54 protein-coding genes and 1 tRNA gene (2 of these 55 cut by a window edge) are annotated in these 57,671 nt (G+C 50.8%); 31 read left to right on the top strand and 24 right to left on the bottom strand.

Annotation, left to right across the window (positions count from 1 at the left end; genetic code table 11):
* The 10 genes in view from napB to ccmH are tightly spaced (at most 41 nt apart) and all read left to right on the top strand, a layout consistent with a single transcriptional unit that may run on beyond the window.
* On the top strand, positions 1–47 hold the 3' end of the coding sequence (gene napB / locus H9644_RS10140; RefSeq protein ID WP_000835177.1) for a nitrate reductase cytochrome c-type subunit. The gene continues 403 nt to the left of window position 1, outside the view; the window shows 47 of its 450 coding nt (coding positions 404–450); the start codon falls outside the window, past its left edge; the stop codon is at positions 45–47.
* Between the two features lie 9 nt (positions 48–56).
* Positions 57–659, top strand: a complete 603-nt coding sequence (napC, locus tag H9644_RS10135) for a cytochrome c-type protein NapC (RefSeq protein WP_064526764.1) — start codon at positions 57–59, stop codon at positions 657–659.
* A gap of 14 nt (positions 660–673) precedes the next feature.
* On the top strand, positions 674–1,297 hold the full coding sequence (gene ccmA / locus H9644_RS10130) for a cytochrome c biogenesis heme-transporting ATPase CcmA (protein WP_077883490.1): 624 nt from the start codon (positions 674–676) through the stop codon (positions 1,295–1,297).
* The gene (ccmB, locus tag H9644_RS10125) at positions 1,294–1,956 is read left to right on the top strand and encodes a heme exporter protein CcmB (protein ID WP_000971724.1); all 663 of its coding nucleotides are present in this window, start codon (positions 1,294–1,296) and stop codon (positions 1,954–1,956) included. The genes ccmA and ccmB overlap by 4 nt, the downstream gene beginning before the upstream one ends.
* A gap of 41 nt (positions 1,957–1,997) precedes the next feature.
* Complete coding sequence (gene ccmC / locus H9644_RS10120; protein WP_001295447.1) at positions 1,998–2,735, top strand: heme exporter protein CcmC; 738 nt, start codon at positions 1,998–2,000, stop codon at positions 2,733–2,735.
* On the top strand, positions 2,732–2,941 hold the full coding sequence (gene ccmD / locus H9644_RS10115; protein WP_000186540.1) for a heme exporter protein CcmD: 210 nt from the start codon (positions 2,732–2,734) through the stop codon (positions 2,939–2,941). Before ccmC ends, ccmD begins: the two co-directional genes overlap by 4 nt.
* Positions 2,938–3,417, top strand: a complete 480-nt coding sequence (gene ccmE, locus H9644_RS10110; RefSeq protein WP_001026411.1) for a cytochrome c maturation protein CcmE — start codon at positions 2,938–2,940, stop codon at positions 3,415–3,417. The genes ccmD and ccmE overlap by 4 nt, the downstream gene beginning before the upstream one ends.
* Positions 3,414–5,357, top strand: coding sequence for a cytochrome c-type biogenesis heme lyase CcmF (ccmF, locus tag H9644_RS10105; RefSeq protein ID WP_191774426.1), 1,944 nt, complete (start codon positions 3,414–3,416; stop codon positions 5,355–5,357). The genes ccmE and ccmF overlap by 4 nt, the downstream gene beginning before the upstream one ends.
* Entirely contained in the window at positions 5,354–5,911 is a 558-nt protein-coding gene (dsbE, locus tag H9644_RS10100; RefSeq protein ID WP_064526770.1) for a thiol:disulfide interchange protein DsbE, read from the top strand. The genes ccmF and dsbE overlap by 4 nt, the downstream gene beginning before the upstream one ends.
* Positions 5,908–6,960, top strand: a complete 1,053-nt coding sequence (gene ccmH / locus H9644_RS10095) for a cytochrome c-type biogenesis thiol:disulfide oxidoreductase CcmH (protein WP_064526772.1) — start codon at positions 5,908–5,910, stop codon at positions 6,958–6,960. The genes dsbE and ccmH overlap by 4 nt, the downstream gene beginning before the upstream one ends.
* A gap of 36 nt (positions 6,961–6,996) precedes the next feature.
* On the opposite strand, the gene narP is transcribed toward ccmH, so the two are convergent.
* From narP to H9644_RS10075, 4 genes are all read right to left on the bottom strand, one after another.
* Positions 6,997–7,644 (bottom strand): nitrate/nitrite response regulator protein NarP, encoded by a 648-nt coding sequence (gene narP, locus H9644_RS10090; protein WP_064526779.1) that lies wholly within the window; start codon positions 7,642–7,644, stop codon positions 6,997–6,999.
* Between the two features lie 182 nt (positions 7,645–7,826).
* Positions 7,827–7,903 (bottom strand) — tRNA-Pro (locus H9644_RS10085).
* 74 nt (positions 7,904–7,977) lie between these two features.
* Entirely contained in the window at positions 7,978–9,738 is a 1,761-nt protein-coding gene (yejM, locus tag H9644_RS10080; protein WP_064526781.1) for an LPS biosynthesis-modulating metalloenzyme YejM, read from the bottom strand.
* Positions 9,739–9,757: 19 nt separating this feature from the next.
* Positions 9,758–9,985, bottom strand: a complete 228-nt coding sequence (locus H9644_RS10075) for a YejL family protein (protein WP_001135667.1) — start codon at positions 9,983–9,985, stop codon at positions 9,758–9,760.
* 181 nt (positions 9,986–10,166) lie between these two features.
* Here H9644_RS10075 and yejK point away from each other — a divergent pair, with 181 nt between their 5' ends.
* The gene (yejK, locus tag H9644_RS10070; RefSeq protein ID WP_000050789.1) at positions 10,167–11,174 is read left to right on the top strand and encodes a nucleoid-associated protein YejK; all 1,008 of its coding nucleotides are present in this window, start codon (positions 10,167–10,169) and stop codon (positions 11,172–11,174) included.
* A gap of 128 nt (positions 11,175–11,302) precedes the next feature.
* Here yejK and rplY read toward each other — a convergent pair whose 3' ends face one another.
* Complete coding sequence (gene rplY, locus H9644_RS10065) at positions 11,303–11,587, bottom strand: 50S ribosomal protein L25 (RefSeq protein WP_000494183.1); 285 nt, start codon at positions 11,585–11,587, stop codon at positions 11,303–11,305.
* Positions 11,588–11,711: 124 nt separating this feature from the next.
* Positions 11,712–13,472, bottom strand: a complete 1,761-nt coding sequence (locus H9644_RS10060; RefSeq protein WP_191774424.1) for a DEAD/DEAH box helicase — start codon at positions 13,470–13,472, stop codon at positions 11,712–11,714.
* A 149-nt stretch (positions 13,473–13,621) separates the two neighbouring features.
* Here H9644_RS10060 and rsuA point away from each other — a divergent pair, with 149 nt between their 5' ends.
* The 3 genes from rsuA (at position 13,622) to H9644_RS10045 (ending at position 16,212) form a co-directional block, all read left to right on the top strand.
* Complete coding sequence (rsuA, locus tag H9644_RS10055; RefSeq protein ID WP_064526785.1) at positions 13,622–14,317, top strand: 16S rRNA pseudouridine(516) synthase RsuA; 696 nt, start codon at positions 13,622–13,624, stop codon at positions 14,315–14,317.
* A 27-nt stretch (positions 14,318–14,344) separates the two neighbouring features.
* Positions 14,345–15,535: a multidrug efflux MFS transporter Bcr gene (bcr, locus tag H9644_RS10050; protein WP_191774422.1), complete on the top strand. Its 1,191-nt coding sequence runs from the start codon at positions 14,345–14,347 to the stop codon at positions 15,533–15,535.
* Between the two features lie 332 nt (positions 15,536–15,867).
* Positions 15,868–16,212 (top strand): YejG family protein, encoded by a 345-nt coding sequence (locus H9644_RS10045; RefSeq protein WP_064526789.1) that lies wholly within the window; start codon positions 15,868–15,870, stop codon positions 16,210–16,212.
* A 3-nt stretch (positions 16,213–16,215) separates the two neighbouring features.
* On the opposite strand, the gene yejF is transcribed toward H9644_RS10045, so the two are convergent.
* From yejF to yeiP, 10 genes are all read right to left on the bottom strand, one after another.
* The gene (gene yejF / locus H9644_RS10040; protein ID WP_191774420.1) at positions 16,216–17,805 is read right to left on the bottom strand and encodes a microcin C ABC transporter ATP-binding protein YejF; all 1,590 of its coding nucleotides are present in this window, start codon (positions 17,803–17,805) and stop codon (positions 16,216–16,218) included.
* 1 nt (position 17,806) lies between these two features.
* Positions 17,807–18,832, bottom strand: coding sequence for an ABC transporter permease (locus tag H9644_RS10035; RefSeq protein WP_191774418.1), 1,026 nt, complete (start codon positions 18,830–18,832; stop codon positions 17,807–17,809).
* Positions 18,832–19,926: a microcin C ABC transporter permease YejB gene (locus H9644_RS10030; RefSeq protein WP_000501604.1), complete on the bottom strand. Its 1,095-nt coding sequence runs from the start codon at positions 19,924–19,926 to the stop codon at positions 18,832–18,834. Before H9644_RS10030 ends, H9644_RS10035 begins: the two co-directional genes overlap by 1 nt.
* Complete coding sequence (locus H9644_RS10025; RefSeq protein WP_191774416.1) at positions 19,927–21,741, bottom strand: extracellular solute-binding protein; 1,815 nt, start codon at positions 21,739–21,741, stop codon at positions 19,927–19,929.
* Positions 21,742–21,822: 81 nt separating this feature from the next.
* Positions 21,823–23,379, bottom strand: coding sequence for a cyclic di-GMP phosphodiesterase (locus H9644_RS10020; protein ID WP_191774414.1), 1,557 nt, complete (start codon positions 23,377–23,379; stop codon positions 21,823–21,825).
* 181 nt (positions 23,380–23,560) lie between these two features.
* Positions 23,561–24,127: a bifunctional murein DD-endopeptidase/murein LD-carboxypeptidase gene (gene mepS / locus H9644_RS10015; protein WP_000241011.1), complete on the bottom strand. Its 567-nt coding sequence runs from the start codon at positions 24,125–24,127 to the stop codon at positions 23,561–23,563.
* A gap of 421 nt (positions 24,128–24,548) precedes the next feature.
* The gene (lpxT, locus tag H9644_RS10010) at positions 24,549–25,253 is read right to left on the bottom strand and encodes a Kdo(2)-lipid A phosphotransferase (protein ID WP_191774412.1); all 705 of its coding nucleotides are present in this window, start codon (positions 25,251–25,253) and stop codon (positions 24,549–24,551) included.
* A gap of 38 nt (positions 25,254–25,291) precedes the next feature.
* The gene (yeiR, locus tag H9644_RS10005) at positions 25,292–26,278 is read right to left on the bottom strand and encodes a zinc-binding GTPase YeiR (protein WP_191774410.1); all 987 of its coding nucleotides are present in this window, start codon (positions 26,276–26,278) and stop codon (positions 25,292–25,294) included.
* Positions 26,279–26,396: 118 nt separating this feature from the next.
* Entirely contained in the window at positions 26,397–27,863 is a 1,467-nt protein-coding gene (locus tag H9644_RS10000) for a mannitol dehydrogenase family protein (RefSeq protein ID WP_191774408.1), read from the bottom strand.
* 222 nt (positions 27,864–28,085) lie between these two features.
* A complete protein-coding gene (yeiP, locus tag H9644_RS09995; protein ID WP_001136827.1) occupies positions 28,086–28,658 on the bottom strand; it encodes an elongation factor P-like protein YeiP in 573 nt (190 codons plus the stop codon).
* Between the two features lie 154 nt (positions 28,659–28,812).
* Between yeiP and H9644_RS09990 the strand changes: the two genes are divergently transcribed.
* Entirely contained in the window at positions 28,813–29,067 is a 255-nt protein-coding gene (locus H9644_RS09990; protein WP_064526801.1) for a YkgJ family cysteine cluster protein, read from the top strand.
* Here H9644_RS09990 and setB read toward each other — a convergent pair.
* Complete coding sequence (gene setB / locus H9644_RS09985; RefSeq protein ID WP_064526803.1) at positions 29,064–30,245, bottom strand: sugar efflux transporter SetB; 1,182 nt, start codon at positions 30,243–30,245, stop codon at positions 29,064–29,066. The two genes, H9644_RS09990 and setB, sit on opposite strands and share 4 nt — an antisense overlap.
* Before the next feature lie 367 nt (positions 30,246–30,612).
* Here setB and fruB point away from each other — a divergent pair, with 367 nt between their 5' ends.
* The 6 genes from fruB (at position 30,613) to H9644_RS09955 (ending at position 38,023) form a co-directional block, all read left to right on the top strand.
* Positions 30,613–31,743 (top strand): fused PTS fructose transporter subunit IIA/HPr protein, encoded by a 1,131-nt coding sequence (gene fruB / locus H9644_RS09980; protein WP_064526805.1) that lies wholly within the window; start codon positions 30,613–30,615, stop codon positions 31,741–31,743.
* Positions 31,743–32,681: a 1-phosphofructokinase gene (gene fruK, locus H9644_RS09975; protein WP_000091263.1), complete on the top strand. Its 939-nt coding sequence runs from the start codon at positions 31,743–31,745 to the stop codon at positions 32,679–32,681. The genes fruB and fruK overlap by 1 nt, the downstream gene beginning before the upstream one ends.
* 16 nt (positions 32,682–32,697) lie before the next feature.
* Positions 32,698–34,389, top strand: coding sequence for a PTS fructose transporter subunit IIBC (fruA, locus tag H9644_RS09970; RefSeq protein WP_191774405.1), 1,692 nt, complete (start codon positions 32,698–32,700; stop codon positions 34,387–34,389).
* 422 nt (positions 34,390–34,811) lie between these two features.
* Complete coding sequence (locus tag H9644_RS09965) at positions 34,812–35,753, top strand: pseudouridine kinase (protein ID WP_064526809.1); 942 nt, start codon at positions 34,812–34,814, stop codon at positions 35,751–35,753.
* Positions 35,741–36,679, top strand: a complete 939-nt coding sequence (gene psuG / locus H9644_RS09960) for a pseudouridine-5'-phosphate glycosidase (protein WP_135521887.1) — start codon at positions 35,741–35,743, stop codon at positions 36,677–36,679. Before H9644_RS09965 ends, psuG begins: the two co-directional genes overlap by 13 nt.
* A 93-nt stretch (positions 36,680–36,772) precedes the next feature.
* Complete coding sequence (locus H9644_RS09955) at positions 36,773–38,023, top strand: NupC/NupG family nucleoside CNT transporter (protein ID WP_191774404.1); 1,251 nt, start codon at positions 36,773–36,775, stop codon at positions 38,021–38,023.
* 70 nt (positions 38,024–38,093) lie between these two features.
* Here the strand turns inward: H9644_RS09955 and H9644_RS09950 are convergent, their stop codons facing one another.
* Positions 38,094–38,792, bottom strand: a complete 699-nt coding sequence (locus H9644_RS09950) for a transcriptional regulator YeiL (RefSeq protein ID WP_064526815.1) — start codon at positions 38,790–38,792, stop codon at positions 38,094–38,096.
* 129 nt (positions 38,793–38,921) lie between these two features.
* Between H9644_RS09950 and rihB the strand changes: the two genes are divergently transcribed.
* Together rihB and H9644_RS09940 are read left to right on the top strand one after the other, a co-directional pair.
* Positions 38,922–39,863: a ribosylpyrimidine nucleosidase gene (gene rihB, locus H9644_RS09945; protein WP_064526817.1), complete on the top strand. Its 942-nt coding sequence runs from the start codon at positions 38,922–38,924 to the stop codon at positions 39,861–39,863.
* 99 nt (positions 39,864–39,962) lie between these two features.
* Positions 39,963–41,213: a NupC/NupG family nucleoside CNT transporter gene (locus tag H9644_RS09940; RefSeq protein WP_064526820.1), complete on the top strand. Its 1,251-nt coding sequence runs from the start codon at positions 39,963–39,965 to the stop codon at positions 41,211–41,213.
* Positions 41,214–41,318: 105 nt separating this feature from the next.
* Here H9644_RS09940 and H9644_RS09935 read toward each other — a convergent pair whose 3' ends face one another.
* From H9644_RS09935 to H9644_RS09925, 3 genes are all read right to left on the bottom strand, one after another.
* Positions 41,319–42,407, bottom strand: a complete 1,089-nt coding sequence (locus H9644_RS09935) for a sugar kinase (protein ID WP_191774402.1) — start codon at positions 42,405–42,407, stop codon at positions 41,319–41,321.
* A 2-nt stretch (positions 42,408–42,409) separates the two neighbouring features.
* On the bottom strand, positions 42,410–43,267 hold the full coding sequence (gene nfo, locus H9644_RS09930) for a deoxyribonuclease IV (protein WP_000873880.1): 858 nt from the start codon (positions 43,265–43,267) through the stop codon (positions 42,410–42,412).
* Positions 43,268–43,340: 73 nt separating this feature from the next.
* Positions 43,341–44,390: a YeiH family protein gene (locus H9644_RS09925; protein WP_191774400.1), complete on the bottom strand. Its 1,050-nt coding sequence runs from the start codon at positions 44,388–44,390 to the stop codon at positions 43,341–43,343.
* Between the two features lie 98 nt (positions 44,391–44,488).
* Here H9644_RS09925 and yieE point away from each other — a divergent pair, with 98 nt between their 5' ends.
* The 3 genes from yieE (at position 44,489) to cirA (ending at position 49,320) form a co-directional block, all read left to right on the top strand.
* Complete coding sequence (yieE, locus tag H9644_RS09920; RefSeq protein WP_000548294.1) at positions 44,489–45,370, top strand: DNA-binding transcriptional regulator YeiE; 882 nt, start codon at positions 44,489–44,491, stop codon at positions 45,368–45,370.
* 204 nt (positions 45,371–45,574) lie between these two features.
* Positions 45,575–47,044: a lysine-specific permease gene (gene lysP, locus H9644_RS09915; protein ID WP_191774398.1), complete on the top strand. Its 1,470-nt coding sequence runs from the start codon at positions 45,575–45,577 to the stop codon at positions 47,042–47,044.
* A 284-nt stretch (positions 47,045–47,328) separates the two neighbouring features.
* Positions 47,329–49,320, top strand: a complete 1,992-nt coding sequence (gene cirA, locus H9644_RS09910) for a catecholate siderophore receptor CirA (RefSeq protein WP_191774396.1) — start codon at positions 47,329–47,331, stop codon at positions 49,318–49,320.
* A 60-nt stretch (positions 49,321–49,380) separates the two neighbouring features.
* On the opposite strand, the gene H9644_RS09905 is transcribed toward cirA, so the two are convergent.
* Both H9644_RS09905 and serB read right to left on the bottom strand, forming a co-directional pair.
* A complete protein-coding gene (locus tag H9644_RS09905; protein ID WP_191774385.1) occupies positions 49,381–50,703 on the bottom strand; it encodes an MFS transporter in 1,323 nt (440 codons plus the stop codon).
* A gap of 32 nt (positions 50,704–50,735) precedes the next feature.
* Positions 50,736–51,623, bottom strand: a complete 888-nt coding sequence (serB, locus tag H9644_RS09900; RefSeq protein ID WP_191774383.1) for a phosphoserine phosphatase SerB — start codon at positions 51,621–51,623, stop codon at positions 50,736–50,738.
* A 210-nt stretch (positions 51,624–51,833) separates the two neighbouring features.
* Between serB and H9644_RS09895 the strand changes: the two genes are divergently transcribed.
* Together H9644_RS09895 and H9644_RS09890 are read left to right on the top strand one after the other, a co-directional pair.
* The gene (locus H9644_RS09895; protein WP_191774381.1) at positions 51,834–53,186 is read left to right on the top strand and encodes an L-serine ammonia-lyase; all 1,353 of its coding nucleotides are present in this window, start codon (positions 51,834–51,836) and stop codon (positions 53,184–53,186) included.
* Between the two features lies 1 nt (position 53,187).
* Entirely contained in the window at positions 53,188–53,577 is a 390-nt protein-coding gene (locus H9644_RS09890) for a helix-turn-helix domain-containing protein (RefSeq protein ID WP_191774558.1), read from the top strand.
* On the opposite strand, the gene yeiG is transcribed toward H9644_RS09890, so the two are convergent.
* Positions 53,578–54,414, bottom strand: coding sequence for an S-formylglutathione hydrolase (gene yeiG, locus H9644_RS09885; RefSeq protein WP_191774379.1), 837 nt, complete (start codon positions 54,412–54,414; stop codon positions 53,578–53,580). It lies immediately after the preceding gene.
* 257 nt (positions 54,415–54,671) lie between these two features.
* Here yeiG and folE point away from each other — a divergent pair, with 257 nt between their 5' ends.
* The 3 genes from folE to galS all read left to right on the top strand — a co-directional run.
* Positions 54,672–55,340, top strand: coding sequence for a GTP cyclohydrolase I FolE (gene folE, locus H9644_RS09880; protein WP_001139613.1), 669 nt, complete (start codon positions 54,672–54,674; stop codon positions 55,338–55,340).
* A 16-nt stretch (positions 55,341–55,356) separates the two neighbouring features.
* Complete coding sequence (gene yeiB / locus H9644_RS09875) at positions 55,357–56,514, top strand: DUF418 domain-containing protein YeiB (protein ID WP_191774377.1); 1,158 nt, start codon at positions 55,357–55,359, stop codon at positions 56,512–56,514.
* 141 nt (positions 56,515–56,655) lie between these two features.
* Positions 56,656–57,671 carry the 5' portion of an HTH-type transcriptional regulator GalS gene (gene galS / locus H9644_RS09870; protein ID WP_064526837.1) on the top strand. Its footprint extends 7 nt past the window's final position, so the window shows 1,016 of its 1,023 coding nt (coding positions 1–1,016); the start codon lies at positions 56,656–56,658; the stop codon falls past the right edge of the window.

Below are 57,671 nucleotides of genomic sequence, written 5' to 3'. Positions count from 1 at the left end.
CAATCGTGGGGAATACCTTTACCCCGTCAAAAGGTTACGGGAAATAAGAGGTTATTATGGGAAATTCTGACCGTAAGCCTGGTCTGATTAAGCGCCTGTGGAAATGGTGGCGTACCCCCAGCCGTCTGGCGCTGGGTACGCTGCTGTTGATCGGTTTTGTCGGCGGCATTGTCTTCTGGGGCGGCTTTAACACCGGTATGGAAAAAGCTAACACTGAAGAGTTTTGCATTAGCTGCCACGAGATGCGCAACACGGTGTATCAGGAATACATGGATTCCGTGCATTACAACAACCGTAGCGGCGTACGTGCGACCTGTCCGGATTGTCACGTTCCGCACGAGTTTGTGCCGAAAATGATACGTAAGCTCAAAGCAAGTAAAGAGCTGTATGGTAAAATTCTGGGCGTTATTGACACGCCGCAAAAATTCGAAGCTCATCGCCTGACTATGGCACAGAATGAGTGGCGGCGCATGAAGGACAACAACTCGCAGGAGTGCCGTAACTGTCACAACTTCGAGTTTATGGATGCAACTGCCCAGAAATCTGTCGCTGCAAAAATGCACGACCAGGCAGTAAAAGCTGGGCAAACCTGTATCGACTGCCATAAAGGGATTGCACATAAGCTGCCTGATATGCGCGAAGTTGAGCCAGGTTTCTGACAAGGTAAAGATGAGTGGTAATGCTTGAAGCCAGAGGTTTGCTCTGCGAGCGTGATGAACGAACGTTGTTCTGTGATTTATCGTTTTCCCTGAAAGCAGGGGAGTGGGTGCAGATTACCGGAAGTAACGGCGCGGGGAAGACAACGCTTCTCCGTTTGCTGACGGGGTTGTCTCGCCCTGACGCGGGTGAAGTTCTCTGGCAAGGGCAGCCCTTGCATCAGGTACGCGACAGCTACCATCAAAACCTGTTATGGATAGGCCATCAGCCGGGGATCAAAACCCGGCTGACGGCGTTAGAAAATCTGCATTTCTATCACCGTGACGGTGATACCGCACAATGTCTGGACGCCCTGGCGCAGGCCGGGCTTGCCGGATTCGAAGATATTCCCGTAAACCAGCTCTCTGCTGGGCAACAACGCCGCGTTGCGCTGGCGCGTTTGTGGCTGACCCGTGCCACGTTGTGGATACTCGACGAACCTTTTACCGCGATTGACGTTAACGGCGTCGATCGTCTGACCCAGCGTATGGCGCAGCATACGGAGCAGGGGGGGATTGTGATTCTGACCACTCACCAGCCGCTCAACGTTGCTGAAAGTAAAATTCGCCGCATTTCGCTGACGCAAACGAGGGGCGCATGATGTTCTGGCGCATTTTCCGTCTTGAGCTGCGCGTGGCGTTTCGCCATAGCGCCGAAATCGCGAATCCGCTGTGGTTCTTCCTGATTGTTATTACCCTTTTTCCGCTCAGTATCGGCCCGGAGCCGCAGCTGCTGGCGCGTATCGCACCGGGGATTATCTGGGTTGCGGCGCTGCTTTCTTCACTGCTGGCGCTGGAGCGGCTATTCCGTGACGATTTGCAGGACGGCAGTCTTGAACAATTGATGTTATTGCCATTACCCTTGCCCGCCGTTGTACTGGCGAAGGTGATGGCGCACTGGATGGTAACGGGTCTGCCATTACTCATCCTCTCGCCTCTGGTGGCATTGCTACTGGGAATGGACGTTTATGGCTGGCAAGTGATGGCGCTGACGCTGCTGCTGGGAACTCCAACGCTGGGTTTTCTCGGCGCACCTGGCGTGGCGCTGACTGTGGGGCTTAAGCGCGGTGGCGTACTACTGAGCATTCTGGTGTTACCGCTGACTATCCCATTACTCATCTTTGCCACCGCCGCGATGGACGCGGCTTCTATGCATTTGCCCGTTGACGGGTATCTGGCAATTTTAGGCGCGTTGCTGGCAGGCACCGCGACATTAAGTCCTTTTGCGACGGCGGCAGCGTTACGAATCAGCATTCAATGACGCTGGATTACTGATTTTTGTTCAAGTCTGGTATCGAAACTATGTGGAAAACACTGCATCAACTGGCGATCCCACCACGGTTGTACCAAATCTGTGGCTGGTTTATACCGTGGCTGGCAATTGCCAGTGTGGTTGTGCTTACCGTCGGCTGGATCTGGGGATTCGGCTTTGCTCCGGCTGATTATCAGCAAGGAAATAGCTACCGCATTATTTATCTGCATGTGCCTGCGGCGATCTGGTCGATGGGGATTTATGCCTCAATGGCGGTGGCCGCGTTTATCGGCCTTGTCTGGCAGATGAAAATGGCTAACCTGGCGGTGGCGGCGATGGCGCCCATTGGTGCCGTGTTTACTTTTATTGCCCTGGTCACTGGTTCTGCATGGGGAAAACCGATGTGGGGTACCTGGTGGGTATGGGACGCGCGTCTGACTTCTGAACTGGTGCTGCTGTTTCTGTATGTTGGTGTGATTGCCCTGTGGCACGCCTTCGACGATCGCCGTCTGGCAGGCCGTGCGGCAGGTATTCTGGTGCTAATTGGCGTAGTGAACTTGCCGATTATTCATTATTCCGTTGAGTGGTGGAACACCCTACATCAGGGATCAACGCGGATGCAGCAAAGTATTGATCCGGCGATGCGTTCGCCGCTGCGCTGGTCGATTTTCGGCTTCCTGCTGCTGTCTGCCACGCTGACGTTGATGCGGATGCGTAATTTGATTTTGCTGATGGAAAAACGCCGTCCGTGGGTGAGTGAACTGATACTGAAAAGAGGCCGTAAATGACCCCTGCATTTGCTTCCTGGAATGAATTTTTCGCAATGGGCGGTTACGCCTTTTTTGTCTGGCTGGCGGTGGTGATGACCGTTATTCCGCTGGTTGTTTTGGTCGTACACTCGGTGATGCAGCATCGCGCAATTCTGCGTGGCGTGGCGCAACAGCGGGCGCGTGAGGCGCGTTTACGTGCTGCGCAACAGCAGGAGGCCGCATGAATATTCGCCGTAAAAATCGTTTGTGGATTGCCTGCGCCGTGCTGGCAGGTTTGGCGCTGACCATCGGTCTGGTGCTGTATGCGCTGCGCTCTAATATCGATCTTTTCTATACGCCGGGAGAAATTCTCTACGGCAAGCGCGAAACCCAACAGATGCCGGAAGTCGGTCAGCGTCTGCGCGTTGGCGGGATGGTGATGCCGGGTAGCGTGCAGCGCGATCCTGACTCGCTGAAAGTGACGTTTACCATTTACGATGCTGAAGGTTCGGTCGATGTCTCTTATGAAGGCATTTTGCCGGATCTGTTCCGTGAAGGGCAGGGCGTTGTGGTGCAGGGTGAGCTGGAAAAAGGCAATCATATTCTCGCTAAAGAAGTGTTGGCGAAACATGATGAAAACTATACGCCGCCAGAAGTCGAAAAAGCGATGGAAGCCAATCACCGTCGCCCGGCGAGTGTTTATAAGGACCCAGCATCATGATGCCGGAAATTGGTAACGGGCTGCTGTGCCTGGCGCTAGGAATTGCGCTGCTGCTGTCCGTGTATCCGCTATGGGGCGTGGCGCGTGGAGATGCGCGCATGATGGCTTCTTCTCGCTTGTTTGCCTGGCTACTGTTTATGTGCGTGGCTGGCGCATTTCTGGTGATGGTCAATGCTTTCGTGGTGAATGACTTCACCGTCACCTATGTCGCCAGCAACTCCAATACCCAGCTTCCGGTGTGGTATCGCGTGGCAGCTACCTGGGGCGCGCATGAAGGCTCGCTGCTGCTGTGGGTGTTACTGATGAGCGGCTGGACTTTCGCAGTAGCGATTTTTAGCCAGCGTATCCCGCTGGATATTGTTGCTCGTGTACTGGCGGTAATGGGCATGGTCAGCGTCGGCTTTTTGCTGTTCATTCTCTTTACCTCTAATCCGTTCTCACGCACATTGCCGAATTTCCCAATTGAAGGTCGCGATCTTAACCCGTTGTTGCAGGATCCGGGGCTGATCTTCCATCCGCCTCTGCTCTATATGGGGTACGTTGGTTTCTCGGTGGCGTTTGCTTTTGCCATTGCTTCTTTGTTAAGCGGGCGTCTGGACAGCACTTATGCACGTTTTACTCGTCCGTGGACGCTGGCGGCGTGGATCTTCCTGACGCTCGGCATCGTACTCGGCTCCGCATGGGCCTATTACGAACTCGGCTGGGGCGGCTGGTGGTTCTGGGATCCGGTAGAAAATGCTTCGTTTATGCCGTGGCTGGTGGGGACTGCGCTGATGCACTCGCTGGCGGTGACTGAACAGCGTGCCAGCTTCAAAGCGTGGACATTACTGCTGGCAATCAGTGCCTTCTCGCTGTGTCTGCTGGGGACCTTCCTTGTGCGCTCCGGCGTGCTGGTATCAGTACACGCGTTTGCCTCGGATCCGGCGCGCGGCATGTTCATTCTCGCCTTTATGGTGCTGGTGATTGGCGGTTCGCTGCTGCTGTTTGCTGCCCGTGGTCATAAAGTTCGCTCACGCGTAAACAATGCGCTGTGGTCGCGGGAATCTCTGTTGTTGGCGAACAACGTTTTGCTGGTCGCCGCGATGCTGGTGGTGTTGCTGGGGACGTTGCTGCCGCTGGTACATAAGCAACTGGGATTAGGCAGTATTTCTATTGGTGAACCGTTCTTCAACAGCATGTTTACCTGGCTGATGGTGCCATTTGCACTGGTGCTGGGCATTGGTCCGCTGGTGCGCTGGGGGCGCGATCGCCCGCGTAAAATTCGCAATTTATTGATTATTTCCTTCATCTCTACGCTGGTGCTGTCGCTGCTGTTGCCGTGGCTGTTCGAAAGCAAAGTTGTGGCAATGACGGTGCTCGGTCTGGCAATGGCTTGCTGGATTGCGGTGCTGGCTATTGCGGAAGCGGCGCTGCGCATTTCACGTGGCACGAAAACCACCTTCAGTTACTGGGGGATGGTGGCGGCCCACCTGGGGCTTGCGGTGACAATTGTTGGTATCGCCTTCAGTCAGAACTATAGCGTCGAGCGTGATGTGCGCATGAAGTCCGGCGATAGTGTCGATATTCATGAATATCGCTTCACCTTCCGTGATGTCAAAGAGGTGACTGGCCCTAACTGGCGCGGCGGTGTGGCGACTATCGACGTAACGCGAGATGGCAAGCCGGAGACGGTGCTGTATGCGGAAAAACGTTATTACAACACTGCTGGTTCAATGATGACTGAAGCGGCGATTGACGGCGGCATCACCCGTGACCTGTACGCGGCGCTCGGTGAAGAGCTGGAAAACGGCGCGTGGGCAGTTCGTCTTTACTACAAACCTTTTGTTCGCTGGATCTGGGCGGGCGGGCTGATGATGGCGCTGGGCGGGCTGCTGTGCCTGTTTGATCCTCGCTATCGCAAGCGCGTGAGTCCGCAAAAAACTGCGCCGGAGGCTGTATGAAGCGCAAAGTACTGTTACTTCCTTTGATTATCTTTCTGGCGATTGCCGCAGCATTGCTGTGGCAACTGGCGCGTAACGCCGAAGGAGATGATCCGACCAATCTGGAATCAGCACTCATTGGCAAGCCGGTGCCGAAGTTTCGCCTCGAATCACTGGACAATCCCGGTCAGTTTTATCAGGCGGATGTGCTGACTCAGGGCAAACCAGTGCTGCTTAACGTCTGGGCGACCTGGTGCCCGACCTGCCGCGCGGAACATCAATATCTGAATCAGCTTTCTGATCAGGGCATCCGCGTGGTCGGCATGAACTATAAAGACGACAGGCAGAAAGCGATTAGCTGGCTGAAAGAGCTGGGTAATCCTTACGCGCTAAGTCTGTTTGACGGTGACGGCATGTTAGGGCTGGATCTGGGCGTGTATGGCGCGCCAGAAACGTTCCTCATCGACGGCAACGGCATCATTCGTTATCGCCATGCGGGCGATCTCAATCCCCGCGTCTGGGAAGAAGAGATCAAGCCGCTGTGGGAGAAATACAGTAAGGAGGCCGCACAATGAGGTTTTTATTGGGTGTGCTGATGCTGATGATCTCCGGCTCGGCGCTGGCAACCATCGACGTGTTGCAGTTTAAGGATGAAGCACAGGAACAGCAGTTCCGCCAGCTCACCGAAGAGCTGCGCTGCCCGAAATGTCAGAACAACAGCATTGCCGATTCTAACTCGATGATTGCCACCGACCTGCGCCAGAAAGTGTATGAACTGATGCAGGAAGGTAAAAGTAAGAAAGAGATTGTCGATTATATGGTGGCGCGTTACGGCAACTTCGTCACTTACGATCCGCCGTTAACGCCGCTGACCGTGTTGCTGTGGGTACTGCCAGTTGTTGCCATTGGCATTGGCGGTTGGGTGATTTACGCCCGCTCGCGGCGGCGTGTGCGGCTGGCGGTGGAGGAATTTCCTGAACAAAGCGTGCCGGAAGGTAAGCGTGCCGGATTTGCTGTTTACCTGCCGGGGATTGTTGTGGCGTTGATTGTGGCAGGCGTCAGCTACTACCAGACTGGCAATTATCAGCAGGTAAAAGTCTGGCAGCAGGCCACGGCACAGGCTCCGGCATTGCTGGACAGGGCGCTGGACCCGAAAGCTGACCCATTGAATGAAGAAGAGATGTCGCGCCTTGCACTTGGAATGCGTACTCAACTGCAAAAAAATCCGGGAGATATAGAAGGCTGGATTATGTTGGGCCGCGTTGGGATGGCGCTGGGGAATGCCAGTATTGCGACTGATGCATATGCTACTGCGTATCGCCTCGATCCGAAAAACAGCGATGCCGCGCTGGGGTATGCTGAAGCGTTGACACGCTCTTCTGATCCTAACGACAACCGCCTGGGCGGTGAGTTATTACGTCAGTTGGTGAGAAGTGACCACAGCAATATTCGCGTGTTAAGCATGTATGCGTTTAACGCCTTTGAGCAGCAGCGATTTGGCGAAGCCGTTGCCGCGTGGGAGATGATGTTGAAACTCTTGCCTGCCAACGATACTCGCCGTGCGGTGATTGAGCGCAGTATCGCTCAGGCGATGCAGCATTTATCGCCGCAACAAAGTAAATAAGAAGAAGCCCGATGGTTAATCCATCGGGCTATTTTTTTATTGCGCCCCGCGTTGTTGCAGGAACAGAATGGTGGCCGCCACGCGTGAGCGGACATTGAGTTTACGCAGCAGATTGCGGATATGGACTTTTACCGTCTGCTCGGAAATATTCAGTACCGAAGCGATCTGCTTATTGGACAGCCCTTGTGCCAGTTCGTGCAGAACATCTAATTCACGCTCCGTTAGCACGCTGAAGGGGTCTTCTTCAGCACCAAACATTTCACGCTCGCGTAAGTACTGACTGACGCGTTCACTAAAGACTTTGCTGCCTTTTGCTCCGGCGCGAATCGCTTCCAGCAACACTTCCGGATCGCTATCTTTCAACAGATAACCGTCAGCGCCTGCGTCTATCAGTGCAAAGATATCGCTGGAGGCATCTGATACGGTCAGGATAATAATTTGCGCGGTAACGCCATCCCTGCGCAAGGCATTGAGGGTATCCAGGCCACTCATACCTTTCATATTGAGATCCAGCAAGATAACGTCGATATCCAGCCTATTTGCCAGATCGATAGCACTCGCGCCGTCGCCTGCTTCGGCGACCACTTCAAAGCCAGGATCAAGCTCCAGTAACTGACGAACACCGCGTCGCATAAGTGGATGATCATCCACAATCAGCACCTGAAAAGGCGTTGCTTCAGGCATAGTAGTCTCCTGAGGTTTTATTAGAATCATTATGTTTGAGCGTAGCGTTGGTAACACTACCAGGCGCGTGAATGTTACCCCATTTTATGTATGGGCATGTAGTGAAAACTGTAAGTGTGGGGAGGGGGCATTGGCGTAGATATAAAAAAACCAACCTTTGCGGTTGGTTTTCTTGGGATTTTTGGTCGGCACGAGAGGATTTGAACCTCCGACCCCCGACACCCCATGACGGTGCGCTACCAGGCTGCGCTACGTGCCGACTCGTGGCTGCTTATACTACCGTTTTCCACGCCGATTGCAAGTAAGATATTTTGCTAACTGATTTATAATTAATCAGTTAGCGATAAAACGCTTCTCGTCTGTCAGCACTTGCAATAACAAACTCAACTGTGGTTTTTCGTCTCTCACTCTTTCACCACGTAAGTTGTACGTGCGGTATTTACCGTTATTGTTCAGTACCAGCGTCATTTTCGGTGTGGTAATTGCCAGCGTATCGTTATCCGCGGCTGTTACCCAGTAATGACGGCGCTCAGGGTTGAACAAGTCTTGACCTTGTGAGTATTCGCTGGCAGGCGTGCTGACGTGCAGCAGGCGTTGCATCAGCGTCGTCATAAGATCAGTATGATCGGTCAGGGTATTAATACGCTGTGCCGGTGTGCCTGGCCAGTGAATGACCAATGGCACCTGAAGATGGCCACGTGACCAGTCAAAGGTTTCTTCATCTTCGCTCAGCGGAATGCCGCGACCAGCAGTGATAATCACCACCGTGTTGTCCAGTTTCCCGGATTCACGTAACGCATTCAGGACGCGATTGATCTGGTCATCGACATTACCCGCCGCGCGGCTATATTTTCGGGCAAATGCTTGCTGGTTGCTGTCGTCAATATTGGTGCCATTGAAAGATACCCACGAGAACCAGCGGTTATCTTCTTGCGCGTAGCGGCCAAGCCAGTTGATCCACTGCGTGGCGGTCTGCTCATCGGATTGTGTATGTACGCTCGGCATCGAGAAGTCTGACAACAATGCCTGACGATAGAGCGGACTGGTAAAGCCATCTGACGAGAATAAGCCCAACTGATAGCCTTGCTGGTTGAGCGCGGTAATTAACGCCGCTGGTGTACGGGTTGACAGAATACCGTCCATATAGCTTGGCGAGATGCCATAGAACAAACCAAAGATACCGTTGTCGGTGGCGTTGCCGGAACTCATATGCCGTGTGAACGAAATATTTTGCTCGGCAAAACCCGCCAGTGCAGGCATCTGCTTCTCGTAGCGTGAGTAGTTCAGGCCATCGACAGTAATCAACAGCACATTTTGCCCGGTGCCCATATCGCGGTAGCGCAATTCGCTTAACGGATACTGTACGGAAACTGCGTCTGGATTGCCTTGCTCGATCAGACGGCGTTGATACTCCTGCGCATCAAGCAGGCCATGCTTCTCAAGAAAACGTCGCGCCGTCATCGGGTACGAAAGCGGCAGGTTGGCGCGCTGCATAGTGATTGGGCGATAGAAGTTAGCATCGGCCCAGATATACACCATGTGTGAGGCAATAAAAGCGATAAATAAGAATGCAGCCAGCGGACGGGCGAAGCGCCGACGACGCGTCAGACTGCGCAGCTTTTGCCAGCTCCACGTCGCAAACACCAGTTCAATCAATAAAATAACTGGCACGCTGATAAACATTAGCTGCCAGTCGCGCGCCATCTCATTCTCGTCCGGGTTGATAACCAACTGCCAGACGATGGGATTAAGATGGAGATGGAAACGGGTAAAGACTTCGCTGTCGATCAGCAGCAGCGTCATTCCCACAGTGGCCAGAATGACGGACAAAAACCTCATTAGCCTCTGTGATCCGACGATAAAGGTCAGCGGGAAGAGGATCAGCAAGTAGGTGGCGAACACCAGAAAGCTAAAGTGGCCGATAATGCTTACATAGGAATAAATACGACCCGCAAGCGTTGTCGGCCAGTCGGCGATAAACAGGTAACGGCTGCCAATGACTAGTGAGAGCAGAATGTTGAACAGTGCAAACCAGTGCCCCCAGCTGACCATCTGGGAGACTTTTTCACGGTAGCGCTGACGATGAGTTACCATAACCTGTTATCTGTTTCCCTTAGTGCGCTTTGTCTTCGTTGATCGAGGACTGCAAAGCGCGGGCAAAAGAGTTGGCAATCGCCTGGCGTTGAGCCGGGGCAATGCTGGTATTGATAAGGTTAGTGACCATGTTGCCTAACACCATCAGGGAAAGGTCGGTCGGAGCCTTATGTTTTTCCAGTACGTTGAGCAGCTCTGCGAGCAATTGTTCAACCTGTTCATCACTGTAGCGGGAAATTTGTGGCATAAATCGAAATCAGTTAGTTGATGAAAGGGCAACATATTACCGTAGCAACGGTTTTTTTTCTGCTTTTTTATACTTTAAATCATTCGCGTTACGCCACCTTCTGTAAAATGACCGCCATCTTTTATTGCGTCGCTTAACCGGCGGTGGTTGAATACCGCCCGGTCTTAAAGGAGAGTTTATCATGAGTCTGGATATCAACCAGATTGCTCTGCACCAGCTTATCAAGCGTGATGAGCAGAACCTTGAGCTGGTGTTGCGCGATTCATTGCTGGAACCGACGGAAACCGTCGTTGAGATGGTGGCAGAGTTGCATCGGGTCTATAGCGCCAAGAACAAAGCCTACGGATTGTTCAGCGAAGAGAGTGAACTGGCGCAGACGCTGCGCTTGCAACGTCAGGGCGAAGAGGACTTTCTGGCATTTAGCCGAGCGGCAACTGGACGCCTGCGTGACGAACTGGCGAAATATCCTTTTGCTGACGGCGGTTTCGTACTGTTTTGCCACTACCGTTATCTGGCAGTGGAATATCTGTTGGTGGCAGTATTAAGCAACCTGAGCAGTATGCGCGTTAATGAAAATCTCGACATTAACCCGACCCATTATCTCGATATCAATCATGCGGATATCGTGGCGCGTATCGATTTAACTGAGTGGGAAACCAATCCGGAATCGACCCGCTATCTGACTTTTCTGAAAGGGCGAGTCGGACGCAAAGTCGCCGATTTCTTTATGGACTTCCTCGGGGCCAGCGAAGGGTTGAACGCGAAAGCGCAAAACCGCGGCCTGTTGCAAGCGGTCGACGACTTCACCGCAGAAGCGCAACTGGATAAAGCAGAACGGCAGAACGTTCGCCAGCAAGTTTATAGCTATTGTAATGAGCAATTGCAGGCGGGCGAGGAGATCGAACTGGAGTCGTTGTCGAAAGAGTTGGCGGGTGTCAGCGAAGTAAGCTTCACAGAGTTTGCTGCTGAAAAAGGGTATGAACTGGAAGAGAGCTTCCCGGCAGACCGCAGCACGCTGCGTCAGTTGACTAAGTTTGCCGGTAGCGGCGGTGGTTTGACCATTAACTTTGATGCGATGCTGTTAGGTGAACGCATCTTCTGGGATCCAGCGACCGATACGCTGACTATTAAAGGTACGCCGCCAAACCTGCGTGATCAATTGCAGCGCCGGACGTCAGGCGGGAACTAATCAGTGAATGCCAGATGCGGCGTGAACGCCTTATCTGGCCTACCCAAAATAGCAATATCGTAATCAGGCATAATTAGCAGATACAAAAAACCCCGCCGGAGCGGGGTTTTTTACAACTTATTCTGCGATTAAGCGCGAACGAAGTCGATGTGCTGCAGCTTCGGTTTGTACGGATGACGCTGTACGTCCTGAGCTTTAACTTTGATTTCTTTACCGTCAACAACGATGGTCAGAACTTCGCTGTAGAATTCAGCTTTAGCTTGCATGTTCATGACTTTGTCGTGATCCAGCTCGATAGCCAGCGGCGCTTCTTTGCCACCGTAGATGATTGCCGGGAATTTGTTAGCGGCGCGCAGGCGGCGGCTCGCACCCTTACCCTGCTCTTTACGTACTTCTGCGTTGATAGTAAACATTTCTTTCTCTCTTAAATGATTCCTGCTACAGGCGACCCAGCAACAGGCAAGTGATCTGCTTTGCGTATGCAAAAGCGGGCGAGATTCTATACTCAATCGCCTTATACATCAATCAAAACTACCATTAACCGCGTAATTCATGCGCCCGCCGAAAACGACCTTCGTAATCGAATACTTTTTCACGCACCTGCCAGTACTGGCCTTTCATTCGTGCGACGACGAAATCCGGATGGCGCAGCAACGCTTGTTGGGCGAGGATATCGGCAGCGGTTATCCAGCGCAAAGGGATGCCTGGTGTACGTGTATGCGGACGGATAAAAAGCTGCTCAAAAGCGGTACGCTGGGCCGGTGTTTGCAGGCGGAAACGCTCACTGACATCAGCGCCATCTTCATCGTAATAGGTGATTTTCAGCCATTCGCCTTTTTCGTCGTGGCCATGCTGCAAAGACATGCCGCTACAGCGTAGTACCAGGGCGTCTTTAAGTCGTAGCGCCGCTTTTAACATATCATCCGGGTCAACCAGAATGGTGTCACATTCGCGGCAACGGCGGGCGGCAATATCGTTTTCCGCGTTACATTGCGGACAATTTTTAAAACGGAAACGGAAGTCACACTGTTCGCGATGACCGTCGTTATCTTCAAACCATCCCTGACAGCGGCGACCAAAGTGTTCAATCAATGTACCGTCGGCGGTAGTTTTGCCCCAAAAGGTGTTGGCAAAGCCACAGGCAGGGCAGAAAACCTGCACCGGGACGTTGTCACTTTTGCCTTTCGGCGTACCAACTTCCGGTGCGTAGAGGTCATGAGGATTGCCTGCATAATCAAGAATTAAGCAATCTGTCTTACCTGGCGCCAGGCGCAGACCGCGCCCGACAATTTGTTGGTAAAGACTCACTGATTCGGTAGGGCGCAGAATGGCGATAAGATCGACGTGCGGGGCGTCAAAACCGGTGGTCAGTACCGCGACGTTGACCAGATAGCGAAAACGCTGGGCTTTAAAATCTTCAATTAATACATCGCGTTCAGCGCCGGGCGTGTCGCCAGTAATAAGTGCGGCATCCTCAGCGGGTAGCAAACCGACAATCTCTTTTGCGTGTTCGACTGTCGCGGCGAAAATCATCACCCCTTTACGCTTTTCGGCAAACTCCATAACCTGGCTGATGATGTGCGGTGTAATACGTTGCTGTTTTTTCAGTTCCCTGTTGAGATCAGCTTCGCTGAACAGCCCGTTGCTCTGCGCCTGCAAGCGGCTGAAATCGTATTGCACAACCGGCATATCCAGCCGTTCCGGTGGCGTCAGATAGCCGTGTTTAATCATATAGCGCAGCGGCAGCTCATAAATGCAGTCACGGAAAAGGGCTTTCTCGTCGCCGCGTACCATACCGTGATAATGAAACTGATAAATCCAGCCTTTACCCAGCCGAAAGGGCGTGGCAGTCAGCCCAAGCAGGCGTAAGTGGGGATTCACTTTTGTCAGGTGAGTAAGGATTTGCTGATACTGGCTCTCTTCATCGTCACCAATACGGTGGCATTCATCGACAATTAAAAGCGAAAACTCACTCTGAAAGGCATCGAGATTGCGGGCAACCGACTGCACGCTGCCAAAGACCACTTTACCGTGGCTCTCCTTGCGCTTTAGCCCGGCGGCAAAAATATCGGCCTCCAGCCCCAACGCCTGGTATTTAGCATGGTTCTGCGCCACCAGCTCTTTGACGTGTGCCAGCACTAGAACACGGCCACGCGCCAGTCGCGCCAGTTCGGCAATCACCAGGCTTTTACCTGCTCCGGTAGGCAGCACGATAACGGCAGGGGTTTTATGACGACGAAAATGGTTGAGCGTGGCATCCACGGCTTCTTGCTGGTATGGACGAAGTGTAAAAATCATGGTTTAGCGTAGGTATATTAATCTGCTAATAGTATGCCACGGATCTTTTTCCCTTGAGGGAAGTTATTAGACCGCTATACTGGGCAGACAACAGTTCTTATTTTCGGGTCTATGCCCGACCTCCGTTTTTTACAGGCAAAATCACACACATGCGACTTGATAAATTTATCGCACAGCAACTCGGTGTTAGCCGTGCTATTGCCGGGCGTGAAATCCGCGGCAATCGTGTCACCGTCGATGGCGAAATCGTCCGTAATGCAGCGTTCAAACTGCTCCCTGAACACGATGTAGCTTATGATGGCAATCCGCTGGCGCAGCAACACGGCCCGCGTTATTTCATGCTCAACAAGCCCCAGGGCTATGTTTGCTCAACTGATGACCCGGATCACCCAACGGTGCTCTATTTTCTGGATGAACCTGTGGCGTGGAAACTGCACGCGGCAGGGCGGTTGGATATTGATACCACCGGTCTGGTGCTGATGACTGACGATGGTCAGTGGTCGCATCGCATTACTTCTCCGCGTCATCATTGTGAGAAGACCTATCTGGTGACGCTGGAATCTCCGGTAGCGGACGATACGGCAGAACAATTTGCCAAAGGCGTGCAGTTACATAACGAAAAAGATCTCACTAAGCCCGCGGTGCTGGAAGTGATTACCCCTACGCAGGTCCGTTTGACCATCAGTGAAGGGCGTTATCATCAGGTGAAACGCATGTTTGCCGCCGTGGGCAACCACGTGGTGGAATTGCACCGTGAACGCATTGGCGGTATTACACTGGATGCAGATTTAGCGCCCGGGGAATATCGTCCATTAACTGCAGAAGAAATTGCCAGCGTTGGTTAACACTTTCATTTTATTCAGGAGCCCGTTGTGACCACTCGACAGCATTCGTCGTTTGCTATTGTCTTTATCCTTGGCCTTTTGGCCATGTTAATGCCGCTGTCGATTGATATGTATCTGCCCGCGCTGCCAGTGATTTCAGCGCAGTTTGGTGTGCCAGCGGGTAGCACACAGATGACCCTGAGTACCTATATTCTGGGTTTTGCGTTGGGGCAGTTAATCTACGGGCCGATGGCGGATAGCTTCGGGCGCAAGCCGGTTGTTCTCGGTGGTACGCTGGTGTTTGCCGCGGCGGCGGTGGCGTGCGCGCTGGCGCAAACCATCGATCAGCTGATTGTGATGCGTTTCTTCCACGGTCTGGCTGCGGCTGCAGCCAGCGTGGTAATCAACGCTTTGATGCGCGATATCTACCCGAAAGAAGAGTTCTCGCGGATGATGTCGTTTGTCATGCTGGTAACGACTATTGCGCCACTGATGGCACCGATAGTTGGCGGCTGGGTGCTGGTGTGGTTGAGCTGGCATTATATCTTCTGGATCCTCGCTGTGGCGGCAATTCTGGCTTCGGCAATGATTTTCTTCCTGATTAAAGAAACGTTGCCGCCAGAGCGTCGCCAACCGTTCCACATTCGTACCACTATCGGTAACTTTGCTGCGCTGTTCCGCCATAAGCGTGTCCTGAGTTATATGCTGGCCAGCGGTTTCAGCTTTGCCGGGATGTTCTCATTCTTAAGCGCCGGGCCGTTTGTCTACATTGAAATTAACCACGTCGCGCCGGAAAACTTTGGTTATTACTTTGCGCTAAACATTGTTTTCCTGTTCGTGATGACCATCTTTAACAGCCGCTTTGTCCGCCGGATTGGCGCGTTAAATATGTTCCGCTCGGGGCTGTGGATCCAGTTCATTATGGCGGCATGGATGGTCATCAGTGCGCTGCTGGGGCTAGGTTTCTGGTGGCTGGTGGTTGGCGTTGCGGCGTTTGTGGGTTGCGTATCGATGGTGTCATCCAATGCGATGGCGGTCATTCTTGATGAGTTTCCCCATATGGCTGGAACGGCGTCGTCGTTGGCTGGAACTTTCCGTTTTGGCATTGGCGCAGTTGTTGGCGCTTTGCTTTCTTTGGCTACCTTCAATTCCGCATGGCCGATGATCTGGTCCATTGCTTTCTGTGCGACAAGTTCCATTCTCTTCTGCCTTTACGCCAGTCGACCGAAAAAACGGTGATCTATTGCACAACGGGGAAGCTAAAAGGCTTCCTTTGTTGATGCATGTCAACCGCAAATCTATCATTCCCCCGATATATGTTTATTTTATGTAAACTCAATTTATGTAAAAAGTCACATCATTGTAGTTAAAAAGGTTGAGTTAGATCGCAGAAACGGGTACATATAGCCCCGCAAACGTGACCACGCCCGCAGATATCATTTAAACCAGAACAATAGCGGCCACGCAGGCGAGGCATCAATCTTTACGATCTGTTGAAGGACAGATTGTTGATGATGTGTTAAAATTAATGTAAATAAATTGTGAAGTAAATGTGCTTCCGGGGAAAATAAGTGACTTCATTACAACTCTCAATCGTCCATCGACTGCCGCAGAACTATCGTTGGTCTGCTGGTTTCGCAGGTTCGAAAGTTGAACCGATTCCGCAAAATGGACAGTGCGGCGACAACAGCCTGGTGGCGCTTAAATTACTTAGCCCGGATGGCGATAACGCATGGTCGGTGATGTACAAACTAAGCCAGGCGTTAAGCGATATTGAAGTTCCGTGTTCTGTTCTGGAATGCGAAGGTGAGCCGTGCCTGTTTGTAAATCGCCAGGACGAGTTTGCAGCGACATGCCGACTGAAAAATTTTGGTGTGGCCATTGCCGAACCTTTCTCAAACTACAATCCATTTTAAGCGTCAGCTCAACGCCAGTAGCTGACGCGTATACTCCTGCTGCGGTGCGGCAAACACGCGCGCGCACGGTCCTTGTTCCACCACTTCTCCCTGTCGCAGCACGATCACCTGATGACATAACGCGCGGACAACGTGCAAATCATGGCTGATAAACAAATAGGCCAGTTGATGTTTTTGTTGCAATGATTTCAATAACGTCAATATTTGCGCCTGTACCGTTTTGTCGAGCGATGACGTTGGTTCATCAAGAATGATTAGCGAAGGCTTAAGAATCAATGCTCTGGCAATTGCAATACGTTGTCTCTGACCACCAGAGAACTCCGCCGGATAACGGTGGCGCGTTTCAGGATCTAACCCCACTTCATGCATTACGGCTTTCACTTGTTCTTCGCGTTGTACGGCAGAGAGCGTCGGTTGGTGAACCCGTAACCCTTCCTCAATAATTTGCAACACGTTGAGTCGCGGATTGAGTGAGGAGTTCGGATCCTGGAATACTACCTGAATGCGATGGCGGATTGGCAATAGCTGGCGACGATTTAAATTTTGCAATGGCTGACCGTTAAAGACGATGCTGCCTTGAGAGTTAATCAACCGCAGCAGCGCCAGCCCCGTTGTGCTTTTGCCGGAACCGGACTCGCCCACTAAACCCAGCGTTTCACCCGCCCGTAGCGTAAAACTGACGCTTTTCACCACCACGTTATGATCGACGATGCGCTTCAGGAGTCCTTTGCGAATGGGGAAGGCGACCTGAAGCTGTTCAACATCAAGCAACGTTGAGGCTGGTTCTGGCAACGGCACGGGATCGCCTGACGGTTCGCTGTTGAGTAACTTTTGCGTATAAGGATGTTCAGGAGAGGCAAAGAGCGTAACGGCGTTATTTTGCTCCACACAGCGACCGTTTTGCATTACCGCCACGCGGTGGGCCAGTTTTCTGACAATGCTGAGGTTATGAGTAATAAACAGCATACCCATATTCAGCTCGCCTTGCAGCTCGCGCAACAGTTGCAAAATCTGCGCCTGGACAGAGACGTCCAGTGCAGTGGTTGGCTCATCAGCAATCAATAACTCCGGTCGTGTGAGAAGAGCCATTGCAATCATCACCCGCTGGCGTTCACCGCCGGAGAGCTGATGCGGGTAATCTGACAGCCGTTTTGCCGCCTGACGGATACCGACGCGATCAAGGCAATTAAGGATTTCGCCACGCGCCGCTTCCCGACGCATCCCGCGGTGGAGTGAAAGCACTTCATAAAGCTGTTTTTCCAGGGGATGCAATGGATTTAACGACACCATCGGCTCCTGGAAAATCATGGCAATCTTATTTCCCCGCACGCCACGTAATGTTTGCTCGCTGGCATGAAGCAGCGATTCGCCATGAAAACGAATATCACCAGCGAGATATTCAACCGGCGGGGAAGGGAGCAGGCGTAAAATTGACAGCGCGGTAACGCTCTTACCCGAACCAGACTCACCCACCAGCGCCAGCGTTTCGCCAGCTTCAATGTGTAGTGAAACATCATTCACTACGGTACGTACGGTTTGCTGATGGCGAAAACCCACCGACAAATTTTCAATCGCTAACAGAGTTTGCGCCATGCTACACCGCCTTATTAGGATCAAATGCGTCGCGGACTGCTTCACCGATAAAGATCAGCAAAGACAATAATATCGCCACCGAAAAGAAGGCGGTGATCCCAAGCCACGGGGCCTGCAGGTTATTTTTCCCTTGTAATAGCAGTTCGCCGAGCGACGGTGAACCGAGCGGCAACCCGAAGCCGAGGAAATCGAGCGAGGTCAGGGTGGTTATTGAACTACATAAAATAAACGGTAAAAAGGTGAGAGTAGCGACCATTGCATTTGGCAACATATGACGCAGGATGATACTGCGATCGCTGACGCCAAGCGCCTGCGCCGCGCGGATGTAGTCAAAATTACGGGTACGTAAAAACTCCGCGCGCACCACGCCGACCAGACTCATCCAGCCAAACAAGACAGTAATTGCCAGCAGCCACCAGAAGTTAGGCTGTACGACGCTGGAAAGTAAAATAATCAAAAACAGCGTCGGCATCCCCGACCATACTTCAATAAAGCGTTGTCCCCAGAGATCGACTTTCCCACCGTAATAACCTTGCAGCGCCCCCGCCAGCACGCCCATCACACTGGAGCAGAGTGTCAACATCAGACCAAACAGAACCGAGATCCGCGTGCCATACAGAATGCGCGCCAGCACATCACCGCCGTTGGCATCCGTTCCCAGCCAGTTTTGCCGGGAAGGTGGGGAAGGGAAGGGCTTATCGGTAGCAAAGTTGATACTGGTAGCGCCAAAGCGAATCGGCGCCCACAGTACCCAGCCGTTATTTTCCAGTCGCTGTTTCAGCCACGGGTCCTGATAATCAGCCTGACTTGCCAGCGGGCCGCCAAAATCGCTCTCACTGTAGTTTTTCAGCAATGGGAAATACCAGCTGCCGTCATAACGCACCAGCAACGGTTTATCGTTGGCGATCAGTTCAGAACACAAACTCAAACCAAACAAGACGAGGAAAATCCATAACGACCAGTAGCCGCGACGGTTGTGACGAAAACGCGCCCAACGGGCCTGATTGACGGGGCTGAGTCGCGACATTAGCGTCCCTCGAAATCAATACGCGGATCGACCAGCGTATAGCTGATATCACTGACAATATTCAGCAGCAGGCCAATCAGGGTGAAAATGTACAGGGTGCCAAACATCACCGGATAATCGCGCGAGACGGTCGCTTCGTAGCCCAGTAAACCGAGGCCATTGAGCGAAAACATCACCTCAATCAACAGCGAGCCGGTGAAAAACATGCTGATAAACGTCGCCGGAAAACCGGCAATCACCAGCAGCATGGCGTTGCGGAACACATGTTTCCAGAGAATGTTTTTCTCACTTACCCCTTTCGCACGCGCGGTCACCACGTATTGCTTACGCACTTCATCAAGGAATGAGTTTTTTGTCAGCATCGTGAGCGCCGCAAAGCCGCCAATCACCGTCGCCAGCACCGGCAGCGTGATATGCCACAGATAATCCGTGATTTTCTGATACCACGGCAGCGAATCAAAGTTAGCGGAAACCAGGCCGCGTAGAGGGAACAGGTCGAAATAGCTGCCGCCCGCGAAGAAGACAATCAGCAGGATGGCAAACAAAAAGGCTGGAATGGCGTAGCCGATGATGATAAATGCGCTACTCCAGACGTCAAAGCGGCTGCCGTTATAAACGGCTTTGCGAATACCCAACGGAATCGACACCAGATAGATAATTAGCGTGCTCCACAATCCGAGTGTGATGGAAACCGGCAGACTGTCTTTAATCAGTGTCAGCACCGAAGCGCTGCGAAACAGGCTGTCGCCAAAATCAAAGCGGATGTAGTCCCAGAGCATTTTGAAGTAACGTTCGTGGATCGGCTTATCGAAACCGTAGCGATGGGTGATCTCAGCGATCACTTCTGGATCTAACCCGCGTCCGCCACGGTAATTACTGTCGCTGATATTGCCGACGCCCGTCTGTGCGTGGCTGGCACGAACGCCTTCGCCGCCTGCGCCGGGTAATACTCCGGCATTTCCAAATTCAATGGCGGCGATGGCCTGGTCGACGGGACCGCCAGGCGCAATTTGCACGATGAAAAAGTTGATGGTGATAATCGCCCATAACGTTGGGATCACCAACAACAGACGGCGAATCAGGTAAGCGCCCATCTACTCTCCCTGTTGTCTGGCGGACGGTAGTTTGGCCGCTTTATTAACGTCATACCACCAGGTATCGATACCCAGGCTGTAAATAGGGCGCACAGCGGGTTGGGAGAATTTATCCCACCAGGCGAGACGGTCTTCCGCCATGTACCACATCGGCAGCATGTAATAATTCCACGTTAATACGCGATCCAGGGCGCGTCCCAGCGGCAGTAATTTTTCTTTATTTCCCTGGGCGGCAATAATCTGGTTGATCAGCGAATCGATAACCGGACTTTGCACGCCGGGGGCATTATAAGTGGAGTTGATATATTCCGATGACCAGGAGATCTGTAAATCGGAACTGGGCCACGGCATTGCCCGCCACACGCGCGGCATCATGTCATAGTCGCGGCTGCGCATTCGGTTGGTGATTTGCGAGTTATCAACCTTGCGAATGTCCATGTTGATACCCAGCCGTTGCAGGCTATGTTGGAACGGCAATACCCACTGGCTATTACTGCTTGCGGGAAGCAATAATTCAAAGCTGAGTGGCTGGCCTGTGGTGGCATTAACGCGTTGCTGACCTTTCAGCACCCAGCCTGCATCGTTGAGAAGTTTGTCGGCTTTTAACAGGTTGTCGCGGTCGTAGCCATCGCCTTTGGACGCTGGTGGCTGGTAGATTTGTGTGAACACTTCTGGCGGTAGATCTTTTTTCATTGGCGCAAGTAGCACCAGTTCTGCAGCGTCAGGGTAATTTCTGGCCGCGTATTCGGTATTCTGGAAATAACTGTTCGTGCGGCTCCAGGCATTGTAAAACAACGCCTTATTCATCCATTCAAAGTCAAAGGCGAGGGTGATGGCTTCCCGGACCCGGCGATCGCTGAATATCGGACGCTGAATATTAAACGCCAGCCAGCGCGTATCCTGGGCTGATTCGTTCTTTTGCTCATCTTTAATGATGTATTTTTTATCGAAATTCTTACCGGTATAGCGCGTGGCCCAGTTTTTGGCGTCGTTTTCCATGCGCAAATCGAAGGCGCCGGCTTTAAACGCTTCAAAGGCGACATTATCATCGAGGTAATAATCGTAGCGAATGGTGTCGAAATTCCAGCGACCACGATTTACCGGTAAATCGGCCGCCCAGTAATCTTTAACGCGAGAATAGACAATATTCTGGCCCATTTTCCAGGATGTAATGCGGTAAGGACCACTGGCAAGCGGAGGTGTAGAGAGTGGGTCGCTCAGTTTATGATCCTTCCAGTATTTCTCAGGAAACACGGGGAGTGAAAACAGACTAAGCATATCTTCTTTGCCTGGTTTGGCTAATTCAATTCGCACGGTTAATGGCGCTATGGCTTTGACCGTTGTGCCTTTGTATACCAGGCGAAACTGCGGCACACCTTCGGTCATAAATTTTTGAAAAGTAAACTCAACGTCGCGTGCGGTAATCGGCGATCCATCATGAAAACGGGCGCGCGGATTGATAGCGACTTCTACCCAGGAATAATCGTCGGCATAGCGCGCGCTTTCGGCAATCAGCGGGTAATAACTGCCGGGTTCATCATCGGAAGTGGTAAATAGCGTGTCGTACAGTTGCTCGGTGCGTGCACCGGGGTTTCCGCGTAGTGCATAGCGGTTGAAATTATCGAAGGTGCCAATAGAGGATAATGTTATCTGCCCGCCCTTTGGCGCAGCGGGATTCACATAATCAAAATGGTTGAAATTAAAAGCATACCGGGGTTCTCCCAGCACCGCAAAGGCATAGCTTTCCTTGATAGCCTGCGCCTGCGCACCGAAGGTGAACAGGGTGATAAACAGCAGCAGTATGCGCACAATCATCTGCAACGGATTTCCTTTTACTCATCATTAGCCGCAATCCGGCATGCTTTAACTATGAATAATAAGGGACACAAGCACACCTTACCACTGCGGCGTATGCGGTTTCTCCAGCCAGCGGACAAAATCATCCATCGGTAAGGGGCGGCTAATCCAATAACCTTGCAGGAAATTAACACCGCGCTCACGTAGCCAGCGCGCCTGTTCCGGCGTTTCGACCCCTTCAGCAACCGTCAGCATATTGAGACGTTTCGCCAGCGTGAGCACTGCGTCAAGTACCGGAGATGTGACCGTTTCCGTACCTATAGCATTGATAAACCCACGGTCAATTTTCAGATACTCGAGTGTGAAGCGTTCCAGATAGATAAGCGCGCTGTGTCCGGTGCCGAAGTCATCAATAGCAATTTCCACGCCGACAGAGTGCAGCCAGGCGAACAGTTTTGTGGCCTCATGCTCTTTCAGCATATCGCGCTCGGTTATCTCCAGTACAATCTGGAAATGGTGTGCGGGTAGGGAGGCGAGCAGCCGATGTATGTCCGCTTTAAAGCTCTCGCTGTGCAGATGGTCCGGTGCGATATTAATGCCAAACTTTATGCCCACCGGCAGTACGTTTTGTAATTCAGCCGCATCACGGGCTATGAGCTCAAACAGATGCTGGGTCAGCGGAACGATCATCTTTTGCGATTCGGCATATTGAATGAAGGCATCCGGCGGGATTTCACCTGCTACAGGGTGACGCCAGCGTAGTAGCACTTCCAGGCCCGTGACCTGCAGCGTTTGTGTATCAACCACCGGCTGATACACCAGGTAAAATTGCTCACGTTTGATGGCTACCATAATTTCTCTGCCTGGGCGCATACGCACACTCATCAGGTAATAGCAGAGCAGGCCAACGACAGTTCCGCTCATACCGCCCAGTAAAAACGCATACCACACATCGTTCCATGTCCAGTCATCAGCATAAAGCCGAACGGTCAGCGGAAGGCCCGCAATTTTGGTTTCGCGTACTGGTTTGCCGGATAACTCACGGACGTTCATCAAATGCGACGCAAATGTCGAGAGCACGGTATCGCCAATAATGAGTGCGATTCCGTCGAAATCTTGCTGACGAGAGCTATAGAGAAGATACGGCGTCAGGTGCAGATTTAATGCTGCAAAAACGCCGCTATTTTTCAATAAAGGGTTGCGATACCAGATGACGATAGCGGGTTTGTTGGGCACCATTGGCGTGCCAGGTAACATCGCCATATCGACGTCTTTGTTAATATCGAGCGCCGGGATCAACTCATTGAGCGGTATATCCATCTCCCCCGTTGCTGATGAACAAAAGCTCTTTTTATCTTTCACCAGCACAAATGTACGAACATTCATGCTAAACGCCGCGCGGGCAGTCAGTTCAGGGTTAGCCTGCTGACAGGTATCTAAGGTGAGCGGCTGTAGGCGGTCAGTGGTTGATTTCAGGTCGGCGAAATAGGTATCGAGATACTTTTGTACGTCGGTAATCAGTGTGTCGTATTTGACTTCGTGTTTATGCCAGGCGACCAAAAACTGAAGACAGCTGACCAGTATTGCAATCATCACGCCCGCAATAATGCAGGTAAGCAGGATCTTACGTCCGGAAGAGGGAGCGCGTATGAACATGGTTCCGTTAATATTCCTGAGATTACGAAGCGCTGAAGTGTAAGAGAATGACGGGACTATAGCCTGGTTCAAGGCACGTAAACATCATTTTCTATGATGAATGAAAATAAAAAAGCACTGCTTAAGCAGTGCCTTCAGTTAACTCGTCAGGATAGCCAAGGGATTGCATCCAAACGGTTTATTAGCTGCGGCTAAGAACCCGACGTGCTTCGTTGTAACGCTTTTTCCAGTACGGCTCATTCATGCTGGAAATGATAACACCACTGCTGGTGGAAGCATGAACGAACTGATTGTTGCCGATATAAATACCGACATGGCGTCCAGTTGAACCAGCACGGAACAGAACTAAGTCACCTGTACGCAAATTACTGCGGGAAACTGACTTGCCCATTTCCTGCTGTTCATAAGTTGAACGAGGAAGTTCTAAGCCAAATTGTTCGCGGAATGTACGCTGTACGAAACCAGAACAATCGATACCTTTTTTAGTGCTGCCACCCAGACGATAACGGACGCCTTTCCAGTCAGCATACTGATCCATAATTCGCGATTTTACGTCGACATTACGAACCAGGTTTTCAAATTCATCCTGAGAAGCTTGCAGTGATGATGTTTCACTACCCACTGCACGTGTCTCAGGATGCATATTCTTTGCGGTGTTATTTGCACTACATGCAGAAAGCAGAACCGCTACTGCAATCGCGGGAATCCCGCGCAAGATATATCTCAAAATCGGTTGAGATTTGACCATGTTGTTTGTTTTCCCTTGAAGTCCTTAACGACAAATATCGTTATAAAAAAATGCCAAGCGACACGAGACTAATTACCTGGGCATGTTGAAACAATTCCTTAAGGCCAAATCTGTGGACTAACGCACAAAATTATATGCTGTGAGGATAATCTACTGCCGAGGCAAAACGAGTTCGAGATTACCCGATTGACGCGGTCTTGGCGAGTGGTTTTACATGATTTTTTATAAGAAAAAGTGATACAGAAAGTTAATAAACGGGATTGGTCAATTAAAGTACGATAGGCTAAAAGATGCGCAATCCATTCATTTGCTTAGAGAATGATTATTTCACTTAATGAGCGAGAGCAAAGTCGCACATCATCAGGATTATCTTCACTATGAAAATAAACCTGACAATGTTAATTACTGTGAGTTATTTGTTTTATGAATGTTTATTTTTGCCAGGGAGTGATTTGTCAAAAAAGGCGATTAATCGATCACTTAGAGGGGTCATTAGCCACCAGGGCAACCCAATCAATATCACCGTCATGGAACCGACAATGATATCGGTAAACCAATGTGCGCCAATCATCACTCTGGGAAATGCAAAAACCACAAATATAATAAGGGCGATTACTCCTGCGACTTTTCCGAAATATCGCCACATAAAAGCGGAAAAAATAAGCAGCATCATGCCATGATCGCCGGGAAAACTATCTCGTGAGGCATCTTTCGTTGGAACAGAGAGCAGTTCGCTGACGCGGTTAATATCTGTAAAGGTCAATGTCGGACTGGCTCGTTTTACCGGAATCAATGCCTGACCCAACTGATTTAATACCACTGCGGTAAACAGCATAACCAGACCAATAATCACAATACGTCGTCTGCCGGGCGCGTTTTCTTTCAGCCAGAAACTCAGCATCAGTATTCCCATCGCCAGCAGTGAACAACCGTCGAAAGCGCGATTATTAGTCAACGCAACCAACCATAAAAAAGTCTTGCTTTCGACCAGTTTCTGATTAAAAAAATAAAAAATATCCGCATCAATCGGCAACCAGAATCCATGATTGACGGGAATGTACCAGGAAAGAAACAGCGCGAGGCCGACAATATTTAACAGCGCTATTTGCGGCAAATTTTTGATCATATTTTCTCTAATTATCTTACTGAAAAACGCAGGCAACCTTACGCGTTGGTCGCTAAACGAAGCTTCAACAGCGTGCTCTGTAAGGCGTTCCAGTCAGTTTCGCTGCTGGAAATCAGCTCAATGCGGCTATCCGGTGGTGCAACGTTTTGCGTTTCAATGTGCAGGTCATCGCCCTGACGGTTGATGCGCACAAGGCCTTCTGGTATCCGCATTACGCCTTTTACGCGTCCGACCGGCGCAAGTCGCGCCCATTCAAGGATGCCAATGGTGTCGAACACGGTATCCGCGTCGAATATCCAACCGCAGGCCTGGTGTCCTTGTCCGCTATTCAGACTGCGACGCCAGCGTTGATGCTCTGGCAGGCTTAATGCCGCTAATCCTTTTTTCTCGTTATGTTGATGCGAATGGGCCGCGCTGGCGGGCAACTCAGTTAAATTTCGACGAGGTAAATCCAGAAGATGGCCTTCAATTTGCCCATGATCGCTGTGAATTAATTGCCGTTCGCCACCGTTTTGTTGCCACCAGCGTTGTAACGCTTGCTCGCTTTCGGGCGTAGCACGGTCGGATTTATTGGCGACAATGATGTCTGCGGCTGCCAGTTGATCACGGAAGTTTTCATTGCTGACGCTTTTTTCGTCCAGCAGCAGGCGCGGATCGAGAATGCACAACGTAGCGCGCAGATCGATCCACGGTTCATAGACCGGCGCGGTTAACAGATCGAGGATCTGTTTCGGATGACCCAGTCCGGTCGGCTCTATCAGCAAGCGGTCAGGTTTTCCCTGGCGCAGCAAGGTATTCAGCCCCACCTGCATCGGTAAGCCATTGACGCAACACATGCAGCCACCGGGGATCTCTTTTAGCAAAGCGCCACTATCTGCGAGCAAAGCGCCGTCAATTCCGACTTCACCAAATTCATTAACCAGAACTGCCCATTTTTCGTTTGGATCTTTGTGGGCTAGCAGATGAAGAATAGAGGTTGTTTTCCCGCTGCCGAGAAAACCGGTGATGAGGTTGGTCCTGGTCACAACGGCTCCGCAATAATCAGATGAGTTAACTGTGCGTTAATCCTGGCTAAAAAAGCCGGAAAAGAGAAGAGAGAGGGCGGACGAAGCGATACTCCATCCGCTTTAACCGCAGAAATCGTTAAATTTTGAGGGTGTTTAATAGCGCCTGATGCGCGCCAAACTGCGCGATTTGTTGCCAGGCTTGTTCGATGGCCTGCACAAAATGCGGATTATCTGGCAGGTCATCACCGAATACTTCACGCAAAGAAAGCAGGGCGGTGACGCGTTGTTCATTGCTACTGCCTGCAACGAGGTCGTGAATTTTATCGTAAAGTGGATCGCGGACATCGATAGCTTTTCCGACATCATCAACGCCGCTCACATAGCGCATCCAGCCTGCGACGCCTAATGCCAGTAATGGCCAGTTTGTTTCTCTGGCCAGATGAATGCGAATCCCTGCTAACATACGTTGCGGTAATTTCTGACTGCCATCCATCGCGATTTGCCAGGTCTTATGTTTCAGCGCCGGATTGGCAAAACGTTCAATTAACGTATCCGCATAGTATGTTAAATCGACATCTTTAATCCGCAGCGTTGGCGCTTGCTCTTCCAGCATTAACGTTCTGGCGGCATGGCGAAACGCGCGGTCTTGCATGCAATCACTGATATGAGCGAATCCAGCCAGGTAGCCCAGATAAGCGAGAAAAGAGTGACTGCCATTAAGCATGCGCAGTTTCATCTCTTCCCACGGCAGGACATCATTCACCATTTGCACACCTGCAACTTCCCAGGCTGGACGCCCTGCGACGAAGTTATCTTCCACCACCCACTGGATAAAAGGCTCGCAGCTAATTGCACAGGGATCATTCACGCCCAGATATTGGCTAATTTCTGCCAGTGATTCTTCCGTTGCCGCCGGGACGATACGATCGACCATGGTTCCCGGAAAGCTGACGTGCTCTTTAATCCACTCGGCAAGTTCTGGAGAGCGTTTTTCAGCCATCCCCAGCACCGCGTTTTTCACCACATGGCCATTGTCGGGAATATTATCGCAGGAAAGTACGGTAAACGGCGCAAGGCCACGTTCGCGACGGCGTTTCAGTGCTTCGACGAGAATGCCTGGCGCGGAGTGAGGTTCTTCCGGGCTTTGTAAGTCGTGAATAATCCGCGAATTGTTGGTGTCGAGCGCACCGGTAGCCGGGTCGATACAATAACCTTTTTCGGTAATGGTCAGGGAAACAATTGCCACCTGCGGTTCGCAAAATTTCTCAATAATCGCTGCTAAGGAATCCAGTTTTGCATTCAGGCATTCATGAACGGCCCCGACAATAATCGCCTGATTGCCGTCTGCGCCTTTCTCCAGCACGGTATATAAATGGTCCTGTTCGCGAAGTTGGCTCATTAGCCGATCGCCGCTGAACAAACTGATTTCACAGATCCCCCAATCGCTGCCCTGGGCATTCAGCACACGGTCGGTCAGTAACGCCTGATGTGCGCGGTGAAAGGCACCAAAACCAAAATGAACGATACGGGATTTCAATTGCTGGCGATCGTAGCGTGGAGTGTGAATGTGAGGCGGGAACGTAGTGGAGGCAATTGTGTTCATAGAAGTCACGTCTTAGTAACGATTGGTTAACAACGCTAGTGTAAAGTTATATGACAGCAATTGAAATTGGTCTGTATTGTTAATGCGATGAAGTGTGAGGGCGATCAATTTACAAGTGAATATTGCGGGCGAAAGGTGTTCAGGAAGCGCAAAATGAAGGATTGGTATAATAAATTAAAAAAGGGACCGCCTGAGCAGTCCCTTTTCTGAATGTGGCTGAAGTTAGTCAGCACGCCCCATATAACGGCGTTCTTCGATATGGATGCGGATTTTTTCGCCCGGGCTTAAGTATTCTGGTACCTGAATCACCAGGCCGGTGCTCAATGTCGCCGGTTTGTTACGGGCGCTGGCAGAAGCACCTTTGATGCCAGGAGCGGTTTCAACGATTTCCAGATCAACAGTCTGCGGCAGTTCAAGCGCCAGCAGTTGACCGTCCCAGGTCAGAACCTGCATGTCAGGCATGCCGCCTTCCGGCATAAACAGCAGTTCTTCTTCAATCTGATCTTTAGTGAAGGTATACGGGGTATAGTCTTCTTTATCCATAAAGACATATTCGTTGCCATCGACGTAGGAGAAGTCAACGTAGCGGCGGGTCAGCGTCACGGTATCAACGATATCATCGCCTTTAAAGCGTTCTTCCACTTTCAGCCCAGTACGGACGTCTGAAAAACGCATTTTGTACAGCGTAGCGGCACCGCGGGCGGTAGGCGACTGAATATCAATGTCCTTAACCAGCAGCAGTTTGCCGTTGTAATTCAGTACCATACCTTTTTTAATTTCGTTCGCTCTTGGCATCGAAAAATTCCTGTTGTCGAAAATGTCAAAAATATCGCGACAAACTACTCGCGACGGGCCTTTCAGGCAAGTGGTATTCGCACTTTTGCTGGTGCCCAAAAGGTGGTAAGGTGCGCGCTCCTCAATCCGGTGGTTAACCTTAAGAGAACAACGTATGGAATGCCGTCCGGGTTGCGGGGCGTGTTGCACCGCCCCCTCAATCTCCAGTCCTATTCCCGGTATGCCTGATGGCAAGCCCGCTAACACGCCCTGTATTCAGCTTGATGAACAACAACGCTGTAAAATTTTCACATCTCCATTACGACCGAAAGTTTGCGCAGGCTTACAGGCCAGTGCTGAAATGTGCGGTAACACGCGTCAGCAGGCCATGACCTGGCTTATCGATCTGGAAATGCTGACCGCGCCTTAAACATCTTTAATCCGCAGCAAGCAAAACAGAGTGGCAATAACCATCACCATCGCAAACCAGAACACCGCGTGATAATTCCAGATCTCGGCGACTACGCCCGCCACTGAACCAGCGATGATCCAGCCCACGCGCGACGTATTGGTATAGAGCGTGGTTGCTGAACCTGCCTGACCGGGCATCAGGTCCTGGAAATAGAGCATCCCGATACCGCCCAGAATGCCGATAAAAATAGCATTCAGCAGCTGTAAGCCCAACAGAATGACAGGTGAATGCGCCATCAGCATACCCGCGTAAAAGCAGACGCCACCTACGGCGGCAACGCGCATTAAGAAGCGCTTACCCAGACGTTTGGCAAAATATCCGGCAATCAACATGGTCGGGATTTCCAGCCCGGCGGCGGTCCCCATCATCACGCCCGCCAGTTTCTCAGGAAGATGCAGTTCGTTGATAATAAACAGCGGCATGTTGATGATGTACAGGCTGTTCGAGCCCCACATCAATGTACAAATCAGAAACAACAGCAGCGTATCGCGACGGTTATGGCGTGGGGCTTCAACCGTGTCAGTTGCCAGCGGCACCTCTTTTTGCATCGACGGTAAAAACAACCACACCATCACGCCGCAGACAATAAACGCCACCGCCGCGCTGAGATACATCACCGTAAAGCTGAATCCCATCGCTAAGGCATAAGCCAGCGGCGGGCCTATGACCCACGCTAACGAAACCTGGGCGCGTAAAAAAGAGCTGAACATCACCGCTTCACGCCCGGTTTTGTCGGCATGTTCACGGGCAAGAGCAAACATTTGCGGGTTGGCGGTAGAGCCAAAACTGCTTAAAAAAACGCCGATGAATAACAAAACAAAATAGTTGCGATTCCAGGCAAAAAGGGTACAGGCCAACACGCCTAACAGGCAGCAAAAGACAATCAGCGATTTACGATCGCCGCGTTTATCAGAGCGTCCGGCGAGAAATTGACTGACCAGAATTCCGATAACGGCACTACCAGTAAAGAAGAATCCCACCATCGCCGGGCGCGCGTGCACCTCATCAGTGAGGAAAATACTTAGCGTCGGGGTTTGCAGAGCACCTGCAATACCGGTGAGAAAGGCAACAATTAAAAACGCCGTTGACGTCAGGTCAAACGATTTCGCGCTGGAAACTGCGGGGGAGTTATGCATGCTGGTCGTTCAGTGAAAGATGAAGACGCGGAGTTTACGCTGCCTGTCAGAAAATAAACAGTCAGTGAAATCAAACTCGCCACGAATAATCAAAATGGCATTTCACTCTTGCTGATCCTCTGCTGACGCCACTGAAATGCTACTGCTGATGGCTAATTTCGCTGTCAGCATTTCAGAATTTTGGCAAAAAAATGTGCAGCGCATCAAACTTTTGGACATAATTTAGCGGCTTCCCTTGCGTGCTGAAGAAGAAGTATTATTCTTTATTGAAACGTTTCAGCGCGATCTTGTCTTTAATCCTAAGCCAGGTTGGCGCTTTTTTTCTCATAGAAGCTGAATCGTTTCAATTCAGCAAGAGAGGAGAACTATGTTCCAGTTATCCGTACAGGACATCCATCCGGGCGAGAAGGCCGGAGACAAAGAAGAGGCGATTCGCAAGGTCGCCGCGGCGCTGGTGCAGGCCGGTAATGTAGCTGAAGGCTACGTCAATGGCATGCTGGCGCGCGAACAGCAAACCTCAACCTTTCTCGGCAATGGTATTGCTATTCCACACGGTACGACCGACACCCGCGATCAGGTGCTGAAAACCGGCGTTCAGGTATTTCAGTTCCCGGAAGGCGTTACCTGGGGTGAAGGTCAGGTTGCGTACGTGGCGATAGGTATTGCCGCCAGCTCCGATGAACATCTGGGCTTGCTGCGCCAACTAACTCATGTACTGAGCGATGATTCCGTTGCTGAACAATTAAAGTCAGCTACCACCGCAGAAGAACTGCGCGCATTGCTGATGGGTGAAAAGCAAAGTGAGCAGCTGAAGCTCGATAACGAAATGCTGACGCTGGATATCGTTGCCAGTGATTTGCTGACCCTGCAAGCGTTAAACGCCGCTCGTCTGAAAGAAGCGGGCGCAGTTGACGCTACCTTCGTCACCAAAGCCATCAATGAACAGCCGCTGAACCTCGGACAGGGCATCTGGCTGAACGATAGCGCCGAAGGCAATCTGCGTAGCGCGATTGCGGTAAGCCGTGCGGCAAATTCTTTTGATGTGGAAGGCGAAACGGCAGCCATGCTGGTGAGTGTGGCGATGAATGACGATCAGCCTCTCGCAGTACTTAAGCGCCTGAGCTCCCTGCTGCTCGACAACAAAGCTGACCGCCTGCTGAAAGCGGATGCGGCAACGTTGCTGGCGCTGCTGACCAGCGATGATGCGCCGACCGACGACGTGTTAAGCGCGGAGTTTGTGGTGCGCAATGAACACGGCCTGCATGCCCGTCCAGGCACCATGCTGGTCAATACCATTAAACAATTTAACAGTGATATTACCGTGACAAACCTTGATGGCACCGGCAAACCGGCAAACGGACGTAGTCTGATGAAAGTTGTAGCACTTGGCGTTAAGAAAGGTCATCGCCTACGCTTTACCGCCCAGGGACCAGACGCTGAACAGGCGCTGAACGCCATTGGCGACGCCATCGCCGCAGGTCTTGGGGAGGGCGTGTAATGAGCAGACGTGTTGCTACGATCACCCTTAATCCGGCTTATGACCTTGTTGGTTTTTGCCCGGAAATTGAACGCGGCGAAGTGAACCTGGTGAAAACCACCGGTCTGCATGCGGCGGGTAAAGGCATCAACGTGGCCAAAGTATTAAAAGACCTGGGAATTGATGTCACCGTTGGCGGCTTCCTGGGGAAAGACAATCAGGATGGTTTTCAGCAACTGTTCAGTGAGCTGGGCATTGCCAACCGTTTCCAGGTTGTACAGGGGCGTACCCGCATTAATGTCAAGTTGACGGAAAAAGACGGCGAAGTGACCGACTTCAACTTCTCGGGTTTTGAAGTCACTCCAGCCGACTGGGAACGTTTTGTGACGGATTCTCTGAGCTGGCTTGGTCAGTTCGATATGGTCTGTGTCAGCGGTAGTTTACCATCAGGCGTCAGCCCGGAAGCTTTCACCGACTGGATGACTCGCCTGCGTAGTCAGTGTCCTTGCATTATCTTTGATAGTAGCCGTGAAGCGTTAGTGGCAGGTTTGAAAGCAGCACCGTGGCTGGTGAAACCAAACCGCCGTGAGTTGGAAATCTGGGCGGGCCGTAAACTGCCTGAAATGAAAGATGTGATTGAAGCTGCGCATGCGCTGCGTGAACAAGGTATTGCGCATGTCGTCATTTCACTGGGTGCCGAAGGCGCGCTTTGGGTTAATGCCTCCGGCGAATGGATCGCCAAACCACCGTCAGTCGATGTCGTAAGCACCGTTGGTGCAGGGGATTCTATGGTTGGTGGGCTGATTTATGGCTTGCTGATGCGTGAATCCAGTGAACACACACTGCGTCTGGCGACAGCTGTTGCTGCCCTGGCGGTAAGTCAAAGCAATGTGGGTATTACCGATCGTCCGCAGTTGGCCGCAATGATGGCGCGCGTCGACTTACAACCTTTTAACTGACAGCAGGAGAGGCATAATGAAAACGCTGCTGATTATTGACGCTAATCTCGGTCAGGCACGCGCCTATATGGCGAAGACCCTGCTGGGCGCGGCGGCGCGAAAAGCAAAACTGGAAATCATCGACAATCCTAACGATGCTGAAATGGCGATTGTACTCGGTGATTCCATCCCTAACGACAGCGCGCTGAACGGTAAAAATGTCTGGCTGGGCGATATTTCCCGGGCCGTTGCGCACCCTGAGCTGTTCCTGAGTGAAGCCAAAGGCCATGCGAAACCTTACACTGCGCCGGTAGCCGCTACAGCGCCGGTTGCTGCCAGCGGGCCGAAACGCGTGGTTGCGGTGACTGCTTGCCCAACTGGTGTAGCTCACACTTTTATGGCGGCAGAAGCCATTGAAACCGAAGCTAAAAAACGTGGCTGGTGGGTGAAAGTTGAAACTCGTGGCTCTGTAGGCGCGGGTAATGCCATCACGCCTGAAGAAGTGGCAGCGGCGGATCTGGTGATTGTGGCGGCAGATATTGAAGTCGATCTGGCGAAATTTGCTGGTAAACCGATGTATCGCACCTCTACCGGTCTGGCGCTGAAGAAAACCGCGCAGGAACTGGATAAAGCCGTTGCTGAAGCAACGCCGTACGAACCAGCAGGCAAAGCTCAAACGGCGGCGACGGAAGGCAAGAAAGAGAGTGCAGGCGCGTATCGTCACTTGCTGACGGGCGTTTCCTACATGTTGCCGATGGTGGTTGCTGGCGGTCTGTGTATCGCGCTTTCTTTTGCTTTTGGTATCGAAGCGTTTAAAGAGCCGGGTACGCTGGCTGCGGCGCTGATGCAGATTGGTGGCGGTTCAGCCTTTGCGCTGATGGTACCGGTACTGGCGGGTTATATTGCCTTCTCTATTGCCGATCGTCCGGGCCTCACGCCTGGTCTGATTGGCGGTATGCTGGCAGTCAGCACGGGTTCTGGTTTCATTGGCGGTATTATCGCGGGCTTCCTGGCAGGTTACATCGCGAAGTTAATCAGTACCCAATTGAAATTGCCACAGAGTATGGAGGCGCTGAAACCGATTTTGATCATTCCGCTGGTATCCAGCCTGGTGGTTGGCCTGGCGATGATCTACCTGATCGGTAAACCGGTTGCAGGTATCCTCGAAGGTCTGACCCACTGGCTGCAAACCATGGGTACTGCGAATGCGGTGCTGCTGGGTGCGATCCTTGGCGGCATGATGTGTACTGACATGGGCGGCCCGGTGAACAAAGCGGCGTACGCGTTTGGTGTGGGTCTGCTGAGTACCCAAACCTATGGCCCAATGGCGGCGATTATGGCGGCAGGTATGGTGCCACCGCTGGCAATGGGGCTGGCAACAATGGTGGCGCGTCGCAAATTCGATAAAGCGCAACAGGAAGGCGGCAAAGCAGCTCTGGTTCTGGGACTGTGCTTTATTTCCGAAGGTGCAATTCCGTTTGCGGCCCGTGACCCGATGCGAGTGCTGCCGTGCTGTATCGTTGGTGGGGCATTGACTGGCGCAATCTCAATGGCGATTGGTGCGAAACTGATGGCACCGCACGGTGGTCTGTTTGTTCTGCTGATCCCGGGGGCTATTACGCCGGTACTGGGTTACCTGGTGGCAATTATTGCCGGTACGCTGGTGGCGGGTTTGGCCTATGCCTTCCTGAAACGTCCGGAAGTGGACGCGGTAGCGAAAGCAGCATAATAAAACGTGAACAATAGGGCAGAAATTTCCTGCCCTGAATCATTTGATGATAGCAGGGTGATTGACAAGTTCTTAATGGTAACTATATGAATTTATATGGTTTACCTTTAAGTCGAAATCTGAAATATTCATCAAACATCAACGTTGTTTCCTCAAGGGCAGATTAATTTCTGCCCTTTTTTATTGTTCCCATTCTGTGCATCCCGTCACAAATTCTTCGTTTTTTAAATCCATACATTTAATAGCGTTTTGTGAGCCTGTTCAAATCTGCCCATTTTGCCCATCTGGCGGCGATTTACTTTAAGTAAAACATGCATACTATGAGCACATGTTTAAATATGAACACATGTTTAAACGTTATTTGCAGTACCTATATTCTTGTGGATTGACAGAGTTGGTAATTTTTTACCAGAGGACGTGCTATGCGCGAAAAGGAATATGTCGTAATTATAGGTTCGGCGAATATTGATGTCGCCGGATATTCACATGAATCATTAAATTATGCGGATTCAAATCCAGGTAAAATAAAATTTACTCCTGGTGGAGTAGGCCGCAATATCGCGCAAAATCTGGCGTTGCTGGGGAATAAAGTCTGGCTACTGAGCGCTGTAGGCAGTGATTTTTATGGCCAATCGCTCCTGACGCAAACCAATCAATCCGGTGTTTATGTCGATAAATGCCTGATTGTGCCAGGGGAAAATACGTCGAGCTATTTATCATTGCTCGATAATACCGGTGAAATGCTGGTTGCTATAAATGACATGAATATTAGTAACTGTATTTCCGCGGAATATCTCGCACAGCACCGTGAATTTATCCAGGGGGCAAAGGCCATTGTCGCAGACTGTAATATCAGTGAAGAGGCGTTGGTCTGGATTCTGGATAATGCCGTCGACGTACCTGTATTTGTCGATCCTGTTTCGGCATGGAAATGTGTCAAAGTGCGCGATCGTCTAAGCCAGATCCACACGCTGAAGCCAAACCGTCTGGAAGCAGAAACTCTGAGCGGGATTGCGCTGTCAGGGCGTGAAGATGTGGCAAAAGTTGCCGCCTGGTTCCATCAACATGGCCTGAACCGATTAGTACTGAGTATGGGCGGAGACGGTGTTTACTACAGTGAAATCGGCGGTGAAAGCGGCTGGTCTGCACCGATTAAAACCAATGTCATTAATGTTACCGGAGCGGGCGATGCCATGATGGCAGGTCTTGCATCGTGTTGGGTCGACGGAATGCCGTTTGCCGAATCTGTTCGTTTTGCACAGGGATGTTCGTCAATGGCGCTCTCCTGTGAATACACCAATAACCCCAATTTATCGATTGCCAACGTTATATCGTTAGTGGAGAACGCAGAATGTCTGAATTAAACATTTCCCCTGAATTATTACAAATTTCCCCGGAAGTACAGGACGCTTTAAAAAACAAAAAACCGGTAGTTGCGCTGGAATCGACCATTATTTCTCACGGGATGCCGTTCCCACAAAATGCCCAAACGGCAATTGAAGTAGAAGAAACTATTCGTAAGCAGGGGGCCGTTCCTGCAACAATCGCCATTATCGGCGGCGTAATGAAAGTAGGTTTAAGCAAAGAAGAAATTGAATTACTGGGCCGCGAAGGGCACAACGTAACCAAAGTTAGCCGTCGCGATTTACCTTTTGTGGTCGCAGCCGGAAAAAATGGTGCTACTACCGTCGCATCAACGATGATTATTGCGGCACTTGCCGGAATTAAAGTATTTGCCACCGGCGGTATTGGTGGGGTACATCGCGGGGCGGAACATACCTTCGATATTTCTGCCGATTTACAGGAACTGGCGCACACCAATGTCACCGTAGTGTGTGCCGGGGCGAAATCTATTCTCGATTTAGGCTTAACCACCGAATATTTAGAAACTTTCGGTGTGCCGTTAATTGGCTATCAGACCAAAGCGCTGCCGGCGTTTTTCTGCCGTACCAGCCCGTTTGACGTCAGCATTCGTCTCGACAGTGCCACAGAAATTGCCCGCGCGATGGCGGTGAAATGGCAAAGCGGTCTGAACGGTGGCCTGGTGGTAGCGAATCCGATCCCGGAACAGTTTGCTATGCCGGAACACACCATTAATGCGGCGATTGATCAGGCAGTGGCTGAAGCCGAAGCGCAGGGCGTTATCGGTAAAGAAAGTACACCATTCCTGCTGGCGCGTGTGGCGGAATTAACCGGCGGCGACAGCCTGAAATCCAACATCCAGCTGGTGTTCAACAACGCCATTCTGGCGAGCGAAATTGCCAAAGAATACCAGCGTCTCGCAGGTTAATTTCTGACGGGCAGAAAGCCGTCGCCCGTACCGATCATACATACCGAAACCTGGCGCTGGCGCCGGGTTTATTGGCATGAAGGGAAAATCCTTATGGATATAATGAGAAGTTTGGTAGGGATGGTGGTATTGCTGGCAATTGCATTTGTGTTGTCGGTAAATAAAAAAAGCATCAGTTTGCGCACGGTTGGGGCCGCGCTGCTGCTGCAAATCGCCATTGGCGGCATCATGCTCTATTTTCCACCGGGAAAATGGGCGGTAGAGCAGGCGGCATTAGGCGTCCATAAAGTGATGTCCTACAGTGACGCCGGAAGTGCCTTTATTTTTGGCTCGCTGGTGGGGCCGAAAATGGATGTCTTATTCGACGGCGCGGGCTTTATCTTCGCCTTTCGCGTACTCCCGGCGATTATCTTCGTCACAGCGCTTATCAGCCTGCTGTACTACATTGGCGTAATGGGACTGCTAATTCGCATTCTTGGCAGCATTTTCCAGAAAGCCCTTAACATCAGCAAAATCGAGTCTTTTGCTGCAGTTACGACGATTTTCCTCGGGCAAAACGAGATCCCGGCGATCGTTAAACCGTTCATCGATCGCATGAATCGCAACGAGCTGTTTACCGCAATTTGTAGCGGGATGGCGTCTATTGCCGGTTCGATGATGATTGGTTATGCCGGAATGGGCGTGCCGATTGACTACCTGTTAGCGGCATCGCTGATGGCTATCCCCGGCGGTATTTTGTTTGCGCGTATTCTTAGCCCAGCAACCGAGCCTTCACAGGTGACATTTGAAAACCTGTCGTTCAGCGAAACGCCGCCAAAAAGCTTTATCGAAGCGGCGGCGAGCGGAGCTATGACCGGGCTGAAAATTGCCGCAGGTGTGGCGACGGTGGTGATGGCGTTTGTGGCGATTATTGCGCTGATCAACGGCATTATCGGCGGAATTGGCGGCTGGTTTGGTTTTGCCAATGCATCTCTGGAAAGTATTTTTGGTTATGTGCTGGCACCGTTGGCGTGGATCATGGGCGTGGACTGGAGCGATGCTAACCTTGCAGGTAGCCTGATTGGGCAAAAACTGGCGATTAACGAATTTGTTGCTTACCTGAGTTTCTCACCGTATCTGCAAACAGGTGGTACGCTGGAAGTGAAAACAGTGGCGATTATCTCCTTTGCGCTGTGTGGTTTTGCTAACTTTGGTTCTATCGGCGTTGTTGTTGGGGCGTTCTCGGCTATTTCGCCAAAACGCGCTCCAGAAATCGCCCAGCTTGGTTTACGGGCGCTGGCAGCGGCGACGCTTTCCAATTTGATGAGTGCGACTATTGCCGGGTTCTTTCTTGGGCTGGCGTAATGCTCGATTTGTAGGCCGGATAAGACGCATCAAGCGTCGCATCCGACAATCGCACTATTGCAAATGATTTTTACTGCATCATCCCGGAGAATTTATTCTCCGGGTCCATTTCCAGCGCCAATCCTAACAACTGCTTTCTGTTTTTAATTAAATACCCTTTCTGACTTTTAATTAATAAACCGTCGTGAATGAATTGCGCGAGAACATATAACAGGTGCCGATAAGAAACACCTAAATACTCTGCCGCTTGTGTGTGTTTTTCGTGATAAAGATCACCTTCTTGCGAAAGTAATATAAATGCTGCCAGGCGATTCACTAACGGAAATGATTGATTCTGCGTTAGAGAAACAATATTACGATAATTTTTATGGCTTAAGGTGACGCAGAGCTTTCGTAAAAACAGTGTGTCGTTTAATAACAGCGGACGGTAATGTTTCATGGGGAGTGCAAGGCACCAACACTCTTCAATAGCCTGTACCGCACGCGGTTCATGATCTTTATCGATTAGCTCAATCTCACCAATAAAACAGGGCGCGGCAAAGAAATCAATTAGCGATACGCGGCCATTGGCTAGCGTGGCGTAAAGCCTGGCGCGGCCTCGCGTCAGGTAAAACAGCCAGGACGGTTGTTGGCCTTCCTGCACAATGTAGTCCCGTGCTAAAAAGTGAAATAACCGCGTGTCGGTAGAAACATCTGTTGAAAAGCACTCCTTAAATGCGGATTCGTTAATCAGTTGTTGCTTCAATTCATTATTGTGGATTTCTTTCACGATGTTTATCCGCTATGAGATTTCTCATATTTAGCATACGTACGCTGTTGTTAAGATTCAATCATCGGCCGGTAGAAATTTCTTTGCTGTAGCAAAAAATAACGCAACTGGAAACAGAGGAAATAAACAATGGAAAAAAGAAAAATTATTCTGGATTGTGATCCGGGTCATGATGATGCTATTGCTATAATGATGGCGGCGAAACATCCAGCGATTGATTTATTAGGTATCACCATTGTGGCGGGTAATCAAACCCTCGATAAAACATTAATTAATGGCCTGAATGTTTGCCAGAAACTGGAGATTAATGTTCCGGTTTATGCGGGGATGCCGCAACCTATTATGCGCAAACAAATTGTTGCCGATAATATTCACGGAGAAACCGGACTGGATGGCCCGGTATTCGAGCCGCTGACCCGTAAAGCTGAAAGCACCCATGCGGTGAGATACATCATCGATACCCTGATGGCAAGCGAAGGCGATATCACTCTGGTGCCGGTCGGTCCGTTGTCAAATATCGCGGTGGCAATGCGCATGCAACCGGCAATTCTGCCGAAAATCCGAGAAATTGTGCTAATGGGCGGCGCTTACGGTACAGGTAACTTCACGCCGTCTGCCGAGTTCAACATCTTTGCCGACCCGGAAGCCGCACGCGTAGTGTTCACCTCCGGCGTTCCGTTGGTGATGATGGGGCTCGATCTCACTAACCAGACCGTTTGCACCCCAGATGTGATTGCGCGGATGGAAAGGGCCGGTGGCCCTGCCGGGGAGCTGTTCAGCGACATCATGAATTTCACTCTCAAAACGCAGTTCGAAAACTACGGTCTGGCTGGCGGCCCGGTGCATGACGCCACTTGCATTGGCTATCTGATTAACCCTGATGGCATTAAAACCCAGGAGATGTACGTCGAAGTGGACGTCAACAGCGGCCCTTGCTACGGGCGCACGGTCTGCGACGAACTGGGCGTTCTCGGCAAGCCCGCTAATACAAAAGTCGGCATCACTATTGATACCGACTGGTTCTGGGGCTTAGTCGAAGAGTGCGTTCGCGGCTACATCAAAACCCATTAAGTGTTGATAACAAACCGGGCCAGTATCGCTAGATGCAAGTCCGGCTTTTTCTGATGGGCAGAAAGCCGTCGCCCAAAATGACATGAAGAGATAATAACTATGGATGTCATGAGAAGTGTTCTGGGAATGGTGGTATTGCTGACGATTGCGTTTTTACTGTCAGTAAATAAGAAGAAGATCAGTCTGCGTACCGTTGGCGCGGCGTTGGTGTTACAGGTCGTGATTGGCGGCATTATGCTGTGGCTACCACCGGGGCGTTGGGTCGCAGAAAAAGTCGCTTTTGGCGTCCACAAAGTAATGGCGTACAGCGATGCAGGTAGCGCTTTTATCTTCGGTTCGCTGGTCGGGCCGAAAATGGACACCCTGTTTGATGGCGCAGGATTTATCTTTGGTTTCAGAGTATTACCGGCAATTATCTTTGTCACCGCACTGGTGAGTATTCTCTACTACATCGGTGTGATGGGGATCTTGATTCGCATTCTTGGCGGTATCTTCCAGAAAGCATTAAATATCAGCAAGATCGAGTCATTCGTCGCGGTCACTACTATTTTCCTTGGGCAAAACGAAATTCCGGCGATTGTGAAACCTTTTATCGATCGTCTGAATCGCAATGAGCTGTTTACGGCTATTTGCAGCGGTATGGCCTCAATTGCCGGTTCGACGATGATTGGTTACGCCGCACTGGGCGTACCTGTGGAGTATTTGCTGGCGGCATCATTAATGGCGATCCCTGGCGGGATCTTGTTTGCTCGCTTGTTAAGTCCGGCCACGGAATCTTCTCAGGTTTCCTTTAATAACCTCTCTTTCACCGAAACTCCGCCAAAAAGTATTATTGAAGCGGCAGCGACAGGGGCGATGACCGGGCTGAAAATCGCGGCGGGTGTGGCGACAGTGGTCATGGCATTTGTTGCCATCATTGCGTTAATTAACGGTATTGTCGGCGGCGTTGGAGGCTGGTTCGGTTTTGAGCATGCCTCGCTGGAGTCAATTTTAGGTTATCTGCTGGCCCCGCTGGCATGGGTGATGGGTGTCGACTGGAGTGATGCGAATCTGGCCGGAAGTTTGATTGGGCAGAAGCTGGCGATCAATGAATTTGTCGCTTACCTCAATTTCTCGCCATATCTGCAAACGGGTGGCACTCTGGATGCTAAAACCGTGGCGATTATTTCTTTTGCACTATGCGGTTTTGCTAACTTTGGTTCTATCGGGGTAGTGGTTGGGGCATTTTCTGCGGTTGCGCCACACCGTGCGCCGGAAATCGCCCAGCTTGGTTTACGGGCGCTGGCGGCGGCGACGCTTTCCAACTTGATGAGTGCGACCATTGCCGGATTCTTTATTGGTTTAGCTTGAGTGTCATTGCCTGATGCGCAAGCTATCAGGCCTACATTTACTTGCTGAAATTGCCTGATTTGTAGGCCGGATAAGACGCGTTAAGCGTCGAATCCGGCAACATTGTTACACCATCGGTACTAATGAAAGCGCGTTATCGGCAGACAGGGTAGGGTTATTTATGCTGCCGCTGGCGCGTGAAATCGCCGCGCAAGCCATCGCAAAACGGGCGCTATCACGGAAATTGCTTCCTTCAAGAAAGCTATACACCAGGCCCGCCATAAAACCATCGTCAGCGCCAAAACTGTCTACTGTTGTATGTGTTGGTGCGGTCAGCAAAAATTGTTCGCCATCCTTTTCGCTGCAATAAACAGACTCATCGGGTAAATAAACAAACAGTTGCTGAACACCTTGCTGATGTAATGCATTCACTGCGGCATTACGGTCAGCATCGCTGGTGATGGCCTGGCCCCATAAAATTTCCAGCTCCGGCAAAGTGGGTTTCAGAGTGTGAATATGCGCCAGCCAGTGTTTGATTTTGCCCGCTTTAAATTCTGAAACGGTATCGACAAACACCGGGATTTCATCGGCAAGGGTGAAGACCCACTCCAGCGCTTCGGCAGTCAGGTTACAATCTGCCAGCACCACGCCCGCATGACGAAGTAAATCGCGCGACCCGTTCAGTAGTTGCGGAGTCAACTGTTCCAGCAGATGGGTATCGTTAATCGCCAGCACGGTTTCATCGTCTTGATTGGCAATTGCCAGATATGTTGACGTACTTTGGCCGTGTAAACGAACGCAGCCGGAGACATTCACTCCGGCACGGCGCGTTTCTTCCAGGAGCATTTCGCCATAAAAGTCATCGCCAATCACTGAAAGCAAATGAACGTCGCGTCCTAACAGCGCCAGATTGTGGGCGATATTGCGCCCAACGCCGCCCGCCGAGCAATGAATTGTACCGGGATTAGAAGCCGCTTGCGGATAACAGATATCCGCCATCCCGCGAATATCCATATTGATTGTCCCCACCACTACGCAGTATTCCTGCTCGGTGAGAATGTAACCTTTGCCTTTAATCCGCCCTTTGCGCATTAAATCCATAATATGCGCTGCTACGCGCGAGCGGCTGATTTGTAGCATATCCGCAATTTCATTCTGCTGAATCAGCGGGTTACGCCGTAAAATTGCAAGGATTTCCTTCTCCCGGTTGTTCATCTTCAGGCTACCGCTTTTTCAGTTTGTTGCGCTTTCAGCCAGGCGATCTCTTCTGCCCAGATATCCGGGTTGATGGTTTCGAGGATCAACGGAATGCCGTCGAAGCGGTCGTCCTGCATGATCCAGCGGAACGCATCATGACCGATATTGCCTTCGCCGAGGCTATGATGGCGGTCAACGCGGCTGCCAAAGGTGCTTTTCGCATCGTTAAGGTGCATCCCGCGCAGATACTTAAAGCCAACAATACGGGCAAAATCAGCGAACGTTTTCTCGCATTCGGCAGGAGTACGCAAATCATACCCGGCAGCGAAAGCATGGCAGGTATCAATGCAGACGCCGACGCGGGATTTATCTTCTACGCCGTCGATAATCGCCGCGAGATGTTCGAATTTAAACCCTAAGTTGCTGCCCTGACCGGCAGTATTTTCTATCACCGCGGTCACACCTTGTGTTTTATCCAGCGCAATGTTGATAGATTCGGCAATGCGCGCAAGGCAATCCTCTTCTGAAATCTGCATCAGATGGCTGCCGGGGTGGAAGTTGAGCAAAGAAAGTCCCAGCTGCTCGCAACGCTGCATTTCATCAATAAACGCATCGCGCGATTTTTCCAGGGCTTCAGCGACCGGATGTCCGAGGTTAATCAGATAACTGTCGTGGGGAAGAATTTGCGCCGACGTGTAGTGATATTTTTCACAGGCGGCTTTGAATTCATCGATGGTTTGCGTCGTGAGCGGTGCGGCACGCCACTGACGTTGGTTTTTGGTGAACAAGGCAAACGCGGTTGCGTCGATTTCGGCGGCGCGAATTGCGGCATTTGCCAGACCGCCAGCAGCACTAACGTGCGCTCCAATGTATTTCATGCGAGGACTCCTGTTAAACCCGCTGGAGGAAAACGGTAATGATAGCGGGTTAACAGGAGCAAGATGTAGTGGTTTATGCGATGACGCTTTGAATCACATAGTTAATCGCACCACCACCAACAATCAGCCAGGCAAACAGTACCAGTGCCATCAGCAGAGGTTTCGCCCCGGCTTTTTTCAGCGCGCTGACGTGAGTGGTCAGACCCAACGCCGCCATCGCCATTGCCAGCAGGAAGGTATCCAGCGTTACCAGCATGTTCACCACGCTCTGCGGTAACAGGTGGAACGAGTTAAAGATAGCAACGACGATGAACAAGATGGCAAACCACGGAATAGTGATTTTGCTTTTCTCGCCGCTGTTCGCCCCAGACAGCTGTTTAACACGCGCCGCCAGCAGGATGAGGAACGGAGCCAGCATCATCACGCGCAGCATTTTGGAAATAACTGCTGCGTTTTCTGCATCCGGGCTGATGGCATGACCTGCCGCCACCACCTGCGCCACTTCGTGCACAGTAGAACCAATGTAGATACCGAAAGTTTCCGGACTAAACCATTGAGTCATCAGCGGATATATCGCCGGGTAGAGGAAAATCGCGACGGTCCCGAAGATAACAACGGTTGCAACAGCCACGGTTACTTTACTGGCTTCTGCTTTCACTACCGGCTCAGTCGCCAGTACCGCGGCAGCACCACAGATGCTGCTACCGGCACCGATCAACCAGCTGGTGTGCTTATCCAGACCAAACACTTTCTGCCCCAGGAAGCAAGCCAGCAGGAAGGTACTGGACAGCGTCAGCACGTCAATGATGATCCCACTGATACCGACATCGGCAATTTGCGAGAACGTCAGACGGAAGCCATAAAGAATGATACCCAGACGTAATAAATATTGCTTGGCAAACAGCACGCCACCGTCACAGCTTTTCCAGATGTGCGGATAGATGGTGTTGCCTAAAACCATCCCCAACAAGATTGCGAGGGTGAGGGCACTAAACCCGGCACCCGCAACCGCGGGAATGGAACCACCCCACAGGGCGACCCCGGTGATAACTGCACTCAGGGCTAACCCCGGAATAAAATGCCACAGTGTACGATGTTGTTTCTGTAAGGTGATATTCGTCATAACCCTCTCCTTTAACCGGGCATAAGGTTACGACTAACTGGTTTAAAAATAAAATTGATTATATATTTATAATTAATCTTTATAAGTGGTAAGCGACTATGCACATCACCCTCCGGCAGTTGGAAGTTTTTGCAGAAGTATTGAAAAGTGGATCAACCACCCAGGCGTCGGTGATGCTGGCGTTGTCGCAATCAGCAGTGAGCGCAGCCTTGACCGACCTGGAAGGGCAGCTTGGCGTTCAACTGTTTGATCGCGTGGGGAAAAGACTGGTTGTTAATGAACACGGGCGGCTGCTCTATCCGCGTGCGTTGGCACTGCTTGAACAGGCGGTTGAAATCGAACAACTGTTTCGCGAAGACAACGGCGCGATTCGTATCTATGCCAGTAGTACCATCGGTAACTACATTCTGCCTGCAGTTATCGCCCGTTATCGCCATGATTATCCGCAGTTGCCGATTGAACTTAGCGTTGGGAATAGCCAGGACGTGATGCAAGCGGTGCTGGATTTCCGCGTTGATATTGGCTTTATTGAAGGACCGTGCCACAGCACTGAAATCATTTCTGAACCGTGGCTGGAAGACGAGCTGGTGGTTTTCGCCGCGCCGACTTCGCCGTTGGCTCGTGGTCCGGTCACCTTAGAACAGCTGGCCGCTGCGCCGTGGATCCTGCGTGAACGCGGTTCCGGCACGCGGGAGATTGTCGATTATCTGTTGCTGTCACATTTACCGAAGTTTGAGATGGCGATGGAATTAGGTAACTCCGAGGCAATCAAACATGCGGTGCGTCATGGGTTGGGAATTAGTTGCCTGTCGCGACGGGTGATTGAAGATCAATTGCAGGCAGGCACATTAAGTGAAGTTGCGGTCCCTCTGCCGCGCCTGATGCGTACGTTGTGGCGTATACATCATCGGCAAAAACACCTTTCCAACGCGCTACGGCGCTTTCTGGACTATTGCGATCCCGCGAATGTACCGCGTTAATTCGCTGTACAAGAACATGCTGGTGCTGTGTCGATTTCGTGACGCAGCGCCCTCAGCATGCATTCGCCAGAAAAGAGATTGGCTGCTTTACTTATAATCCCTGGGCGATCATGAAGGTGTCTTATAACCGTGTATTTCTGCCGGAAGGATTGCCAATCGTCTGCTACAATCGCGCCTCATTTTTAAGATGGATAGCATTTTTGTATGGGTTCCGAAACTAAAACTACAGAAGCGCCGGGCTTACGCCGTGAATTAAAGGCGCGCCACCTGACGATGATTGCCATTGGCGGTTCCATCGGTACGGGTCTTTTCGTTGCCTCTGGCGCAACGATTTCTCAGGCAGGTCCGGGCGGGGCATTGCTCTCGTATATGTTGATTGGCCTGATGGTTTACTTCCTGATGACCAGTCTCGGTGAACTGGCGGCATATATGCCAGTTTCCGGTTCTTTTGCCACTTACGGTCAGAACTATGTTGAAGAAGGCTTTGGCTTCGCGCTGGGCTGGAACTACTGGTACAACTGGGCGGTAACTATTGCCGTTGACCTGGTTGCTGCGCAGCTGGTCATGAGCTGGTGGTTCCCGGACACCCCAGGCTGGATCTGGAGTGCGTTGTTCCTCGGCATTATCTTCCTGCTGAACTACATCTCAGTTCGTGGCTTTGGTGAGGCGGAATACTGGTTCTCACTGATTAAAGTCACAACGGTCATTGTCTTTATCATTGTCGGCGTGATGATGATTATCGGTATCTTCAAAGGTGCGCAGCCTGCGGGCTGGAGCAACTGGACGATTGGCGAAGCACCCTTTGCTGGTGGTTTTGCTGCGATGATCGGCGTAGCAATGATTGTTGGCTTCTCTTTCCAGGGAACTGAACTGATTGGTATTGCTGCGGGCGAGTCTGAAGATCCGGCGAAAAACATTCCGCGCGCAGTACGTCAGGTGTTCTGGCGAATCCTGCTGTTCTATGTGTTCGCAATCCTGATAATCAGCCTGATCATTCCATACACCGATCCGAGCCTGCTGCGTAACGATGTGAAAGACATCAGCGTCAGCCCGTTCACCCTGGTGTTCCAGCACGCGGGTCTGCTCTCTGCAGCGGCGGTGATGAACGCGGTTATTCTGACGGCAGTTCTGTCAGCGGGTAACTCCGGTATGTATGCGTCTACCCGTATGCTGTACACCCTGGCGTGTGACGGTAAAGCGCCGCGCATTTTTGCTAAACTGTCGCGTGGCGGCGTACCGCGTAACGCACTGTATGCGACCACGGTAATTGCCGGTCTGTGCTTCCTGACCTCCATGTTTGGTAACCAGACGGTATACCTGTGGCTGCTGAACACCTCCGGTATGACAGGCTTTATCGCCTGGCTGGGAATTGCGATCAGCCATTATCGTTTCCGTCGCGGTTATGTGTTGCAGGGGCATGATATTAACGATCTGCCGTACCGTTCGGGCTTCTTCCCGCTGGGACCGATCTTCGCTTTTGTGCTGTGCCTGATTATCACTCTGGGCCAGAACTACGAAGCGTTCCTGAAAGACACTATCGACTGGGGTGGCGTAGCGGCAACCTATATCGGCATCCCGCTGTTCCTCATGATCTGGTTTGGTTATAAGCTGATTAAAGGAACCCACTTCGTACGCTACAGCGAAATGAAGTTCCCGCAGAACGATAAGAAATAAGTTTTCCCCCTTCCTTATAAAGCCCTCTCAATCGAGAGGGCTTTTTCTTTTCCTTGATATTCATGCGGATATAAAATTTAACATTTGGATTGATAATTGTTATCGTTTGCATTATCGTTACGACGAAATCAAAAAAGGCTGACAAATCAGAGGCTGTTCAGGTTTTCTGGCGTGATCTCCTGCCTATAAAAAGTCCACCGCGATGCTGCCGTACGCAAGGGGACATGAAGAAGATGTGAGCGATAACCCATTTTATTTTCGTAGTTACCTCATGGAGATATGGAATGTTTAGGTTGAACCCTTTCGTACGGGTCGGGCTGTGTTTGTCCGCAATTTCATGTGCATGGCCTGTGTTAGCGGTTGATGATGATGGCGAGACGATGGTTGTCACGGCATCTTCCGTTGAACAAAACCTCAAAGATGCGCCCGCCAGTATCAGTGTCATTACCCAGGAAGACCTGCAGCGTAAACCGGTACAGAATCTGAAAGATGTCCTCAAAGAAGTGCCGGGCGTACAACTGACGAACGAAGGGGACAACCGTAAGGGCGTCAGTATTCGTGGTCTGGATAGCAGTTACACCCTGATTCTTGTCGATGGTAAACGCGTTAACTCACGCAATGCCGTCTTCCGCCATAATGACTTTGACCTGAACTGGATCCCGGTCGATTCCATCGAACGTATCGAAGTGGTACGTGGCCCGATGTCTTCACTGTATGGTTCTGATGCGCTCGGCGGCGTGGTGAACATCATCACTAAAAAAATCGGCCAGAAATGGTCAGGCACCGTAACGGTAGATACCACCATTCAGGAACATCGCGATCGCGGTGACACCTACAACGGCCAGTTCTTCACTAGTGGACCGCTGATTGATGGCGTGCTGGGGATGAAAGCTTACGGCAGCCTGGCAAAACGTGAAAAGGATGACCCGCAGAGTTCCTCTACCACCGATACCGGAGAAACGCCACGTATTGAAGGATTCTCCAGCCGCGACGGCAATGTTGAATTTGCCTGGACGCCGAATCAAAATCACGATTTTACCGCTGGTTACGGTTTCGACCGCCAGGATCGCGATTCTGACTCGCTGGACAAAAACCGCCTCGAACGCCAGAACTACTCCGTAAGTCATAATGGGCGCTGGGATTACGGCACCAGCGAACTGAAATATTACGGTGAGAAAGTCGAGAATAAAAACCCAGGCAACAGTAGCCCGATTACTTCCGAAAGTAACACGGTTGATGGCAAATACACGCTGCCGCTGACGGCTATCAATCAGTTTGTCACGGTTGGTGGTGAATGGCGCCATGACAAACTTAGCGATGCGGTAAACCTGACTGGCGGCACCAGCACTAAAACATCTGCCAGCCAGTACGCGCTGTTTGTGGAAGATGAATGGCGGATCTTCGAGCCGCTGGCGCTGACGACCGGCGTGCGTATGGACGATCACGAAACCTACGGCGAACACTGGAGCCCACGTGCCTATCTGGTCTATAACGCCACCGATACCGTAACAGTAAAAGGCGGCTGGGCAACGGCCTTTAAAGCGCCTTCGCTATTACAACTTAGCCCCGACTGGACGACCAACTCCTGCCGTGGCGCATGCAAGATAATTGGTAGCCCGGATCTGAAACCAGAAACCAGCGAAAGCTGGGAGCTGGGGCTTTACTACATGGGCGAAGAAGGTTGGCTGGAAGGCGTTGAATCCAGCGTAACCGTCTTCCGCAATGATGTGAAAGATCGTATTAGCATCAGCCGTACGTCTGACGTCAATGCTGCGCCGGGTTACCAAAACTTTGTCGGTTTTGAAACGGGGGCAAACGGTCGACGTATACCGGTGTTCAGCTACTACAACGTCAATAAAGCACGTATCCAGGGCGTGGAAACCGAGTTGAAAATCCCGTTCAACGACGAATGGAAGTTGTCACTCAACTACACCTACAACGATGGACGCGATGTCAGCAACGGGGAAAACAAACCACTATCCGATCTGCCATTCCATACCGCTAACGGTACGCTGGACTGGAAACCGTTGGCACTGGAAGACTGGTCGTTCTACGTTTCTGGTCACTATACCGGTCAGAAACGAGCCGACAGCGATACCGCTAAAACGCCAGGTGGCTATACAATCTGGAATACCGGCGCGGCCTGGCAGGTGACCAAAGACGTCAAACTGCGCGCAGGCGTGCTGAACCTGGGCGACAAAGATCTGAGTCGTGATGACTACAGCTATAACGAAGACGGACGTCGTTACTTTATGGCAGTGGATTATCGCTTCTGATGAGGAGATGCCCGGCGCGGATATCGCCGGGCATAATGTTTTTTACATCTGGCTCTGAATTTACAATCGGTGGAATTTCGCCAGCAGGGCCAGTGAAAATGTTGTAAGCAAAATGGCAATAACCGCATAAATATACACGCCTGACCATTCCCAGCTATTTTTCACCAAAATAACGGGAACCCCTGCCATTGCGGCACCTACATAGCTAAACAACCCCCTGAATCCCGTAATGGAACCTGCTGCATCTTTATGTGTTACATCCAGACAACCGACAGCGAATAACATATGCGGCCCATACAGCGCAAATCCCATGATAGTAAACAGAATCGCAGTTAAGGTGTAGGAGACATCCTGCACGAGCGGCACGAGAACGATGCAAACACATAAGGCGATGGCAAAGATTAATCCGGTCATCCAGCGGTTACTTTTAAACATAAAATCGGATAAGTACCCTGCCAATAACCCTCCTGCCAGTCCGCCTGCTTCAAACCAGGATATAATCGAGTTCGCTTTGATCAGGCTCCAGTTATGCACCTGAGAATAGTAAATTTGTGGCCAGTCATTAAGGATAGTGCGCGCAATATAGACCGACATATCCCCGAGGATAATGATCCAAACTAATGGGTTGGTAAGAATATATTTAACGAAAATTTGCCAAAAACTGAGATTAACCGGGCTTGCTTTAACTTGAGCGAGTTCTGTCGGGTCGTCGCGCCATTTACCCACGTTAGGCAATCCTAATGTACCGGGACGATCTTTTATCGTAAACAGGGCGGCAACTCCCATAATCAGCGAGATTACACCCGGAACATAAAAGCCCATTTTCCAGCTACCACTAAACGCAATGGCAAAGCTTGTAATCAAGGGAGCAAGACTACCGCCAATATTATGCGCCGCTTCAACGACGGCCCACCAGCGCCCGCGTTCATTTTTTGAGAACCAGGATGCCATGATTTTTGCCATCGGCGGAAAACTGGTTCCCTGAAGGATGGCATTAAGGCTATACAAAATATAGAACGCGGTAACGCTGTCTGAAAAACCAAAAAGGATGTTAACAATACCCACGCCAATAAGTACGGGGCCGGTCATTGCTCGAGGGTTGATTTTATCAACTAACATGCCACCTACAAACTTCATGGAACCATAAAGAATGTAAAAGATAGACGACATGATGGCGAAATCTTGTGCGGTTAATGAAGTATCCGTTAACATCGCCGGCATGGCCGCAGAGAAATTCTTGCGGGTTAAGTAAAACACGGCATAAGAGATAAATACGGATGTTATAATTTCAACGCGAATTTTTTTATAGTCGTGATCAATGTCTTTTTTTTCTTTGACCACGGGTTGATCAGCCTGGCTAAAAATAAAGTTTTTCAAGTTCATCGTGAGTTACCTTTTCTGCGAACCTTATGACGCTATAATTTTTCTTCAATAAGAAAGAGAAGCGACTCGAAACCATTAAAATTAATCTGGTTAGTAATTATTTCCCTGGTTATAGGTTTTGCTTTCCAGGCTACGCCATTTCCGGCATGCAGAAGCATAGGAATATCATTAGCGCCATCACCACAGGCGATGATGTCATCACGGGAAATGGCTAACTCTGCCGCCAGATTTATCAGCGTTTGCTTTTTCTTTTCCGCATTCATAATGGGCAAGGCGATTGAGTCAGTTAATACATCATCATGAATACTAACGGAATTAGAAAATGAAAAATCGAGGTGGTATTTTTCTTTTAATCGCTCAGTAAAGATATCTAATCCTCCAGATATAATTGCTGTCTTGAATCCTTTCTCTTTAAGAATGGGAAGAATAGTCGCAAGACCTGGTGACAAGGTCATCTGTTCACAAACCTGATGCAAAATATCTTTATGCGTTCCTTTAAGCATGCCAATTCGACGGGTAAAACTGGTATCAAAATCGATTTTTCCCTCCATTGCCTCACGAGTTAACGCTGTGATTTTTTCAGATATCCCCATAGTACGAGCAATTTCATCGACGCCTTCTTCTTCAACAAAGGTGGAATCCATATCAAAGGCAATAATCCCTTGGTTGGGTAAGACCGCAGGTTTGCGGAAAAAATCAAACCGTTGATCATCGGCGCAGAGTCGTAAACCAACATAAAAAGCAGTACTGGCAATATAATCAGGTAACGTAAGCTTTAGATAATCTTTATTTATCTGCTCGCTGTAATGTATCGTTAACAAAAAAAACTGAGGGGGTACTTTTAAATTTTTTAAATAATCTTGCAGGCATTTTTTGATGTTGCCGACGCCTGTTGGCGACAAGAAATAAATAATCGTCATTTACCGCTCCTTTTTAGTCACAAAGATTATAATAAGGTTTTATATATGCAGATGTATCCAACAATCACAATTGTGAATGTTAAATAAAAGATAAAAAAGTGCTCTTTTTGATACCCTGGAATAATAAGGTGCTAAAGGTATCGTTTTTGATATCTTTACTACGATATAACTAATGACTAATTTTCCGAGTTGAAGGAATCATTTGCAGAAATGGAAAGCTGTGTAGATATATTCAAAATAGTTCTAGGTCCATCCAGTTCCCGCACTGTCGGACCAATGCGTGCGGCTTATAATTTTGTTTCACAATTGAAACAGCGAGAAGTGTTGCCTCTGTTGCGGAAAATTGATGTTGAACTTTATGGCGCGCTGTCATTGAGCCGCAAGTGTCATAATGTTGATGTCGCGATTTATCTCGGATTACAGGGACAGTTGCCCGATAGTGTGGACATCCGCATGGAAATAGACACCATCAGGCGTGCAGAAAGCGAGGCGATGCTGGAAATTTCGCCAGGTATAGATGTTGGTATTGCCATTCTTTCTAGTCCACAGGCGCACCCGGGACATCCTTATGCGATGACATTTCGTGCCAAAGATGACTGGTTTACACTTTATGAAGAAACCTGGTTTTCTGTCGGCGACGGTCAGGTGCAAAAAGCCGGAGAGGCGAATATTTCCTCCTCTACCGCGTCATATCCTTATGAATTCCAGAACGCAAAAGAATTGTTAATGCTTTGCCAACAAAACGGGTTATCTGTTGCAGCATTAATGATGAAAAATGAACTGCAATTCCATGCTGCTACTTTTCTGCATGAGAACTTCAATACGAAGTGGTTAGTAATGAAGGATGCGATTCATCGTGGTATGCATACTGAAGGGTTGCTTCCCGGACCGTATAAAGTTCCCCGACGCGCCTGCGCTTTGTATAAATCATTGCAGGCGAAGGGATATACCAATGACTTCTTGACGGCGCTGAATTGGGTCAATACTTTTGCCATTGCGGTGAGCGAAGAAAATGCTGCCGGAGGACGAGTCGTGACCGCACCCACCAACGGCGCGAGTGGCATTATCCCCGCGGTGTTGTGCTGGTATGATAAATTTATTCACGAGCTTGATACTTCTGCCGTTACCCGCTTTTTTCTTACCGCCGGCGCTATCGCCATTCTGTTCAAACAAAATGCATCTATTCTGGGCTCTGAAGTTGGTTGTCAGGGCGAAATAGGCGTTGCCAGTTCGATGGCGGCAGCAGGGTTAGCAGAACTCATGGGCGGGTCAGTGGCTCAGGTACTCAGCGCGGCTGAAATTGCGATGGAGCACCATTTAGGTTTGACCTGCGATCCTGTCGGTGGACAGGTACAAATTCCTTGTATTGAGCGAAATGCTATCTCAGCCGTAAAAGCCATCAATGCGGCAACGATGGCGCTGAACCGCATCAGCGAGCCGAGTATCACCCTGGATGAGATTATCGCCGCGATGTATGAAACCGGAAAGGATATGAGCGCCAAATATCGGGAAACTTATCATGGCTGCCTTAGCAAATTACAGCCAAGAAAAAAGGATGCGTAGTATGAAATATAACACAATGAATAATAACGAAATTATTTTATCGCTATGCGCACGCATTAAAGAAACGCGGATCTCATTATCATTGACCCAGCAGCAGTTAGCCGATCGCGCATTGGTGGGTATTGCGACGATAAAGCGGATTGAAAAGGGGGGAAGTTTAAATCTTGATACCCTCATTTCTCTTCTGCGCGCACTTAATAAATTGCAAAATCTCGATGCCATATTGTTCGAAGCAGAAATGCGTAACTTCAACGAAAATGCTTCCAGCGGCGAAGGGGCAGGGCGGCTACAGGTGCGCCAGCAACTGACGGATTTAAACCAGAAGTCTCCAGCCCCGCACGCAGATGACCGTAATTTTAGTGCGGCGCTGGAAAATACCCTTTACTGGTGATTATTCCCGTAAATACTGCGCATGGAAGCGCAGATGATCCTCTATAAAAGAGGCAATGAAGTAATAGCTGTGATCATAACCAGGTTGAATGCGTAACGTCATCGGCCACGCTTTCTGGCGTGCGGCTTCTGCCAGTACTGCAGGTTGAAGCTGGTCGGCAAGAAACTGATCGTTATCACCCTGATCGATAAGCGTCGGAATCGCATCTTGCGCATTGCTGGCGTACATCAGCGCACAGCTATCCCATTCCACCCAACTATTTTTATCCTCGCCCAGGTAGGCGCTAAATGCTTTGATTCCCCAGGGAACACAACACGGATTCACAATCGGCGCAAAGGCGGAAACACTGGTGTATTTGCCAGGATTTTTCAGTGCCATAATCAATGCGCCGTGACCACCCATCGAATGGCCGCTAATAGCGCAGCGATCGCTGACGTTAAATTGCGATTGAATCAGCGTCGGTAATTCATCGCGCAGATAATCATACATCCGGTAATGCGTCGACCACGGCGGTTGTGTGGCGTTAAGATAAAACCCTGCACCCTGGCCCAAATCGTAGCCATCATCGTTAGCAATCTGTTCGCCGCGCGGGCTGGTATCTGGCATCACCAGTACAATCCCCAGTTCTGCCGCTACGCGCTGGGCACCCGCTTTGGTCGTGAAGTTCTCGTCATTACAGGTTAAACCTGAAAGCCAGTACAGCACAGGTGGAGGGGCATTGTCGCAGGGCGGTGGGAGAAAGATGCTGAACGTCATCGGGCAATTTAAGGCACTGGAGTCGTGCCGCCAGCGTTGCTGCCAGCCTTCAAAACAGCGATGCTCTTCGAGCATTTCCATGCGAGGCTCCTTGTTATGTTGTTTGCAATTTTTTCATCATACCGTTTATTCAATGCGTTGTGAGTAACTTTCACTTCCGCATATGCATAACGATGTTTTAACATTTACGGCTGAAAGGCAGCGGCAATTACAATAATTATCGCTGTGAATACTGGATTATGTGCGTCACCTCACGCACAATAATCAGGCTGCTAATCAGCTTAATAACTTTGCCCCCACGTAGGGCGGAGGCGTCACACCTGCAGGAGAAAACATAAATGCCATCACTCAGTAAAGAAGCGGCCCTGGTTCATGAAGCGTTGGTTGCGCGAGGACTGGAAACACCGCTACGCCCGCCCGTGCATGAAATGGATAACGAAACGCGCAAAAGCCTTATCGCCGGTCATATGACCGAAATCATGCAGCTATTGAATCTCGACCTGGCCGATGACAGTTTGATGGAAACGCCGCATCGCATCGCCAAAATGTATGTCGATGAAATTTTCTCCGGTCTGGATTACGCCAACTTCCCGAAAATCACCCTCATTGAGAATAAAATGAAGGTCGATGAAATGGTCACCGTGCGCGATATCACTCTGACCAGCACCTGCGAGCACCATTTTGTCACTATTGATGGTAAAGCGACGGTAGCCTATATCCCGAAAGATTCGGTGATTGGCCTGTCGAAAATTAATCGCATCGTGCAGTTCTTTGCCCAGCGCCCGCAGGTGCAGGAACGTCTGACCCAACAAATCCTCATTGCGCTACAAACGCTGCTGGGTACCAATAACGTGGCTGTCTCCATCGACGCAGTGCATTACTGCGTGAAAGCGCGTGGCATCCGCGATGCAACCAGCGCTACGACAACGACTTCCCTCGGTGGTTTGTTCAAATCCAGTCAGAATACGCGCCACGAGTTTCTGCGTGCTGTGCGTCATCACAACTGATTAAAAGGCAGGAACCATGGAGCGCAACGTCACGCTCGATTTTGTTCGCGGCGTCGCCATTCTGGGGATCCTGCTATTAAACATCAGCGCCTTTGGTTTACCAAAGGCGGCTTATCTCAATCCCGCCTGGTATGGCACGATTACTCCGTCCGACGCCTGGACCTGGGCGTTTTTGGATCTCATCGGTCAGGTAAAATTCCTCACGCTTTTTGCGCTGCTGTTTGGCGCGGGCCTGCAAATGTTGTTGCCGCGCGGCAGACGCTGGATCCAGTCGCGGTTAACACTGTTAGTCTTGCTGGGCTTTATTCACGGTTTATTGTTCTGGGACGGCGATATTCTGCTGGCTTATGGGCTGGTGGGCTTAATCAGTTGGCGACTGGTGCGCGATGCGCCATCGGTAAAAAGTTTATTTAATACAGGCGTCATGCTGTATCTGGTGGGGATTGGCGTTTTGCTGTTGCTGGGGTTGATTTCTGACAGCCAGACCAGTCGTGCCTGGACGCCAGATGCGTCGGCCATTTTGTATGAAAAATACTGGAAACTTCACGGCGGTGTTGAAGCGATCAGTAACCGCGCCGATGGTGTAGGCAACAGTTTGCTGGCGCTGGGCGCGCAGTACGGCTGGCAGCTGGCGGGGATGATGTTAATTGGCGCGGCGCTGATGCGCAGCGGCTGGCTGAAAGGGCAGTATAGCTTGCAACACTATCGGCGTACCGGTTTTGTGCTGGTGGCAATTGGTGTGCTGATTAATCTTCCTGCCATCGCACTGCAATGGCGGCTGGACTGGGCGTATCGCTGGTGTGCCTTCTTACTGCAAATGCCGCGTGAACTTAGCGCGCCGTTTCAGGCAATTGGCTATGCGTCGCTGTTTTATGGCTTTTGGCCGCAATTAAGCCGCTTCAGGCTGGTGGTGGCAATCGCCTGCGTCGGAAGGATGGCGCTAACCAATTATCTATTGCAAACGCTGATTTGTACCACGCTGTTTTACCACCTCGATTTGTTTATGCAGTTTGACCGTCTGGAGTTGCTGGCGTTTGTGGCTCCGGTATGGCTGGCGAACCTGCTTTTCTCTGTTATCTGGCTGCGTTACTTCCGTCAGGGGCCGGTGGAATGGCTCTGGCGTCAGTTAACCTTGCGTGCTGCCGGACCCGCATTATCTAAAACATCCAGATAACGATCTGGATCACATTCATTAACAAAATGACTGTAACCGTTTCCATTGCTGTGACTCGATTCACGAAGTCCTGTATTCAGTGCTGACAAAATAGCCGCCAGCAAGCAGTAATCTACTGCAATCTCATAACAGGTAGTGAATATGATCACCATTCGTGATGTAGCGCGTCAGGCTGGCGTCTCTGTGGCAACGGTTTCCCGGGTGCTCAATAACAGCACGCTGGTAAGTGCCGACACGCGTGAAGCAGTTATGAAAGCGGTGAGTGAGTTGGATTATCGGCCAAATGCCAATGCACAGGCGCTGGCAACTCAGGTGAGCGATACCATCGGCGTGGTAGTAATGGATGTTTCAGATGCATTTTTTGGCGCATTGGTTAAAGCCGTCGATCTCGTTGCCCAGCAACATCAGAAATATGTGTTGATTGGCAATAGCTATCATGAAGCGGAAAAAGAGCGTCACGCCATTGAAGTGCTAATCCGCCAGCGTTGTAACGCGTTGATCGTTCATTCAAAAGCGTTAAGTGACGACGAGCTGGCGCAATTTATGGACAACATTCCCGGTATGGTGCTCATCAATCGGGTTGTGCCAGGCTATGCCCATCGCTGTGTTTGTCTGGATAATATCAGCGGCGCCAGAATGGCGACGCGCATGTTGCTGAATAACGGCCATCAACGTATCGGCTATCTCTCTTCCAGCCACAGCATTGAAGATGACGCAATGCGTAAAGCTGGCTGGATGAGCGCGCTGAAAGATCAGGATATTGTTCCGTCGGAAAGCTGGATTGGCACAGGTACACCGGATATGCCAGGCGGCGAGGCGGCGATGGTTGAACTACTCGGACGCAATCTACAACTTACTGCTGTATTTGCCTATAACGACAATATGGCTGCTGGCGCTCTGACCGCATTAAAAGATAATGGCATTGCTATTCCGTTACATCTCTCAATCATCGGTTTCGATGATATCCCCATTGCTCGTTACACCGACCCGCAATTAACGACCGTGCGTTACCCCATTGCTTCGATGGCAAAATTAGCCACTGAACTGGCCTTGCAGGGGGCAGCAGGCAACATTGATCCGCGTGCCAGCCACTGTTTTATGCCGACGTTAGTGCGTCGCCATTCTGTCGCAATACGCCAGAATGCGGCGGCGATCAC

It is taken from the genome of Escherichia whittamii, from assembly GCF_014836715.1.
Taxonomy (GTDB): Bacteria; Pseudomonadota; Gammaproteobacteria; order Enterobacterales; family Enterobacteriaceae; genus Escherichia; species Escherichia whittamii.
This window is presented reverse-complemented; position numbering and strand designations above follow the sequence as displayed.

What these genes read in the sequence shown, in the direction of transcription:
- napC (WP_064526764.1), top strand. Translation starts at nt 57, where the DNA reads ATGGGAAATTCTGACCGTAAGCCTGGTCTGATTAAGCGCCTGTGGAAA.
- H9644_RS09895 (WP_191774381.1), top strand. Translation starts at nt 51,834, where the DNA reads ATGGAAAGCTGTGTAGATATATTCAAAATAGTTCTAGGTCCATCCAGT.
- yieE (WP_000548294.1), top strand. Translation starts at nt 44,489, where the DNA reads ATGCACATCACCCTCCGGCAGTTGGAAGTTTTTGCAGAAGTATTGAAA.
- H9644_RS09955 (WP_191774404.1), top strand. Translation starts at nt 36,773, where the DNA reads ATGGATATAATGAGAAGTTTGGTAGGGATGGTGGTATTGCTGGCAATT.
- H9644_RS09905 (WP_191774385.1), bottom strand. Translation starts at nt 50,703, where the DNA reads ATGAACTTGAAAAACTTTATTTTTAGCCAGGCTGATCAACCCGTGGTC.
- yeiB (WP_191774377.1), top strand. Translation starts at nt 55,357, where the DNA reads ATGGAGCGCAACGTCACGCTCGATTTTGTTCGCGGCGTCGCCATTCTG.
- H9644_RS09890 (WP_191774558.1), top strand. Translation starts at nt 53,188, where the DNA reads ATGAAATATAACACAATGAATAATAACGAAATTATTTTATCGCTATGC.
- narP (WP_064526779.1), bottom strand. Translation starts at nt 7,644, where the DNA reads ATGCCTGAAGCAACGCCTTTTCAGGTGCTGATTGTGGATGATCATCCA.
- ccmD (WP_000186540.1), top strand. Translation starts at nt 2,732, where the DNA reads ATGACCCCTGCATTTGCTTCCTGGAATGAATTTTTCGCAATGGGCGGT.
- psuG (WP_135521887.1), top strand. Translation starts at nt 35,741, where the DNA reads ATGTCTGAATTAAACATTTCCCCTGAATTATTACAAATTTCCCCGGAA.
- H9644_RS10025 (WP_191774416.1), bottom strand. Translation starts at nt 21,741, where the DNA reads ATGATTGTGCGCATACTGCTGCTGTTTATCACCCTGTTCACCTTCGGT.
- H9644_RS10000 (WP_191774408.1), bottom strand. Translation starts at nt 27,863, where the DNA reads ATGAACACAATTGCCTCCACTACGTTCCCGCCTCACATTCACACTCCA.
- yejK (WP_000050789.1), top strand. Translation starts at nt 10,167, where the DNA reads ATGAGTCTGGATATCAACCAGATTGCTCTGCACCAGCTTATCAAGCGT.
- fruB (WP_064526805.1), top strand. Translation starts at nt 30,613, where the DNA reads ATGTTCCAGTTATCCGTACAGGACATCCATCCGGGCGAGAAGGCCGGA.
- yeiP (WP_001136827.1), bottom strand. Translation starts at nt 28,658, where the DNA reads ATGCCAAGAGCGAACGAAATTAAAAAAGGTATGGTACTGAATTACAAC.
- H9644_RS09990 (WP_064526801.1), top strand. Translation starts at nt 28,813, where the DNA reads ATGGAATGCCGTCCGGGTTGCGGGGCGTGTTGCACCGCCCCCTCAATC.
- rsuA (WP_064526785.1), top strand. Translation starts at nt 13,622, where the DNA reads ATGCGACTTGATAAATTTATCGCACAGCAACTCGGTGTTAGCCGTGCT.
- rihB (WP_064526817.1), top strand. Translation starts at nt 38,922, where the DNA reads ATGGAAAAAAGAAAAATTATTCTGGATTGTGATCCGGGTCATGATGAT.
- H9644_RS09940 (WP_064526820.1), top strand. Translation starts at nt 39,963, where the DNA reads ATGGATGTCATGAGAAGTGTTCTGGGAATGGTGGTATTGCTGACGATT.
- fruA (WP_191774405.1), top strand. Translation starts at nt 32,698, where the DNA reads ATGAAAACGCTGCTGATTATTGACGCTAATCTCGGTCAGGCACGCGCC.
- fruK (WP_000091263.1), top strand. Translation starts at nt 31,743, where the DNA reads ATGAGCAGACGTGTTGCTACGATCACCCTTAATCCGGCTTATGACCTT.
- setB (WP_064526803.1), bottom strand. Translation starts at nt 30,245, where the DNA reads ATGCATAACTCCCCCGCAGTTTCCAGCGCGAAATCGTTTGACCTGACG.
- lysP (WP_191774398.1), top strand. Translation starts at nt 45,575, where the DNA reads ATGGGTTCCGAAACTAAAACTACAGAAGCGCCGGGCTTACGCCGTGAA.
- ccmE (WP_001026411.1), top strand. Translation starts at nt 2,938, where the DNA reads ATGAATATTCGCCGTAAAAATCGTTTGTGGATTGCCTGCGCCGTGCTG.
- H9644_RS09935 (WP_191774402.1), bottom strand. Translation starts at nt 42,407, where the DNA reads ATGAACAACCGGGAGAAGGAAATCCTTGCAATTTTACGGCGTAACCCG.
- yejF (WP_191774420.1), bottom strand. Translation starts at nt 17,805, where the DNA reads ATGGCGCAAACTCTGTTAGCGATTGAAAATTTGTCGGTGGGTTTTCGC.
- dsbE (WP_064526770.1), top strand. Translation starts at nt 5,354, where the DNA reads ATGAAGCGCAAAGTACTGTTACTTCCTTTGATTATCTTTCTGGCGATT.
- H9644_RS10060 (WP_191774424.1), bottom strand. Translation starts at nt 13,472, where the DNA reads ATGATTTTTACACTTCGTCCATACCAGCAAGAAGCCGTGGATGCCACG.
- ccmC (WP_001295447.1), top strand. Translation starts at nt 1,998, where the DNA reads ATGTGGAAAACACTGCATCAACTGGCGATCCCACCACGGTTGTACCAA.
- mepS (WP_000241011.1), bottom strand. Translation starts at nt 24,127, where the DNA reads ATGGTCAAATCTCAACCGATTTTGAGATATATCTTGCGCGGGATTCCC.
- H9644_RS10075 (WP_001135667.1), bottom strand. Translation starts at nt 9,985, where the DNA reads ATGCCACAAATTTCCCGCTACAGTGATGAACAGGTTGAACAATTGCTC.
- lpxT (WP_191774412.1), bottom strand. Translation starts at nt 25,253, where the DNA reads ATGATCAAAAATTTGCCGCAAATAGCGCTGTTAAATATTGTCGGCCTC.
- ccmF (WP_191774426.1), top strand. Translation starts at nt 3,414, where the DNA reads ATGATGCCGGAAATTGGTAACGGGCTGCTGTGCCTGGCGCTAGGAATT.
- serB (WP_191774383.1), bottom strand. Translation starts at nt 51,623, where the DNA reads ATGACGATTATTTATTTCTTGTCGCCAACAGGCGTCGGCAACATCAAA.
- folE (WP_001139613.1), top strand. Translation starts at nt 54,672, where the DNA reads ATGCCATCACTCAGTAAAGAAGCGGCCCTGGTTCATGAAGCGTTGGTT.
- H9644_RS10020 (WP_191774414.1), bottom strand. Translation starts at nt 23,379, where the DNA reads ATGTTCATACGCGCTCCCTCTTCCGGACGTAAGATCCTGCTTACCTGC.
- rplY (WP_000494183.1), bottom strand. Translation starts at nt 11,587, where the DNA reads ATGTTTACTATCAACGCAGAAGTACGTAAAGAGCAGGGTAAGGGTGCG.
- H9644_RS09965 (WP_064526809.1), top strand. Translation starts at nt 34,812, where the DNA reads ATGCGCGAAAAGGAATATGTCGTAATTATAGGTTCGGCGAATATTGAT.
- cirA (WP_191774396.1), top strand. Translation starts at nt 47,329, where the DNA reads ATGTTTAGGTTGAACCCTTTCGTACGGGTCGGGCTGTGTTTGTCCGCA.
- H9644_RS10030 (WP_000501604.1), bottom strand. Translation starts at nt 19,926, where the DNA reads ATGGGCGCTTACCTGATTCGCCGTCTGTTGTTGGTGATCCCAACGTTA.
- ccmB (WP_000971724.1), top strand. Translation starts at nt 1,294, where the DNA reads ATGATGTTCTGGCGCATTTTCCGTCTTGAGCTGCGCGTGGCGTTTCGC.
- ccmH (WP_064526772.1), top strand. Translation starts at nt 5,908, where the DNA reads ATGAGGTTTTTATTGGGTGTGCTGATGCTGATGATCTCCGGCTCGGCG.
- nfo (WP_000873880.1), bottom strand. Translation starts at nt 43,267, where the DNA reads ATGAAATACATTGGAGCGCACGTTAGTGCTGCTGGCGGTCTGGCAAAT.
- H9644_RS10035 (WP_191774418.1), bottom strand. Translation starts at nt 18,832, where the DNA reads ATGTCGCGACTCAGCCCCGTCAATCAGGCCCGTTGGGCGCGTTTTCGT.
- H9644_RS09925 (WP_191774400.1), bottom strand. Translation starts at nt 44,390, where the DNA reads ATGACGAATATCACCTTACAGAAACAACATCGTACACTGTGGCATTTT.
- yeiG (WP_191774379.1), bottom strand. Translation starts at nt 54,414, where the DNA reads ATGGAAATGCTCGAAGAGCATCGCTGTTTTGAAGGCTGGCAGCAACGC.
- yejM (WP_064526781.1), bottom strand. Translation starts at nt 9,738, where the DNA reads ATGGTAACTCATCGTCAGCGCTACCGTGAAAAAGTCTCCCAGATGGTC.